The 45,623-nt window shown below is 72.4% G+C and carries 45 protein-coding genes, 1 other RNA gene and 2 pseudogenes; 19 read left to right on the top strand and 29 right to left on the bottom strand.

The features are described from left to right. On the top strand, positions 1 to 1,242 hold a 1,242-nt coding region (locus tag JWR81_RS07320), incomplete at its 5' end, for a methyltransferase (RefSeq protein WP_297648461.1). Positions 1,243 to 1,324: 82 nt separating this feature from the next. Further along, positions 1,325 to 1,762, top strand: a complete 438-nt coding sequence (dtd, locus tag JWR81_RS07315) for a D-aminoacyl-tRNA deacylase (RefSeq protein ID WP_297648459.1) — start codon at positions 1,325 to 1,327, stop codon at positions 1,760 to 1,762. Positions 1,763 to 2,164: 402 nt separating this feature from the next. Here dtd and JWR81_RS07310 read toward each other — a convergent pair whose 3' ends face one another. The 3 genes from JWR81_RS07310 to JWR81_RS07300 all read right to left on the bottom strand — a co-directional run bounded on the left by JWR81_RS07310 (position 2,165) and on the right by JWR81_RS07300 (position 4,939). Continuing rightward, positions 2,165 to 2,599 (bottom strand): hypothetical protein, encoded by a 435-nt coding sequence (locus JWR81_RS07310; RefSeq protein ID WP_297648457.1) that lies wholly within the window; start codon positions 2,597 to 2,599, stop codon positions 2,165 to 2,167. Positions 2,600 to 2,709: 110 nt separating this feature from the next. Continuing rightward, positions 2,710 to 3,120, bottom strand: a complete 411-nt coding sequence (locus JWR81_RS07305) for a helix-turn-helix transcriptional regulator (RefSeq protein WP_297648456.1) — start codon at positions 3,118 to 3,120, stop codon at positions 2,710 to 2,712. Between the two features lie 70 nt (positions 3,121 to 3,190). Next, positions 3,191 to 4,939, bottom strand: coding sequence for an alpha/beta fold hydrolase (locus JWR81_RS07300; protein WP_297648454.1), 1,749 nt, complete (start codon positions 4,937 to 4,939; stop codon positions 3,191 to 3,193). Between the two features lie 278 nt (positions 4,940 to 5,217). Between JWR81_RS07300 and JWR81_RS07295 the strand changes: the two genes are divergently transcribed. From JWR81_RS07295 to JWR81_RS07280, 4 genes are all read left to right on the top strand, one after another. Next, on the top strand, positions 5,218 to 6,495 hold the full coding sequence (locus tag JWR81_RS07295; RefSeq protein ID WP_297648452.1) for an alpha/beta fold hydrolase: 1,278 nt from the start codon (positions 5,218 to 5,220) through the stop codon (positions 6,493 to 6,495). A gap of 181 nt (positions 6,496 to 6,676) precedes the next feature. After that, positions 6,677 to 7,753, top strand: a complete 1,077-nt coding sequence (locus tag JWR81_RS07290) for a sigma-70 family RNA polymerase sigma factor (protein ID WP_297648450.1) — start codon at positions 6,677 to 6,679, stop codon at positions 7,751 to 7,753. A gap of 234 nt (positions 7,754 to 7,987) precedes the next feature. Continuing rightward, complete coding sequence (locus JWR81_RS07285) at positions 7,988 to 8,503, top strand: flavin reductase family protein (protein WP_297648448.1); 516 nt, start codon at positions 7,988 to 7,990, stop codon at positions 8,501 to 8,503. Continuing rightward, positions 8,500 to 9,045, top strand: a complete 546-nt coding sequence (locus JWR81_RS07280) for an NAD(P)H-dependent oxidoreductase (RefSeq protein ID WP_297648446.1) — start codon at positions 8,500 to 8,502, stop codon at positions 9,043 to 9,045. Before JWR81_RS07285 ends, JWR81_RS07280 begins: the two co-directional genes overlap by 4 nt. Before the next feature lie 86 nt (positions 9,046 to 9,131). Here JWR81_RS07280 and JWR81_RS07275 read toward each other — a convergent pair whose 3' ends face one another. After that, positions 9,132 to 9,506 (bottom strand): tautomerase family protein, encoded by a 375-nt coding sequence (locus tag JWR81_RS07275; RefSeq protein WP_297648444.1) that lies wholly within the window; start codon positions 9,504 to 9,506, stop codon positions 9,132 to 9,134. Positions 9,507 to 9,645: 139 nt separating this feature from the next. Here JWR81_RS07275 and JWR81_RS07270 point away from each other — a divergent pair, with 139 nt between their 5' ends. Further along, positions 9,646 to 10,362 carry an aldolase/citrate lyase family protein gene (locus tag JWR81_RS07270; RefSeq protein WP_297648438.1) on the top strand — a complete coding sequence of 239 codons (717 nt, stop codon included), beginning with the start codon at positions 9,646 to 9,648 and terminating at the stop codon, positions 10,360 to 10,362. A gap of 47 nt (positions 10,363 to 10,409) precedes the next feature. On the opposite strand, the pseudogene JWR81_RS07265 reads toward JWR81_RS07270, so the two are convergent. From JWR81_RS07265 to JWR81_RS07250, 4 genes and pseudogenes are all read right to left on the bottom strand, one after another. Next, positions 10,410 to 11,386, bottom strand: a pseudogene (locus JWR81_RS07265) (ribose-phosphate diphosphokinase). Positions 11,387 to 11,433: 47 nt separating this feature from the next. After that, positions 11,434 to 11,985, bottom strand: coding sequence for an isopentenyl-diphosphate Delta-isomerase (idi, locus tag JWR81_RS07260; RefSeq protein WP_367278752.1), 552 nt, complete (start codon positions 11,983 to 11,985; stop codon positions 11,434 to 11,436). Next, positions 11,982 to 13,130 carry a cation:proton antiporter gene (locus tag JWR81_RS07255; RefSeq protein WP_297648436.1) on the bottom strand — a complete coding sequence of 383 codons (1,149 nt, stop codon included), beginning with the start codon at positions 13,128 to 13,130 and terminating at the stop codon, positions 11,982 to 11,984. Before JWR81_RS07255 ends, idi begins: the two co-directional genes overlap by 4 nt. Continuing rightward, positions 13,127 to 14,218 carry a DUF2252 family protein gene (locus JWR81_RS07250; protein WP_297648434.1) on the bottom strand — a complete coding sequence of 364 codons (1,092 nt, stop codon included), beginning with the start codon at positions 14,216 to 14,218 and terminating at the stop codon, positions 13,127 to 13,129. The genes JWR81_RS07255 and JWR81_RS07250 overlap by 4 nt, the downstream gene beginning before the upstream one ends. Positions 14,219 to 14,309: 91 nt before the next feature. On the opposite strand from JWR81_RS07250, the gene JWR81_RS07245 reads away from it, so the two are divergent. Next, the gene (locus tag JWR81_RS07245; protein WP_297648432.1) at positions 14,310 to 15,377 is read left to right on the top strand and encodes a glycoside hydrolase family 172 protein; all 1,068 of its coding nucleotides are present in this window, start codon (positions 14,310 to 14,312) and stop codon (positions 15,375 to 15,377) included. Between the two features lie 277 nt (positions 15,378 to 15,654). On the opposite strand, the gene JWR81_RS07240 is transcribed toward JWR81_RS07245, so the two are convergent. Next, positions 15,655 to 16,446 carry an aminotransferase class IV gene (locus JWR81_RS07240; protein WP_297648419.1) on the bottom strand — a complete coding sequence of 264 codons (792 nt, stop codon included), beginning with the start codon at positions 16,444 to 16,446 and terminating at the stop codon, positions 15,655 to 15,657. Between the two features lie 499 nt (positions 16,447 to 16,945). On the opposite strand from JWR81_RS07240, the gene pabB reads away from it, so the two are divergent. Beyond that, positions 16,946 to 19,102: an aminodeoxychorismate synthase component I gene (gene pabB, locus JWR81_RS07235; protein WP_297648417.1), complete on the top strand. Its 2,157-nt coding sequence runs from the start codon at positions 16,946 to 16,948 to the stop codon at positions 19,100 to 19,102. Positions 19,103 to 19,159: 57 nt separating this feature from the next. On the opposite strand, the gene JWR81_RS07230 is transcribed toward pabB, so the two are convergent. Next, the gene (locus JWR81_RS07230; RefSeq protein WP_297648416.1) at positions 19,160 to 19,624 is read right to left on the bottom strand and encodes an SRPBCC domain-containing protein; all 465 of its coding nucleotides are present in this window, start codon (positions 19,622 to 19,624) and stop codon (positions 19,160 to 19,162) included. Positions 19,625 to 20,181: 557 nt separating this feature from the next. Here JWR81_RS07230 and JWR81_RS07225 point away from each other — a divergent pair. After that, positions 20,182 to 20,715 (top strand): uracil-DNA glycosylase, encoded by a 534-nt coding sequence (locus tag JWR81_RS07225; protein WP_297648413.1) that lies wholly within the window; start codon positions 20,182 to 20,184, stop codon positions 20,713 to 20,715. 302 nt (positions 20,716 to 21,017) lie between these two features. Here the strand turns inward: JWR81_RS07225 and JWR81_RS07220 are convergent, their stop codons facing one another. Genes JWR81_RS07220 through JWR81_RS07210 form a run of 3 tightly spaced genes read right to left on the bottom strand, consistent with a single transcriptional unit; the run spans position 21,018 to position 24,764 of the window. Continuing rightward, positions 21,018 to 23,234 (bottom strand): xanthine dehydrogenase family protein molybdopterin-binding subunit, encoded by a 2,217-nt coding sequence (locus JWR81_RS07220; protein ID WP_297648410.1) that lies wholly within the window; start codon positions 23,232 to 23,234, stop codon positions 21,018 to 21,020. 25 nt (positions 23,235 to 23,259) lie between these two features. Continuing rightward, positions 23,260 to 24,243 carry a xanthine dehydrogenase family protein subunit M gene (locus tag JWR81_RS07215; protein ID WP_297648407.1) on the bottom strand — a complete coding sequence of 328 codons (984 nt, stop codon included), beginning with the start codon at positions 24,241 to 24,243 and terminating at the stop codon, positions 23,260 to 23,262. Beyond that, complete coding sequence (locus JWR81_RS07210) at positions 24,240 to 24,764, bottom strand: 2Fe-2S iron-sulfur cluster-binding protein (protein ID WP_297648466.1); 525 nt, start codon at positions 24,762 to 24,764, stop codon at positions 24,240 to 24,242. The genes JWR81_RS07215 and JWR81_RS07210 overlap by 4 nt, the downstream gene beginning before the upstream one ends. 230 nt (positions 24,765 to 24,994) lie before the next feature. On the opposite strand from JWR81_RS07210, the gene JWR81_RS07205 reads away from it, so the two are divergent. Together JWR81_RS07205 and JWR81_RS07200 are read left to right on the top strand one after the other, a co-directional pair. Further along, positions 24,995 to 25,432: a hypothetical protein gene (locus JWR81_RS07205; protein WP_297648405.1), complete on the top strand. Its 438-nt coding sequence runs from the start codon at positions 24,995 to 24,997 to the stop codon at positions 25,430 to 25,432. A 506-nt stretch (positions 25,433 to 25,938) separates the two neighbouring features. Continuing rightward, complete coding sequence (locus tag JWR81_RS07200) at positions 25,939 to 26,517, top strand: hypothetical protein (protein ID WP_297648402.1); 579 nt, start codon at positions 25,939 to 25,941, stop codon at positions 26,515 to 26,517. Positions 26,518 to 26,901: 384 nt separating this feature from the next. Here JWR81_RS07200 and JWR81_RS07195 read toward each other — a convergent pair whose 3' ends face one another. Continuing rightward, a complete protein-coding gene (locus tag JWR81_RS07195; protein ID WP_297648400.1) occupies positions 26,902 to 27,207 on the bottom strand; it encodes a hypothetical protein in 306 nt (101 codons plus the stop codon). Between the two features lie 1,212 nt (positions 27,208 to 28,419). Here JWR81_RS07195 and JWR81_RS34275 point away from each other — a divergent pair. Continuing rightward, a complete protein-coding gene (locus tag JWR81_RS34275) occupies positions 28,420 to 28,731 on the top strand; it encodes a tyrosine-type recombinase/integrase (protein ID WP_367278754.1) in 312 nt (103 codons plus the stop codon). Positions 28,732 to 28,835: 104 nt separating this feature from the next. Here the strand turns inward: JWR81_RS34275 and rnpB are convergent. From rnpB to JWR81_RS07140, 10 genes are all read right to left on the bottom strand, one after another. After that, positions 28,836 to 29,238: RNase P RNA component class A (gene rnpB / locus JWR81_RS07185), an RNA gene on the bottom strand. 157 nt (positions 29,239 to 29,395) lie between these two features. After that, positions 29,396 to 29,992, bottom strand: coding sequence for a TIGR03086 family metal-binding protein (locus JWR81_RS07180; RefSeq protein WP_297648398.1), 597 nt, complete (start codon positions 29,990 to 29,992; stop codon positions 29,396 to 29,398). Continuing rightward, entirely contained in the window at positions 29,979 to 30,461 is a 483-nt protein-coding gene (locus tag JWR81_RS07175) for an SRPBCC family protein (RefSeq protein WP_297648396.1), read from the bottom strand. Before JWR81_RS07175 ends, JWR81_RS07180 begins: the two co-directional genes overlap by 14 nt. Continuing rightward, positions 30,458 to 30,826, bottom strand: a complete 369-nt coding sequence (locus JWR81_RS07170; RefSeq protein ID WP_297648464.1) for a helix-turn-helix transcriptional regulator — start codon at positions 30,824 to 30,826, stop codon at positions 30,458 to 30,460. The genes JWR81_RS07175 and JWR81_RS07170 overlap by 4 nt, the downstream gene beginning before the upstream one ends. Before the next feature lie 193 nt (positions 30,827 to 31,019). Continuing rightward, on the bottom strand, positions 31,020 to 31,784 hold the full coding sequence (locus JWR81_RS07165; protein ID WP_297648395.1) for a creatininase family protein: 765 nt from the start codon (positions 31,782 to 31,784) through the stop codon (positions 31,020 to 31,022). Further along, the gene (locus tag JWR81_RS07160; RefSeq protein ID WP_297648393.1) at positions 31,784 to 33,142 is read right to left on the bottom strand and encodes an FAD-binding oxidoreductase; all 1,359 of its coding nucleotides are present in this window, start codon (positions 33,140 to 33,142) and stop codon (positions 31,784 to 31,786) included. The genes JWR81_RS07165 and JWR81_RS07160 overlap by 1 nt, the downstream gene beginning before the upstream one ends. Continuing rightward, entirely contained in the window at positions 33,139 to 34,317 is a 1,179-nt protein-coding gene (locus JWR81_RS07155) for an ABC transporter substrate-binding protein (protein WP_297648391.1), read from the bottom strand. The genes JWR81_RS07160 and JWR81_RS07155 overlap by 4 nt, the downstream gene beginning before the upstream one ends. 20 nt (positions 34,318 to 34,337) lie before the next feature. Beyond that, positions 34,338 to 35,219, bottom strand: coding sequence for an ABC transporter permease (locus JWR81_RS07150; RefSeq protein ID WP_297648389.1), 882 nt, complete (start codon positions 35,217 to 35,219; stop codon positions 34,338 to 34,340). Then, positions 35,216 to 35,965 (bottom strand): ABC transporter ATP-binding protein, encoded by a 750-nt coding sequence (locus JWR81_RS07145; RefSeq protein WP_297648387.1) that lies wholly within the window; start codon positions 35,963 to 35,965, stop codon positions 35,216 to 35,218. The genes JWR81_RS07150 and JWR81_RS07145 overlap by 4 nt, the downstream gene beginning before the upstream one ends. Before the next feature lie 5 nt (positions 35,966 to 35,970). Continuing rightward, positions 35,971 to 37,233 (bottom strand): amidohydrolase family protein, encoded by a 1,263-nt coding sequence (locus JWR81_RS07140; protein ID WP_297648385.1) that lies wholly within the window; start codon positions 37,231 to 37,233, stop codon positions 35,971 to 35,973. Positions 37,234 to 37,340: 107 nt separating this feature from the next. On the opposite strand from JWR81_RS07140, the gene JWR81_RS07135 reads away from it, so the two are divergent. From JWR81_RS07135 to JWR81_RS07120, 4 genes are all read left to right on the top strand, one after another. Continuing rightward, positions 37,341 to 37,886 (top strand): helix-turn-helix domain-containing protein, encoded by a 546-nt coding sequence (locus JWR81_RS07135; RefSeq protein WP_297648383.1) that lies wholly within the window; start codon positions 37,341 to 37,343, stop codon positions 37,884 to 37,886. Continuing rightward, positions 37,876 to 38,442 (top strand): pyridoxal 5'-phosphate synthase, encoded by a 567-nt coding sequence (locus JWR81_RS07130; protein ID WP_297648381.1) that lies wholly within the window; start codon positions 37,876 to 37,878, stop codon positions 38,440 to 38,442. The genes JWR81_RS07135 and JWR81_RS07130 overlap by 11 nt, the downstream gene beginning before the upstream one ends. A 161-nt stretch (positions 38,443 to 38,603) precedes the next feature. Continuing rightward, on the top strand, positions 38,604 to 39,365 hold the full coding sequence (locus JWR81_RS07125) for a sulfite exporter TauE/SafE family protein (protein ID WP_297648379.1): 762 nt from the start codon (positions 38,604 to 38,606) through the stop codon (positions 39,363 to 39,365). Beyond that, positions 39,365 to 40,588: an SLC13 family permease gene (locus JWR81_RS07120; protein ID WP_297648463.1), complete on the top strand. Its 1,224-nt coding sequence runs from the start codon at positions 39,365 to 39,367 to the stop codon at positions 40,586 to 40,588. The genes JWR81_RS07125 and JWR81_RS07120 overlap by 1 nt, the downstream gene beginning before the upstream one ends. A 58-nt stretch (positions 40,589 to 40,646) precedes the next feature. Here JWR81_RS07120 and JWR81_RS34270 read toward each other — a convergent pair whose 3' ends face one another. From JWR81_RS34270 to cobC, 5 genes are read right to left on the bottom strand one after another with little or no spacing between them, the layout of a single operon-like run. Beyond that, a complete protein-coding gene (locus JWR81_RS34270) occupies positions 40,647 to 41,372 on the bottom strand; it encodes a histidine phosphatase family protein (RefSeq protein ID WP_367278751.1) in 726 nt (241 codons plus the stop codon). Further along, complete coding sequence (locus tag JWR81_RS34265; RefSeq protein WP_367278750.1) at positions 41,369 to 41,779, bottom strand: reverse transcriptase-like protein; 411 nt, start codon at positions 41,777 to 41,779, stop codon at positions 41,369 to 41,371. Before JWR81_RS34265 ends, JWR81_RS34270 begins: the two co-directional genes overlap by 4 nt. Beyond that, a complete protein-coding gene (locus tag JWR81_RS07110) occupies positions 41,776 to 42,513 on the bottom strand; it encodes a C4-type zinc ribbon domain-containing protein (RefSeq protein WP_297648377.1) in 738 nt (245 codons plus the stop codon). The genes JWR81_RS34265 and JWR81_RS07110 overlap by 4 nt, the downstream gene beginning before the upstream one ends. Further along, a complete protein-coding gene (locus JWR81_RS07105) occupies positions 42,514 to 43,683 on the bottom strand; it encodes a Nif3-like dinuclear metal center hexameric protein (RefSeq protein WP_297648375.1) in 1,170 nt (389 codons plus the stop codon). After that, positions 43,680 to 44,765 carry an Rv2231c family pyridoxal phosphate-dependent protein CobC gene (gene cobC / locus JWR81_RS07100; protein ID WP_297648373.1) on the bottom strand — a complete coding sequence of 362 codons (1,086 nt, stop codon included), beginning with the start codon at positions 44,763 to 44,765 and terminating at the stop codon, positions 43,680 to 43,682. The genes JWR81_RS07105 and cobC overlap by 4 nt, the downstream gene beginning before the upstream one ends. A gap of 149 nt (positions 44,766 to 44,914) precedes the next feature. Between cobC and JWR81_RS07095 the strand changes: the two genes are divergently transcribed. After that, positions 44,915 to 45,379 carry a low molecular weight protein-tyrosine-phosphatase gene (locus JWR81_RS07095; protein ID WP_297648370.1) on the top strand — a complete coding sequence of 155 codons (465 nt, stop codon included), beginning with the start codon at positions 44,915 to 44,917 and terminating at the stop codon, positions 45,377 to 45,379. Further along, positions 45,376 to 45,623, top strand: a pseudogene (locus JWR81_RS07090) (fructosamine kinase); the annotation flags it as partial. The gene JWR81_RS07095 and the pseudogene JWR81_RS07090, both read left to right, overlap by 4 nt.

Below are 45,623 nucleotides of genomic sequence, written 5' to 3'. Positions count from 1 at the left end.
GCGCCCGCCGACGCGGTGGCCGCCGGGCTGCTGCGCCGTGACGGCGAGGGCTGGCGCGCCGCGCTCGACCTGCGCCCGTACGGCGTCGACGGCGGGGACGAGCCCGGCTCGGAGTGGTGGGTGCTCTCCGACCTCGACCAGCGCCGCCAGGACCGCGACCACGTCACCGGCGTCGGCGCGGCGTCGTTGACGCTGGCCGCGGCCACCAGCCGGCGTCCGGTGGGGTCGCTGATGGACCTGGGCACCGGCTGCGGGGTACAGGCGCTGCACGCCACCCGGCACGCGCGGTCGGTCACCGGCACCGACGTCGCCCCGCGGGCGCTCGCGCTGGCCCGGGCCACGTTCGCCCTCAACGACCTGGACATCGAGCTGCTGGAGGGGCGCTGGTTCGAGCCGGTGGCCGGGCGCCGCTTCGACCAGATCGTGTCCAACCCGCCGTTCGTGCCCGGCCCCGCGCGCGTCGACCAGGTCTACCGCGACTCCGGGCAGGACGGCGACGCCGCGCTCGCCGCACTGGTGCGGGCCCTGCCCGAGCACCTGGAACCGGGCGGGGTGGCGCAGCTGCTCGGCTCGTGGCTGCACGTGCGCGGCGAGGACTGGCCCGACCGCGTCCGCTCCTGGCTGCCCGACGGCGTGGACGCCTGGATCATCCAGCGTGAGGTGGCCGATCCCGCCCTGCACGTCGGCACCTGGCAGCGTGACGCCGGCCTGGAGCTCGCCTCCCCCGCCGCCCGTGCGCAGGCAGGCGTGTGGCTGGACTGGCTGGAGCGCGAGCGCGTCGAGGCGATCGGGTTCGGGATACTGGCTCTCCGGCGCACGGACGGGCCCGCCACCGTGGTGTTCGAGGACCTCCGCGGCGCGGTCGACGACCCGCTGGGCCCCGAGGTGGAGGGCTGGCTCGACCGCGTCGACTGGCTGCGCGCCCACGCCGCCGATGACGCTCTGCTCGACGCTCGGCTGGCCCTCGCCCCGTCGGTGGTGCTGGAGCGTTACGCCGAGCCGGGGGAGGAGGGCTGGTCCGAGGCGGGCGCGGCCGTGGCCCGGATGGACGGCCCGCGCTGGCGCCACGAGGTGGACGAGCCCGCGGCCGCGCTGCTCGCGGGTTGCGCGGGCGTGCTGCCGTTGCGGGAGCTGGTGGAGCTGCTGGCGTTCGCCCACGACCGTCCGGCCGACGAGCTGGTGGCCGCGACCCTGCCGGCGGTGCGCGAGTTCGTCCGCCACGGCCTGCTGGTGCCGGCGTGACACCGGTCGACTCGGCGTCGTTCCGCGCGGCCCCGCGGCTGCGCGCAGGCGTCCGCGGCGCGCACCGGCCGGGTACGGCGGCATGAGGGCGGTCGCCACGCGCGTGACCCGGGCGTCGGTGACGGTGGACGGCGCGGTCGTCGGCGAGATCACCGGACCGGGCCTGCTGGTGCTGCTCGGCGTGCACCGCGACGACACCGCCGACGCCGTGCCCGTGATGGCGCGCAAGCTGCACGAGCTGCGGATCCTGCGCGGCGAGCGCTCGTGCGCCGAGGCCGGTGCGCCGCTGCTGGTGATCAGCCAGTTCACGCTCTACGGCGACACCCGCAAGGGCCGCAGGCCGTCGTGGTCGGCGGCGGCCGGGTCGGAGCACGCGGAGCCGCTGGTGGACGCGGTGGTGGCGGCCCTGCGCGAGCGCGGCGCCACGGTGGCCACGGGGGTGTTCGGCGCCGCCATGGCGGTCGAGTCGGTGAACGACGGCCCGTTCACACTGCTCGTGGAGGTCCCACCCACGTCATGATCACCGATTTGGGCGCGTTCCCGACCATATCCGGCCGGATGTGCGCCGACGGTGATCATGCCTTCCTGAGGTGCGGCGCCGACCCGGCCGCGGTCCCCGCGGCCGAGGCACCGCACCACCCGTGGGCCGACGCCCTCCGCGTCCCGACAGGAATCCGGGACCGGAACGCCCCGGCACCTGCTCGGCCGCGGAGGGCGACACCAACGCCCGGCGGTCGGTGGCTGCGGCCTGTCGGGGGTGACACAGTGCCCGGCCACCCCGTCCGACGCCGGCCCGGCGGGCACCCTCAGCCCGACAGGTCAGTGGGCACCGGACGCCCGGATCCCTGCTCCGCTGCGGAGGGTGGGCCCACGCGGAAGCCCCGCCCGGCTGGTGCCGGACGGGGCTCAGGTACCGCGGGAGTCAGTTCTTCGTGGCGTTGCGCGCGGCGCGCGGCGCGCCGGTGGCCTGGTCGCCCGCTGCCTTGGTGGCGGCGGAGGCCTTGCTCGCGACGGTCTCGGTGGCGTTCACCCCGTGGGCGGTGACGGACTCGGCGGCGCGGGTGGCCTGATCGGTGACGGACTCGGCAGCGCGGGCCGCCTGCTCGCTGACCGACTCGGCGGCCTTGCTGCCGGCGTCGAGCACGGTCTGGGCGAAGGCGCGCTGGTTGTCGAGCACCTGCTGGGCGAAGTCGAAGTACCGGTCGACGACGACGTGCGCGTCGGGGAGCTTCGGCTGCCCACCGGTGAGACCCGTGGTGACGGACTGGACGGTGTCGGCCCACGTGCGGACGGCGGCGGTGACCGCGTCCTGCGTGCGGCTGGCGAATTCGGTGAACTGGTCGGTGGCGGTGGTCATCGACTCGTCCCTCCTGGGGGTAGGTTGTCGCTCCTCGATCGGGGAGCCGCTACCTATACTGCGCAAGAGCGTTAAGTATGTCAAGCAAATGCCCTGTGACGCCCGCCTCGTCAGTCCCCGTCGACGAAGCTCCGGTAGACGCCGAGCAGGGCCGTGCGCTGCTCGGGCGAGAGCCGCGGGTCGTTGCGGATGGCCTCCTCCGTGCCGCCCACGGGCTCGGGCGCCGCCGGCTGCTCCCCCGACGCCCAGCCCGCCTGGTTGAGCAGCTGCTCGGTGGAAAGCTGGAGGGCGTCCGCGATGGAGTGCAGGACCTTGAGCGACGGCTGGTGCAGACCGCGCTCCACCTGGCTCAGGTAGGCGTTGGAGACGCTCGTCATCGACGCCATCTCCCGCAGCGACAGCTTGGCGAGCTGCCGCTGCGCCCGGATGAAGCCGCCCAGGGCGTTGATCTGGGCCGTCCACCCGGTTGCGGCCGACGGCGCATCGGCGGGTTCGTCGGCGGAGGATCGTGCGGCGCTCATGCGCCCATCATCGCGCGTCAGCGCTCCGACCGGGGAGAAGACCGGGGAGAAAACGCGCACGCGAGCCGCCTCAGGAACCGAGGACGTAGCTGCCGGGCGCGGCCTGCAGGGGCGGGTACACCTCGCTGCCGATCGTCGGCGGGGTGCGCAGCTCGCCCGCCCGCTCGGCGATCCACGGCGTCCAGTCCTCCCACCAGCTGGCCTTGTGCTCGCCGGCGTCGTCGCGCCAGCCCTGCGGGTCTGCGGGCAGGTGGTCGGACTCCCCGAACCAGTGCCGCGACTTGGCCGACGGAGGGTTGACGACGCCCGCGATGTGGCCCGCGTTGGAGAGGACGAACCGGACCGTGCCGCCGAGCTTGGCCGCTCCCGCATACACCGACGCCCACGGCGCGATGTGGTCGGCCTCGGCGCTGACGACGTAGGCGTCCTGCTTCACGGAGGCGAGGTCGAGCCGCTCCCCCGCGAGCTCCAGCTTGCCCTCGGCGAACTGGTTCTCCAGGTAGCAGGTGCGCAGGTACTCGGTCTGCATGGCGGCCGGCATGCGCGTGGAGTCGGCGTTCCAGCTGAGAATGTCGAAGGCGGCGGGGTCCTCGCCCAGCAGCCAGTCGTTGATCACGTAGTTCCACAGGAGGTCGTTGACCCGCAGCATGTCGAACGTGATCTTCATGCTCGCCGCGGGCAGGTAGCCCGAGCGGCGCATGGAGCGCTCGAGGCGGTTCACGGTGGTGTCGTCGGTGAAGACGCCCAGCTGCCCGGGCTCGGCGAAGTCCAGCAGTGTGTTCATCAGCGTCAGCGAGTTGACGCGGTCGTCGCCGCGGGCCCCGAGCCAGGCCGCCGTGGCCGTGGCCAGCGTGCCGCCCAGGCAGAGCGCGGCGACGTTGACCTTCGCGGCGCCGGTGATCTGCTGCACCGTGTCGAGCGCGGCGATCAGGCCCTCACGCAGGTAGTCGCTCATGGTGACGTCGCGCAGCGACTCGTCGGGGTTGCGATAGCTGATCATGAAGACGGTGTGGCCGTGCTGCACCGCCCACTCCACGAGGCTCTTCCCCGGCGCGAGATCCATGATGTAGTACTTGTTGATCCACGGCGGCGAGAGCAGCAGCGGGATCTCGTGCACCTGCTCGGTCTGCGGCGCGTACTGGATCAGCTCGATCAGCCGGTTGCGGAGCACCACGGTGCCGGGCGTTGCCGCGACGCCGCGGCCGGGAGCGAACTGCCCGGGCGTGGTCTGGCGCGGCATGCCGCGGTTGGTGGCCACGTCCCGCAGGGCGTTGCGGGCGCCCCGCACGAGGCTCTGCCCGCCGGTCTCCAGGGCCTTCTTGATCATCGTGGGGTTCGACCACGGCCAGTTGACGGGCGAGGCGGCCTCGATCGCCTGAGCGACCAGGAAGTCGACCTTGCGACGGGCCGTGGGGCTCAGGTCGAGCTCACCGGCCACCCGCCGCAACTGCTCCGCGAACAGCGCGTGCTGCTGGCGGAGCAGGAAGTAGTAGGCGTTGCCCTCCCAGGACGGGTCGGCGTAGCGGCGGTCCTTGTCCGGCAGCGCGGCGGGCCCGGCGTCGTGGGAGCCGAGGCCCCGCCTCAGCGCCGTGACGGCGGCGCGCCCCGACCCGGTGGCCAGCCCCAGCACCCCGCGGGCGACGGGCAGCGGGCGCCGCACGAGCGCCTTACCGGCCTCGGCGAGCGCCCCGCCGAAGCCGACGGGATCGACCGCCGCGGCGAGGCCCTTCGGGTCTAGCAGGTCACGCAGCGTGGCCGTCGCCTCCGCCGCGGCCTCCACCACCGTCCTCCGGTCCAACTGGCCATTCGAACGGGTCACTCGACGCCTCCTCGTTGCGGCTCATGCGGTCGTGATCGGGATCGGACTCATGGTGACGACCTACTCAGTGGTAGACGTTCGAGCAGGTCACAGGTCACCTGAGTGCCCGATCACGCCGCCTCGTACACGGATTGCCCGGGTCGCGGGGCGAGAATGCGGCCGGATGGCGCAGCCGTGCTTGCGATACCGAGCAGTAGATCCGTGCTTGCTCGGTACGCCAAGCAATGGTTACCGTTCAGTAGCCGCGACGACGCGGCGCAGCAAGCGAGGGGACCGCCGTGACCGCAGCTACGAAGAACGCACCGTCCGTCGTCGAGGCCCTGGGGTACCTCACCGGCTACAACGCCGATGCCACTGCACGCACCGTCACCGCAGTCACCCGGGCCGCCGGCACCGCGTGGGTCGAGGCAGTCGCCCGCCCCAGCACGGCGCTGAACATGGCGACCCGCGGGCTCATGTGGTGGAACGCGATGCACGACCGCAGCGCGCCGCGCTGGCACCGCGCCAACGAGATCGTGTTCAGCACGCCGTTCGCGCACCTGCGGGACTTCACCGCCCCGGAGGACGCCGAGGACGACGTCGTGCCCACGCTCGTGCTCCCGCCGCAGGCCGGCCACTCGAGCAACGTCGTGGACTTCTCCCCCGTCCAGAGCCAGCTCGACGTCGTCGCGGCCGCCGGTCTGACGCGCGTCTACGCGCTGGAGTGGCGGCCCGCCACCACGGCCACCCGCGGCGTCACGATCACCGACTACCTCGACATGATCGACCGCTCGATCCGCCGCATGGGCGGCCGCGCCAACCTCGTCGGCGACTGCCAGGGCGGCTGGCTCGCCGCGATCTACGCCGCGCTGCACCCCGACCGCGTGCACACGCTGACGCTGGCGGGCGCACCGATCGACTTCCACGCGGGCGAGTCGGTGATCGCCGCGTCGACGCGGGTGCTGACCAGCGCGCTGGGGATGGCGCCGTACAAGGCGCTCGTCAAGGCGGGCGGCGGCAACATGCCCGGCCGCGCGGTGCTCACCAACTTCATCGCGATCCAGCCGCAGTCGGAGGTCTCCCGTCAGCTGCAGTTGCTGGAGAACATCGACGACGCCGGGCACGTCGAGCGCTACCGGGTGTTCGAGGACTGGTTCAAGCACACGCAGGACATCCCCGGGGCGTTCTACCTGTGGCTCGTGGAGCACCTGTTCCACCGCAACGAGCTGATCCACGGCGACCTCGTGATCGACGGCAGGCGCGCGGACATGGGCGCCATCAGGTGCCCGCTGTTCCTGCTGGCCGGCTCCACCGACCACATCACGCCGCCGCCGCAGCTGTTCGCCGCGGCCGACGCCGTGGGCACACCACGCGAGCAGATCACGATGCGGACGGCGAACGGCGGCCACCTGGGCCTGTTCATGGGACGCGACGCGCTGCGCGAGGACTGGCCGCCGCTGCTGGAGGCGGTGTACGAGCTGTCGGTGCCCGCGACGGCGGCCCAGCGCCCACGAGGCCGGGGCGCGGCCGCCGCGGTGGGCGACCCGACGGGAACTCCGCGCGTACCGGCCCCCTGACCAGCGAGAACAGTGCCCCCGGCGATCCGCCGGGGGCACCGTTCTGAGGGCTCGCTGAGAGTCACACCGCCGTGAGGGTCGTGCGGGAACGTTCTGGAGAAGGCAGGCGTTCAATTCTGTGAGAACCCCGGCGAGGTGTGAGAGACCATCGCCCGGGTCGCGCAGGGGAGGAACGCCACACATGACCATTCAGATGGAGAACCCGATCGCTGCCACGAGCATCGACGCGGGCACCACAGCCATCCCGGGACAGCGTACCGACTCCGAGAGCACCGCTGCCACCCTTCCGGCCTCCGGACGCCCCGAGCTGTCCGCCGAGGACCTGGATGCCCAGAGTCCCGCCGCCGATCTGGTGCGCGTGTACCTCAACGGCATCGGCAAGACCGCGCTGTTGACGGCGGCGCAGGAGGTGGACCTGGCCCGGCGCATCGAGGCCGGTGTCTTCGCGCAGCACGTGCTCGACTCGGCCGCCGAGGAGAGCACCGAGCTGGAGCGCCAGTACGCCGCCGACCTGCGGGCGATCGTCCGCGACGGCCGCCGCGCCCGCAACCACCTGCTGGAGGCCAACCTCCGGCTCGTGGTGTCGCTGGCCAAGCGCTACACCGGCCGCGGGATGCCGCTGCTGGACCTCATCCAGGAGGGCAACCTGGGCCTGATCCGCGCGGTCGAGAAGTTCGACTACGCCAAGGGCTTCAAGTTCTCCACCTATGCCACCTGGTGGATCCGGCAGGCCATCACCCGCGGCATGGCCGACCAGGCCCGTACGATCCGGCTGCCCGTGCACCTCGTCGAGCAGGTCAACAAGCTGGCCCGCATCAAGCGCGACCTGCACCAGAAGCTGGGCCGCGACGCCACCCACGAGGAGATGGCCGCCGAGTCCGGCATCCCCGAGGAGAAGATCGCGGACCTGCTCGACCACGCCCGCGACCCGGTGAGCCTGGACATGCCGGTCGGGGCCGAGGAGGAGGCGCCCCTGGGCGACTTCATCGAGGACGGCGAGGCCACCGACGCCGAGACCACGGTCATCTCGCACCTGCTGCACGACGACCTGCGGCGCGTCCTGGCCACGCTGGAGGACCGCGAGCAGAACGTCATCCGGATGCGCTACGGCCTCGATGACGGCCAGCCCCGCACGCTCGACCAGATCGGGCGCCGGTTCGGCCTCTCGCGCGAGCGGGTCCGCCAGATCGAGCGCGAGGTCATGGCCAAGCTGCGGATCGGGGATCGGGCCGACCGGCTCCGCGCGTACGCGAGCTGATCACCCGCTCCGGTCACCCACTGACGCACACCTGACCGGCGCCGTCCGAAGATGGGCTCCCCGTGAGCACGGACGACGCCGGTCGTTGCGTTGTCTACCCGGTCCCCGCCCCGGCAGACAGCTGCACCGCCGTCCCGGGGCGGAGTTCACCTCATCGTGGTGTGGCGGGTACCACTCGTCCGGAATCCGCACACGGGGTGGGCGCGCGGTGATGTCCGTGCCTAGGGTCGTGGGATGACAGGCAGTGCGCCCCCAGGGCCGGTCTCCCCCGCTGTGATGCGCGACGTGCTCGGCCACTTCGTCTCGGGCATCGTCGTGATCACCGCCAACGGCCCCGAAGGGCCGCTCGGGTTCACCTGTCAGTCCTTCGCGTCGCTGTCGCTGGACCCCCCTCTGGTCAGCTTCGCCCCCGCCCGAACCTCAACCACCTGGCCGCGGATCCGCGAGATCGGCGCGTTCTGCGTCAACGTGCTCGCGGCCGACCACCAGGAGGTCAGCGCCGGGTTCGCGCGCTCGGGCGTCGACAAGTTCGAGGGAGTGGACTGGCGGCCCGCACCGTCGTCCGGGGCGCCGGTCCTGAACGGCGTCAGCGCCTGGGTGGACTGCACACTGTGGGCCGAGTACGACGGCGGCGACCACACGATCGCCGTCGGCCGCGTGGCCGACCTGGGCGCCGACGCGTCCCGCCTGCCCCTGCTGTTCTACCGCGGGCGCTACGGCGTCACCGCCGATCCGGAGGTACAGCTGTGAGCCTGACGATCATCGGAGTGGCCGGCGGCCCCGACGCGGGCGGCCGCACCAGCACCGCCATCGCGGGCGTGCTCGCCGGGGCGGCCGAGGCCGGCGCGACGACGTCGATGGTCGAGCTGTCGGAGACGCCCGTCGCCGACGTGATCGCGGCGATCGAGGCCGCCGACGCCGTGGTGTTCGGCAGCCCGGTCTACCGGGCCACCTACAGCGCGCTGCTCAAGGACCTGCTGGAGCGCACCGAGCGCGGCAAGTGGGGAGAGAAGACCGCGCCGCTGCAGGGCAAGGTCGCGGCCACGGTCATCACCGGCGCGAGCGGCCATCACTTCCTCGCCTCGAACGACCTGCGCAACGTGTTGGCGAGCTTCTTCGCGGTGCAGGTGCTCTCCCCCGGCCTCTACTTCGACCACGGCGGCTACGTGGACCGGAACACGCTGACCGAGGACAGCGCCGCCCTCACGGCGGCGCACGGGGCAGCCCTGGCGGACCTGACGTCGGCGGTCCGCGGCTCGAAGGCGCTGGGCGCGATCACGCCCCAGGTCTAGCTCGGCTTGTTCATCGCCTGTTGAGTTCATGCCGCGCGGCGCCGTCTGCGCGGCCGGCGCGACCACGCCGGCCGCGCCCTGAGCCGTCAGTCGTCGGCGGCCTCGGGGAGGATCACACCCTCCTCCATCACCGCGTGGCCCGGGACCTCCTGCAGGAACAGCGCGAACCCCTCGACGGGCTCGCCGGTCACCTCCGACCACGCGGCGGCGAGCCCCGTGATCAGCTCACGCTTCACCGCCTCGGTGCGGCCCGCCCGGATGATGCCGACCATGCGGCCGTGCTCGACGGGCCGGTCGGCCACGAACAGGCTGCCGGGCGGGACCTCGACGAAGGAGCAGTTGACATAGCGCGACGGGGCGCCCGTGACGTCCACGTGGACCTTCGTGAACGCCGCCGCGAGCTCCGCCTTGCGCTGCGCGCTCGGCCCACCTGCGGGAACGGTGAACTGGTAGAAGGGCATGCCCCATGGTGACCGCGACGGCAGCCACGGTGCCACCCCGAGCTCGCCCGGCGGCCAGGGCGCGTCCGGCTCGGCGCTGTCGGGCCCTGCGGGCGATCACCGGCCCCCGCCTGGGACAGCGCTCTGGCACAGTGCCCCCGTGGACACACTCCGTCTCGCCGACGACGCCGTCGGCGCCTGGCTGCAACTGCCCGGCTCGGCCACGGCCGAGCTCATGGGTTCGGTGGGGTTCGACTTCGTCTGCGTCGACCAGCAGCACGGCCTCATCGGCGACGACGCGCTGCTCCCGATGCTGCAGGCGATCGACGCCACCGGCACGCCGTCGCTGGTGCGCGTGACGGCCAATGAGCCCGCCGCGATCGGACGGGCGCTGGACCGCGGCGCGGCCGGGGTGATCGTGCCGTTGGTGGACTCCCCCGAGGAGGCCGACGCCGCCGTCGCCGCCTGCTACCACCCGCCGCGGGGCTCGCGCAGCTACGGCCCCACCCGCACCGGCTGGCTGGGCGAGCGGCCCGACCCGCTCTGCGTGGTGATGGTGGAGACCACCGCGGCGGTGGCGGCCCTGCCGCGCATCCTGGAGGTCGACGACCTCGACGCCGTCTTCATCGGGCCGTCGGACCTCGCGCTGGGCGCCGGGATGCCGCTGCGCGCCCAGGACGGCGGCCCCGCCTACGAGGACCTGCTCGGCTCGATCATCGGGCCGTGCCGGGAGGCCGGGAGGCCGGTGGGCATCTACTGCGCCTCCCCCGCCCACGCACGCCGGTTCCGCGACATGGGCTGCACGTTCACGGCGCTGATGTCGGAGGCGACGATGCTGCGCACGGCCGCGGCGACCCATCTCGCGGACAGCCGGTAGCCGCCGCCCTCGGTGCTCGTCGAAACCCTCGGTGCTCGTCGTAACCCTCAGCGCGCGTCGAACAGCAACCTGACCGACTCGCCGTTGTGGATCCGGCGCACCGCCTCCGCCAACGCGGGCGCGATCGAGATCTCGGTGAGCTTCGCCGAGGTGGCCGCTTCCGGCAGCGGCACCGTGTTCGTGCAGACGATCTCCAGGACGTCGTCGCGCTCCGCGATGCGGGCCAGCGCGCCGTCGGCGAACAGGCCGTGGGTGCAGGCCACCCGCACGGAGGCGACATCGTGCTCGGCGAGCCGGTCCAGCAGCTCGACGATGGTGCTGCCGCGGGCGATCTCGTCGTCGAGCACGATCACGTCGCGGCCGCGGACGTCACCGATGATCGAGCTGATCACGACCTTGTCGTCGGAGAGCCGCTCCTTGGCCGCGGCCGCGACCGGCACGCCGAGCAGCCGCGCGAAGCGGGACGCCTCCTTGGCGTTGCCCAGGTCCGGCGAGACGACCACGCCGTTGGACAGGTCCAGGGGCGGACCGAACGCGGAGCCCCGTCGACACGGCCCCGGAAGTGGACGGCCAGCTCGTGCAGGGCGTGCAGGTGGTCGACGGGCATCGAGAAGAAGCCGTGCACCTGCGGCGAGTGCAGCGTCATCGTCAGGACGCGGTCGGCGCCGGCGGTGCGCAGCAGGTCGGCCACGAGCCGGGCGCCGATCGAGATGCGTGGCGCGTTCTTCTTGTCCGAGCGGGCGTAGGCGAAGTGCGGCATGACGACGGTGATCCGCGCGGCCGACGCGCCGCGCGCGGCGTCGAGCATGAGCAGCAGCTCGACCAGGTTCTCCTGCACGGGCGGCACGAGCGGCTGGACGACGAACACGTCGCGCTCGCGGCAGTTGGCCAGCAGCTGCACCTCGAGGCAGTCGTTGGCGAACCGCGTGACGCGCGACGGCGCGAGCGGAACCTCGAGGTGGCGGCAGATCGCCGCCGCCAGCTCCGGGTGGGCGGAGCCGCTGAACATGGTGATCTCACGCATCGCGCCCCCGAACATCGACGGTGATCGACCGGCCCGGGATCAGCCTGTCACATGGCGGTCCGGCGGTGGGCGTCGAGCAGCGGGGCCTGCAGACGCGCCCACGGCGAGACCTCGCTGCCTGGGTCGGCGGCGGCCTCCAGGAACCGCTCCCACGTCCACCACTCGCAGGATTCGACCTCGTCCGGCCGGGGCCGGGGCTCGCCGGTCAGCACGGCGACGAACACCGGGCACAGCTCGTTCTCCTCGATCCCGCCCGCCGACGCGCGGTAGCCGAAGTCGGGGAGCACCAGGCGCAGGTCCGTGGCGGCCAGGCCCAGCTCGTCGTCCAGGCGGCGGCGCACGGCGTCCTCCGGCGCCTCGCCGGGCGCGGGGTGGCCGCAGCAGGTGTTGGTGACCACGCCCGGGAACGTGCGCTTGTCGCGCGCCCGCCGCGTGACGAGCAGCTGGCCGCCCGCGAACCCGCCCTCGTCGAAGCCGTAGCAGGAGAACGCCAGGTGGCGCGGGGTGGTGGCGCCGTGGACGGTGGCCTTGTCGGCCACCCCGATCGGCCGGCCGTCGTCGTCGAGCAGGACCACCTGTTCCGAGGAAGTGATCGTCACGCCCCGACGGTAGTGCCGCGCCGTCCGAGCAGCACGCCTCCCGCTGCGGACACGGCGATCGTCACCAGGACGGCGCTGACGATCGCGGCGGCCTGCCCCGCGTCGAGGACGCCCTGGGCCAGCCCGATCGACACGATCGCCGACGGCACCCCCAGCGACGCCGTGGCCAGCAGACCGACCGCGAGCGGGCGGCGCACCACCAGCGCCACCACCACGTGGGCGGCCGTCGTGGCCACCGCGATCCCCGCGAACAGCAGCAGCGCCCGGTCGGAGGTGAACAGCGCCGCGAACTGCAGCTGGGCACCGAGGATCACGAAGAACAGCGGCACCAGGAAGCCCTCCGCCACCCCGACGAGCTGCTGCGCCAGCCGGTGCGGCTCACCGGTGGCCGCCAGCACGACGCCCGCGGTGAACCCCGCGATCAGGATGCTCGTGCCGAATGCCGTGGCCAGCGCCGCGAACGCGAAGAGCACGGCGAGGCCGACCCGCAGGTCCAGCGCCCAGCCGCGGCGCTTCGACATCTTCCGGATGGACTTCATGGCACCGGTGCGCCGCAGGTAGCGCAGCCCGAGGAACACCACTCCGCCCCCGAGCAGCACGAGCCCGGCTCCGGCGAGCACGTGGCCGAGCGCCCCGGTGGCCAGGACCAGCGGCACGGCCAGCACCGTGACGACGTCGGTCAGCGTGATCCACGCCGTGGCGAACGCGGCGGCCGGCGTGGCCGTCACGGCCGTGCCGAGACTCTGCAGGATCGGCAGCGCCACCGCAGCCGACGACGACGCGACGAGCACTGCGAGCACGAACGGGCGGTCCGGGCCCAGTGTCGTCAGCAGGTACCCGGCGGGAACGGCCAGCACGAACAGCAGCACGGTGGCCAGCGCGGCGGGGCGCAGCGACCGGCGCATGCTCGCGTCGCGCAGCGGCAGGTGGGTGCCGACGACGAACATCAGCATCGCGAAGCCGACGTCGGAGAGGAAGGCGACGGTCGGCTGGTCGGGGTCGACCAGCCTCAGACCGGTACGGCCCAGCAGCACCCCCGCGGCGATCTCACCGACCACGAGCGGCACCCCGAGCCGCGGCACGGCGGCGAGCAGCGGCCCCGCCAGCCCGGCCACCGTGATGAGCGCGAGCACCCCGAACGTCACGAGCGCCTCCCGGCGGCGAAGGCCGCGAAGTCCGCCCGCACCGCGTGGACCATGCCGCGGGCCGCGTCGAGCAACCATCCCTCGGGCCGGGCCTCCAGGTCGGCGCGCAGCTCGGCCGTGGCAGCGGAGGCGAGGTGGACGTTCGCGATCTCCCGGCCCATCGCCCGCAGCAGCCGCTTCTCCTTGCGGGCCGCGGGCAGGTCCGCGAGCTCGATGCGGCGGCAGCCGGGCGCGAGCCTGCGCAGCACCCATCCGCGCGCGAAGCGCAGCGTGGGGTCGGGCGCGTGCCGGATCCGCCCGGCCAGGTCCGCGCCGCCCGCGCCTGCGGCGTCGACGTCGGGACGGTCGCCGCGCAGCCAGCGGGTGGCGGGCGGGGCGAGCGCCTTCGCCTCCCGGGCCACCGGCCCGCCGTTCCAGGCACCGAGCGCGACGACGCGGAGGTGGTCGCGGCTGCCCATCCCCACAGTGCGGGCCACCAGCCGGACGTCGCGCGTGCCCTCGGGAAGGGCCGCCCGCAGCGCTCCCGCGACGCCCGGCGGCACGTCGGTCGCCGGTGGCAGCGCCGCGGTGCTCCGCCAGAACCGGTGCCCGTCGGGCGCCGCGCGGTCCAGCCTCAGGTCGTGCGACCCGCCGCTGAGCAGCACCGGCTCGCCCCCCGCGTCGAGCGTCCCCGCATAGCCGGCCAGGACAGCGGTGGCCGCGGGGGCGGGGGCGATCGCCAGCCGGGACGTCCGGACCGCGAGCAGCACGCTCGCCAGCAGCCGGACGAGATCCTCCGTCCACGGCAGGACGTCGGCCTCGTCGAGGTCGTTCACGCCCCAGGCGAGGCGCCCCTCCGCGTCGCGCCAGGTGCCGAAGTTCTCGACGTGCGCGTCCCCCACCCCGAGCACGGGCAGGGCATCGGCGAGCGGGCCCGCCTCCTTCTCCCACTGCTGCAGCCAGCGGAAATAGGAGCCGCGGAAGAACGCGAAGGGGTCCTTCGCCATGAGGCGGCGCCGGTCGGCCCGGCCGGCGCGCGTCACCGGCGTGCAGGCGCTCACCCACTCCTCGTAGGAGCGCGTCGCGGCGAGCACGTCGGGCACGAGCATCGGGTGATCATTGCGCGCAGCAGGCGTGCTGACCAGCACGGTTGCCCCGAATGCTCGACCGCGCGCCGGGACCCGGGCATGATCTGCCCGTATGTCCGATCCCGATCCGGCCAGGATCCGCCGTGGCGTCGCCACCCGCTCCATCAGCCCGGAGAACCCCACCGGCGCGCCGGGGCAGGGCGGTCGGGCCACCGAGGGCACCGGGACCGGTCCCGGGCGGGAGCTGGGGCCGGGCTGGAAGATCTCGCCGAGCATCGAGATCTCCGCGTACGGCACGGCGACGCTGGCCGACATCGACGGGGCCGGGCGCATCACGCACGTCTGGCTGACCACCCACCCCGACCACTGGCGCGCGCTGCTCCTGCGCGCCCACTGGGACGGCGCCCCGACGCCGGCGGTCGAGGTGCCGGTCGGCGACTTCTTCGGCCAGGGCTGGGGCCGGTTCGCGCAGCTCAGCTCGTCGATGATCGCGGTGAACCCGCACGGCGGCCTCAACTCCTACTGGCCGATGCCGTTCCGGACCGGCGCCCGGCTGACGCTGGAGAACCTGACGCCGGCGCCCGTCGTCGTGTACTTCCAGGTCACCTACGAGACCGCCGCCGGTGAGGACAGCGGGTACCTGCACGCGCAGTGGCGCCGGTCCAACCCGGTGGACGGGGCCGCGCACACACTGGTCCACGGGGTGCGGGGCGCCGGGCAGTACGTGGGCACCTACCTCGCCTGGGGGGTCAACTCCCGCGGGTGGTGGGGCGAGGGCGAGATGAAGTACTACCTCGACGGCGACCTGGACGACGGTGGCGACTTCCCGACGATCTGCGGCACCGGCACCGAGGACTACTTCGGCGGCGCCTGGAACTTCGACGTGCCCGGCCAGGGCTACACCGCATACTCCACGCCGTACCTGGGCCTGCACCAGATCATCCGCCCCGACGGGCTGTACGAGAGCCAGCAGCGCTTCGGCATGTACCGCTGGCACGTGCCCGACCCGATCCGCTTCGCCTCGGCGCTGCGCGTCGACATCCAGGCACTGGGGTGGCGGGCCGGGCACCGCTACCTGCCGCTGCACGACGACATCGCCTCGACCGCGCTGTTCTACCTGGACGCGCCGAGCACGGCTGGCCCAGCGACCCCGACGCTGGACGAGCTGGAGACCCTGTAGGGGTACATCGAGGTCGGCGCGCCCGCGCGGAGGCCGTCGATGACGATGTCGAGCAGCCGGGTGCCCGGGCCCGCCCCCTCCTCGCCGGGGTCGATGCGCCACAGGTACCCCAGCAGGACGTCGTCGGGGCCCTACACGCCGCGCCACGACCTCCAGGGCATCTCCGACGACGCCGAGCTCGCCCGCATCTCGGCCCGGATCGGCTGCCCCCGCCCGCCGACCCCGTTCTCGGCGTGCGCGCGCCGGCCGCCGGCCGGGCGACGTGCTGCGGTCGTCGTCAGGCGGGCTGACCGGCCCGGACCAGGGGGACGGCCTCGGCGGCGAGGACCTCGCGCCACAGCGGAGCCCTCTCGACGGCTCCGGTGCGGACCTCGCAGCCCCGCCAGCCCGTGACCGCGCGGATGCCGTGCAGCGCGCTCAGCGACCACGTCTCCAGGCCGTCGAGATCGGCGGGGGTGACGCGCTCGTGCCGGACCGCCACGCCACGCTGCGCAGCGGCGTCGACCAGACGGCCGCGCGTGACGCTGTCGAGCACCGGGAGCTCGGCGTCGGGTAGACACAGCGTGTCACCGCGCCACCACACGACGGAGCTGTAGGCGCCCTCGAGCAGGGTGCCGTCCTCGGTGCAGAGCACGGCCTCCCCCGCCCCCAGCTCGGCGGCCTGCGCGCGGACGCCGCCCAGCATCTCGAGGTCGGGCCCCTTCGTGCGGGGCGCGCGGCGCGGGTCGGGGCCCGGGTGGGGCGCCAGCACGACCGTCTCGGTGGTGGGGGGCGCGGGCCGCACCCGCAGGCGCAGCTCGAGCCCGCCGGGCCCGGGGCCGTACTCCACGCGGGGGAAGAGCCTGCCGGTCAGCGGCAGGTGACCGGGCACCGCGTCCATGAATCGCATGGCGTGGTCGATAGACACGCCGGCGGCCGTGCACGCCCCGACGAAACGCGCGCGGTGGCGTTCCAGGCCCGCCACCGCGCCGTCGTCGACGAGCCAGGAATCGGCGACGAGCAGCTCGGTTCCGGCGACGGACCCCTGCAGGGCCGTCCCGTCCCAGACGAGAACGTCCTCGTGCGACACCCGTGCCTCCGATTGTGTATCCGAACGGACGAATATCCTGCGCACGGTAACGGAGCTCCCCCCACCGTTCGATGTGCGGTGTACCGACAGCCGTTCACGAGGAGAATGTTCGATGCGCTTCCTGGTCGCCGCCCACGCGGAACCGGAGTGATCGGCACGCCACCCCGTGGGACGGTGCGATCACCGGGGCCGATACGGTGATCGGGTTCCACCGTCTCTTCCGACCGTCACCGACGACGGGCGGCCCCGAGCGTTGGTCGGCGTCCTCGCCGAGGGTCGACTCCCCGGTCGGGGCCGCGAGACCTCAGTACCCCTGCAGACCTGCACGGAGACCGACACCGGGCCCGGCCGACGTGCGCTCCCCCGCTCCACGGCACGGCAGATCCGACATATCCGCGGCGATATCCCCTCGTTGTCGGAGGTAGGCGACGTATCACCCACCACCGCCCAGGCCCCGGCGGTGCTCGACCGTTCAGCGAGCTCCCCTGGAAGGGACGGCATGCGCACCCTGATCATCGACAACTACGACTCGTTCACCTACAACCTCGCCCATTACCTGGCCGAGATCAACGGGTGCGAGCCGGTGGTCGTGCACAACGACGAACCGGGGTGGACGATCGACGATCTGCAGGCATTCGACAATGTCGTCGTATCGCCCGGTCCGGGACACCCGGGACGCGAGGCGGATTTCGGCTTCAGCCGCGAAGCAGTGCTCCATTCCCCCATTCCGCTGCTCGGCGTGTGCCTCGGACACCAGGGGCTATCCCTGATGTGGGGCGGCGACGTCGACCTCGCGCCCGAGCCGTACCACGGCCGTGAGTCGAAGGTGCTCCACGACGACACCGACCTGTTCGCCGGCCTGCCGAACCCGCTGAGCGTCGTGCGGTACCACTCGCTCACCGTCACGCAGGTGCCCGCCGACCTCGAGGTCACCGCGCGCACCGAGAGCGGCCTCGTCATGGGCGTCCGCCACCGCAGCAAGCCCTACTGGGGGGTGCAGTTCCACCCCGAGTCGATCCAGACCGAGCAGGGCATGGAGCTCCTGCGCAACTTCGCGACGATGACCCGCGAGTGGCGCAAGGACAACCCCCGCCCCGCCAGCGCGACCGCGCCGGAGATCCCCGTCCGGGAGCGACAGGTCGCCCCGGCCCGCACGCTCACGGTGATCGCCGAGCAGCGCGAGCTGAAGCTCCCGGTGGAGACGGCGTTCCGCGAGATGTTCGGCCAGGCCGAGCACTCCTTCTGGCTCGACAGCAGCAAGCAGGACCTGATGCTGGGGCGCTTCTCCATTCTCGGTGGCGCCACGGGCCCGCTGGCACGCGTCGCCAAGGCCGACGTGTGGACGGGCGAGGTCGCCGTCACCGACGCCGTCGGCACCACCGTCCACACCAGCGGGTTCTACGACTGGCTCGACGCCGACCTGCGCTCGCTGGCCGTGGAGCTGCCCGAGCTGCCGTTCTCCTTCGCTCTCGGCTGGGTGGGCTACCTCGGCTACGAGCTCAAGGCCGAGACCGGCGGCGCCCGCGCCCACCGCTCCAACGACCCCGACGCCGCGATGGTCTTCGCCGACCGTGCGATCGTCGTCGACCACGCCACCGGCATCGTCCATCTGCTGGCGATGGCCGAGGCGGGCACCCCGGGCGACGAGGCCGCGGCCCGCACCTGGCTCCGCGAGACCTGGGGCCGGCTGGAGAACCTGCCTGTCGACGCGCCCGACATCCGCCAGGCCGCCGAGGTCAGCGGCGACATCGACGAGCTGGTGCTGCGCCACGACCGCCGCCGCTACCTCGAGCTGATCGAGGACTGCCAGCGCGCCATCCTCGCGGGCGAGACCTACGAGATCTGCCTGACCAACATGGTCACCGGCACCGGCGAGATCGACCCCTGGCAGGCCTACCGCTACCTGCGCCGCGAGAGCCCGGCGCCGTTCGCCGCGTACCTCAAGATGGCCGACCTGTCCGTGCTCAGCACCTCGCCCGAGCGGTTCCTGTCCATCTCGGCCGAGGGCGCCGTCGAGTCGAAGCCGATCAAGGGCACGCGCCCCCGCGGGCTCACTCCCGAGGAGGACCAGGCGCTCTGGGACGACCTCAACACCAGCGAGAAGGACCGCGCCGAGAACCTCATGATCGTCGACCTGGTGCGCAACGACCTGAGCGTCTGCGCGAAGCCGGGCTCGGTCCAGGTGCCGAAGATCTTCGACATCGAGTCCTACGCCACGGTCCACCAGCTCGTGAGCACGGTCCGCGCCCACCTCCAGGAGGGCGTGTCGGCCGTCGACTGCATCCGCGCGGCGTTCCCCGGCGGCTCGATGACCGGCGCGCCGAAGATCCGCACCATGCAGATCATCGACGACCTCGAGGCCGGCCCCCGCGGCGTCTACTCCGGCGCACTGGGCTACCTCTCGCTCACCGGCGCGGCCGACCTGAGCATCGTCATCCGCACCTCCGTGGTGCGGGGCAACGAGGTCAAGTTCGGCGTCGGCGGCGCGATCATCGCGCTGTCGGACCCCGACGGCGAGTTCGAGGAGACCCGGGTCAAGGCACGCAACATGACCCGCCTGCTCGACTGCGAGATGGCCGGTGACCGCGCGCTCGACGACACCGCCGCTACCGTCACCGACGCCCACGCCGGCTACGAGGCCGTGCAGCGCTCCTGACCGTCCCTGCTGCGGCGGTGACGGGTACGACCGCACCGCCGCAGCGGGAAGGGCGGCTCAGGACGACCGGTTCGCCTCCACGAGCGCGGCGAGGTTCGCCAGGGCCATCCGTGTGCCCGTCTCGTTGTCGGCGGCAGGGACGACGTCGGGGATCCCCTCGTGCAGAACAAGGACGTCGGTTCCGCCGTCGGCGTCGGTGAGCGTCGTCGTCATCGTCATCGTCCCGCGGAGCCCCGGCTCCGCCGTCTCGAACTCGAACTCCTCCACGACCTGTTCGTCGGGCACGAGCTTCACGAAACGGCCGTGGTAGGTGTCGGTGTGTGCGTCCGACTTGCCCGTCCCCTCCACCGCGTAGGTGAGCGAGACCCGGAACGCCCCGCCCTCGCGGGCGTCGAAGTGGTGCACATGGCCGCTCATGCCGTCGGGGACCCGCCACCTGGCGACGGCCGTCGGGTCGAGCAGCGCTCTGTAGACCGCCGGTCGTGGGGCGTCGACGTGGCCGGTGATCTGCGTCGTGTACACGGGGTTCGACCTTAGGGGCACCTGGTCGACCACGACGACGATGTTCTGCGTCGGGCCGCATCCTGGACGCGGGGCGGACGAGCTGGTTTGCAAGCCGGAGCGAGTTCGGTCGTTGTCGAGGTTTGCGATGGCTTCGCAACAACCCCTCTGAGCTGCTCCGATGTGCCCAGTCGTCAGTGACGTCTCTCGCGACGTCTCGACGGCTTGTGCCATTCGTGCCCCGTGATCTTGCTGAAACAGCCACAACCCCAGCAGATCGAACAGGGCTCGGCCACCAGGCAGGGCTACCGGCGAACGACAACCCATCCGAGTTCTCCACCACGGCACCCCCCGGAGCTGGACTCGCCGTAGGGTGCGGCCCGCGGGCTCCTGCAACTGACGGCAGACGAGCGGGCATGGCCTGCTACTCGACCGCGAGCGGATACTCGGCATGGACCATGCCGACACCCAGCGGACCTGACGGCGCACGACCACCCCGAGCCATGTGGTGTCGCAGTTCTGGTGACGCCGGTGCGTCGAGCCCGCGGGCACGACATGCTGGCCCGATGACGAGAAGAATGTCCGATCCTGCGTTCCGCGCGGCACAAGAGGCCGATCGCTACGCGCCACACGTCAAACCGATCAACGAGCTCGTCGACTCGCTGCGCGACGACGTGCGGGGATGGATGCCGCACGTCGCCCCGCTGCACCGCGGCATCCATGCCGGCGTCCTCAGCGTCCTCCGCGATCCAGGCCCGGCCACCCAGGCCGGCTCGGGTTCGGGGTTCCTGTGCATCGAGAACGACGATCCGACCGCCGAGCGGCAGCTGGAGCTGTTCACCGAGGCAGGGATGACGCCGGCCGACGTGACGCCATGGAACGCCTACCCCTGGTACATCAACGCCGCCCCGAAGCCGGCGCAACTCGATCTCGGCGTCGAACCACTGGTCGAGCTGCTCGACCTGATGACCGATCTAAGGGTGGTATTCCTGCAGGGCAATGACGCTCGCAGCAGCCTGATCAAGCCTGGCCACGGCCGCCTGGGTCCGTCGGATCAGACCGAAGGTGCGCAAGGCATCGGCGTAGAGCTCATCACGATCCATGCCTGCTGAGGCGACGACAGCGGCACGCATGGCATTGCCGATCTCCCGCAACGGGATGTCCTCGATCCGACGCTCCCCGGCCGCCGCCGGCCGGAAGCCTGTCCAGTTTCGGGGATCGCGGTGCGACGGCCAGGCCACCGGCTCGGTTCCGTCCCGGACGACCTCTCGCGGCAGGTGGCAGAGTGGGCAGTCACCCGCAGCCGCCCCGGCTTCGACGGACTGCTCATTACGCCGGCCGCGGTCTGGCCTGCATCCCTCGCGGGTTGGGCGCGCATCCCCAGGGCCGGCGTCCCAGGTCCGGCATCGCCGATTCACGTCTCCAGGGATGGCAGACCGGGTAGCACCTTCTCGAGGGTGATGGGGAAGTCGCGCACGCGCACCCCGGTGGCGTTGAACACCGCGTTCGCGACCGCCGCGCCGGCCCCGCAGATGCCCAGCTCACCGAGGCCCTTCGCGCCCAGGACGTTGGCCTTGTCGTCGTACCCGTCGAGGACGAGGGCGTCGACGTCGGGGACGTCGGCGTGGACCGGCACCAGATACTGCGCGAGATCCCGGGTGACGAAGGCACCGGATCGCGGGTCGACGACGGCCTCCTCCTCGAGGGCCGCGCCGACGCCCCAGATCATGCCCCCGATCAGCTGCGAGCGCGCCGTCTTGGCGTTGAGCACGCGACCGACCGAGAACACGCCCAGCATCCGCCGCAGACGGATCTCGGCGGTGTCGGCGTCGACGCGCACTTCGGCGAAGTGGGCGCCGTAGGTGTGGAAGGCGTAGTCACGGTAGTTCGGGTCGTCCGTCATGGCGAGGGTCTCGCCCTCCGCCTCCACACCGTCGGGATGGTTGCGCGCGACGATCTCGCTCAGCGCATCGGACACGCCATCGATGCTCACGATGCCATCCGAGAACTTTGCACCGGCTGGATCCAGGCCGTGCAGTGCGGAGCGCGCATCGTTGCGCGCGGTTGCCACCAGCTTCTCGCGCAGGGCCTCGCACGCGCGATGCACCGCGGTGCTCGAATTGGCGGCGCCCCACGAGCCACCGGACCCCGGGCTGACCGGATACTCGGAACGCCCGAGCTCGACCCGCACCCGACCGAGCGGCAGCCCGAGCCCGTCGGCCGCGACCTGGGTCAGGATGGTGTAGGTGCCGGTGCCGATGTCGGTCATGTCCGTCCGAACGACGGCGGTGCCGTCCGCCGCCAACCGCACCCGCGCCGTTGTCGCTGCTTGGAGGTGTCCGCGGATGGCCGCGGCCATGCCGTAGCCGACCAACCGCGGCCCCTCGCGCACACTCGCCGGCGTGGCGGGGCGGCGCTCCCAGCCGAACCGGCGCGCGCCTTCGCGTAGACAGTCGACCAGGTGCCGGTCGCTGTACGGCACGCCTCGCTCGGGATCGGTGGTGGGTTCGTTGCGGGTCCGCAGCTCGACCGGGTCCATCCCGAGCGCACCGGCCAGCTCGTCCATCGCCGACTCCACCGCCAGCAGGCCCGGTGCCTCGCCCGGCGCGCGGACGTCTTCCCCGCGCGGCAGATCCAGCGGGGTCAGGCGGTGGCTCGTCAACCGGTGCGGCGCGGCGTAGAGGCTGCGCGTGGTGGCGGCCGTCGGCTCGATGTACTCCGAGTGGCGGTTCGTGTGCATCGTGACCTCGTGCGCGATCGCGACCAGCCGCCCGTCCCGCTGCGCGCCCAATCGCACCCGCTGGCTCGATCTGGGTCGCACACCGGTGAGATGGAAGATCTGCTGCCGGGTCAGCGCGACCTTGACCGGCCGGCGCAACGCGCGGGCGGCGAACACCGCCAGGATCGTCTCGGCGTGGATTCGCAGCTTGGAGCCGAATCCCCCGCCGACGTACGGGGTGACGATGTGGATCCGCTCCGGGTCGATCTGGAGCGTGCCGGCGATCGAGGAGCGCGCCGCGTCGACGATCTGCGTGCTGACGTGGACGATCAGGTCCTCGCCGTCCGGTACCACCAGACATGCATGCGGTTCCATGGGCTGGGAGAGCTCGTACGGCGTCGTGTAGCGCACATCGATCCTGACCGGGGCGGAGTCGAACCCGGCATCGATATCGCCCACGGTGGTGTCGGTCGGGATGATGCCGTAAGCCAGACCATCCGGCGCGTATGCCTGATCTTCGCAGGCGGCGAAGTCGTAGGAGCCCGACCCGCCGGCATATTCGACGTCGACCAGATCGGCCGCCGCCCGTGCCTGTTCGAAGGTCGTGGCGACGACGAGCGCAACGGGCTCACCGTAATGGTGAACGTCGGGACTGCTCAGCACCGGGTAGGCGCGCCAGTATTCGAAGGGAATGGAGAGGTCGGGGGTGCCCTGCGCCGGGGTGTCGTGATGGGTCATCACCATGTGCACCCCGGGTGAGCGTTCGGCGCGGGAGGTTTCGATCCGAGTGATGCGGCCTCTACCTATCGTCGCCCCGACGATGAACCCGTAGAGCGGCTGGCCGCCCTCCCAGTGCTCGTAGGCGTAGGTGGCGCGGCCGGCGACCTTCAACGGGCCGTCGACGCGGTTCACGGATTGCCCGATCATTTCGCCTTCCTCAACTCGCCTGGGCCACGTGCGCCAGCGTGCGGCACATCGTGCGCTTGGCCAGTTCGATCTTGAAGTCGTTGTCCCCCTGCCCCACCGCATCGCGCAATGCCGCCTCCGCGGCGGCGCGATAGGTGGCCATCGTGGCCGGACGGCCGGCCAACGCGGCCTCCGCCTCGACCGACCGCCACGGCTTGTGCGCCACACCACCGAACGCCACCCGCGCCTCACCGATCGTTTCCTGATCGGCCGAGACGACAGCCGCCACGGAGACCAGCGCGAACTCGTAGGACGCCCGGTCGCGCACCTTGCGGTAGTGCTGCCGGCCCGGTGGGGGCGGCGGCAGGACCACGCCCGTGATCATCTCGCCCGGCCGCAGCTCGGTCTCGATGTGCGGGGTATCGCCCGGGAGTCGGTAGAAGTCCGTGACGGCGACGCTGCGTACCGACTGGTCGGCGTCGAGCAGCTCGATCCGTGCCTCCAGCGCGGCCAACGCGACGGCCATGTCCGAGGGGTGGGTGGCGATGCAGGAGTCGCTGACGCCGAGGATCGCGTGTATCCGGTTGAACCCGCCGACCGCCGAGCATCCGGATCCGGGATCCCGCTTGTTGCAGCCCGCGGCCGTGTCGTAGAAATAGGGGCAGCGAGTGCGCTGCAACAGGTTTCCGCCGATCGACGCCTTGTTGCGCAACTGGCCCGAGGCGCCGGACAGCAGCGCTTGCGACAGCACCGGATAGCGGGTGCGCACCCGGGAATCGGCGGCCACGTCGGAATTCGCCGCCTGGGCGCCGATCCGCAGTCCGCCGTCCGGCAGCTCCTCGATGTCCCGCAACGGAAGCCGGCTGATGTCGACCAGATGGGTGGGCCGCTCGATGTCGAGCTTCATGAGGTCGAGCAGATTGGTGCCGCCGCTGATGAACTTCGCGCCGCGCCGAGAAACCGCGGCCACGGCGGCCTGCGCGTCCGTCACGCGTTCGTAGGTGAAAGGCCTCATCCCGGGTCGCCTCCCGCCACGCTCCGGACGGCCGCGACGATGTTCGGATAGGCGGCGCAACGACAGATGTTTCCGCTCATCCGCTCGCGGATCTCCGCATCGGTCAACGTGACCCGCGGCGAGGCCACGTCAGCGGTGGCGTGGCTGGGCCAACCCGCCTCCACCTCGGCGAGCATGCCGACGGCCGAACAGATCTGGCCGGGAGTGCAGTAGCCGCATTGGAATCCGTCGCACTCGACGAAGGCGAGTTGCATGGGGTGCAGGCCCTCGGGATCGCCCAGGCCTTCGATCGTCACCACGTCGTCGCCCTCGTGCATCACCGCGAGCGTCAGGCAGGAGTTGACGCGCCGGCCGTTGATCAGCACCGTGCAGGCGCCGCACTGCCCGTGATCGCACCCCTTCTTGGTTCCGCTCAGGTGCAGATGTTCGCGCAGCGCGTCGAGCAGTGAGGTCCGTGGATCCACGTCGAGACGCCGCTCCTGATCGTTGACTCTCAACGTGATCGCCGAGAGCCGGGGCATCCCGCCCTCGCTCCGCCCCATGTCGTTCGACGTAGCACCGGCCATGCCGGAGGACGCCACCGTGACGCCCGTATCCGAATCGCTCATAACAGTCCGCTTTCCTCGCGAGGTGCGGGTGTCTCCTGGATGCGCATCGTCGCTGTCGGGCACGCTCCCCGTCACCACTGCCGGGCACAGTTGCCAGGGGGCCCACGGTCCCGCAGAATCCGCCGCACCGCGAGGATTCCTTCGTGCCCGTTTCCGGGATCATGGTTCGGCTCGTCCGACCACACCAACGGCGTGCCACCGCCCGTCGCAACGCCCGCGGCGAATGCGGCGCCGCCGAGCGCTCGAACACCGCGCTGGGGATATCGACACGCGAGCGAGGTCCGACGGCCCCGAGCCCGGTCGCACTCGGCGATCCCGACAGGGTTCGGTCGTTCCTGGGCGTCTCCGGGTTCACCGACGTCGAACTCGAGGGCGTGCAGCAGCCCATGTACTTCGGTCCCGATCCCGATGACGTCTTCGGATACTTCTCCACGCAGTACGCGGGCATGGTCCGCGATCTTGATCCCGAAACGCGAGCACGCGCGCATGAGCGCCTCCGCTCAAGCCTCGCCGACCACTGCACCGACCAGGGCGTGCTGTCCGACTCCGCAGCCTGGCTCGTCCACGCCCGCAGAAGCTGAGAGACGAGGCCGCGGTCGGATGAGCGAGCCTTCCTACGTGACGGCCACTCGCGCGGCATAGGACACGGTTGCCGTCAGCTACGCCCGGCTGCTGCAGGACGCTTGGCGAAGAAGCCGCTGGATCGGGCGCCGTTGATGTTGGCCCGGTCCACCGCTCGGGTCTCATCACGCGGCTCGGCGCGGCGTTCGCAGGTCCAGGCAGCCCTGTACGGGCTCTCCCCGCGCTCCCCAGAAGGCCGTCTCATTGCCACTCTCATTCCTCTGGCGCGGCCACTCTCATCTCGCCGGCGCCGTCACTCTCACTTTCACGTCGCTCCACACCGGCCGCAGTCGGCGGGCGGCGGTCAGCCGGCGACAGGGCGGGTTGCACCGGCCCGGTACGGGCGCTGCCGCCACCGGTGCGGTGGCGACGGCCGCCGTCGGGGCGGCGTTGCCGCTGGTCGCGGCGTGTCCCCGGTGATCCCGCAGCAGCGCGCGGACCCGATCTCACCCGCCGGATTGGCTGGTTGGAACTGCTCGGGCGCGAGGACATTCTGTCCCAGGCCTGCGTCGGGCAAGCCATGGCCTGGGATGGCGGGCGGCACTTCCCGTTCTCCGGCACCATCGAGATCAACCTTGACAGCCCGCACGGCCAGGAGTGGATCGCGCGTCTGCAACCAGCCCAGGCGCGGACCGCGCAGTTCGTCCGGCTCGACCTCCGCGACGGCGACGACGCACTCCTCGACCCGCTGACCGACGCCCCAGTCGTGCGACGCACCGGTGGGCGAGTCCGGACCGTGTCTCCCACGCAACTGCCAGCGACCAGCGCTTTCGCCGAAGTCGTCCTCGACCGGCCGATCTGGATCCGCACCACCGATGGGTACCTCTACCCCGCCCCCACCCATCCTGGCGACGACCTCGGCTGGGGTGACCACCGCAACAGACACCTCCTCCTGGCAGTCCTGCTGGACCGCCTGCTCACCGACATCAACGCCGAGCCCGCCGACGGCACCGAGCGCGCCCCAGCCGGCCTGCGGAAGCTCACCCGGCTGGCCTGGCCCGCCGGAACGGTCTTGACCCCGGGCGGTCGTCGAAGCCGCCCGTGACGGCCGTCCCTTCCCCCAACCCGGCAAGCCCGCGCGCGACAGCGACGAGTAGGTGCAGCGGGCGTCCGAGCCTTCACATCGGGGACAGAGAGGCTCGCGGTCAGCCGAGACGCCGGGCCACTGTCTTTGGGCCGGGTCACCGCGGCGAGCTTAGGAGCGGGCACCAACGACAGATCATGTCCGACAGCCTGCACGCTTAGTACTCATCGGGCAGAGCCAGCTGAGCCGAGCCTGAATGCGCTCGGTGTTGTACGCCCGGCAATGAACCCGGGAACGCCCCGTTCCCGTCCTGACCTCAAAAGCATGCCTTCTTGCATATCTTGCTGCCCTGAGACCACGCCGCAGCCACGCGCCCCCTGGATCACCCTCGTCGCGGCACGTCGTCTAGTCCGAGGAGATCACGAAGACCCGCGTCCCACCCGGGGTGTTCGTCGTCTGGCCGTACCAGCCGGTCGGCGCACTCGCCGTTCCGGCCGGCGTGCTGAACTCGCCGGACCCGAAGTCGAAGTCCTGGTTGGCCACCGGGATACCCCGCCCGGTCGGCATGCTCGTCGCCATCCAGGGGTTCTGGCCCCGACCCGGGAAAGCGAGCGGGGCACCGATGACGGGACTCGACGACGTGTTGGTCGGGCCCTCGACACCGCCGCCGACCGCGAACTTGCCGTCGGGGCACTCGACCGAGGCCGTCATGCCCGTAGACGAGTTCCACACGACCTCGATGCTCCGCCCGTCGCCGTCCTGACCCGCCTGGTGATCCCCTGCGTCGGACGGACCCTCACCCGCGCTGGCGCCGGTACCGACAAGCACACGCTTCGACCACGAATCGGTAGACGTGGCCACGGAACGTGACAGCAGTCCGACCACGCCGCCGCAGCGCCGCGCGCGAAACCTCCGACAGCGACACGATCCCGCCGACACCGGAGGCAGACATGGGCGAACAGCACGAACCGCTGTGGGGCGTGCGCGAGGTGGCGGAGTACCTCGGCGTACCCGCTACCACGCTCGACCAGTGGCGTTACCACGGGTACGGGCCGCGCGGCCGCCGTGTCGGCCGCTACGAGCACTACGACCCCGCCGACGTCCGGGCCTGGTTCGCCTCACTCTCCGACGGCGTGGCGTGGCCTGAGCGGGCGGCCGGCGTGGGGAGCGTTCAGAAGCGGGTCCAGGCTGGCACCGACTCCTGGCTCGCCCGGTGGCGCGACCCCGCCGGCCGTCAGCGCAAGCGATCCTTCCCGCGCAAGGTCGACGCCGAGCGCTTTCTGGCCACCGTCTCAGCCGACCTCGTGCACGGCACCTACGTCGACCCGAACGATCCGACGCTCTTCCGCGACCACGCCGAGGACTGGCGCGCCCCGCATGTCCATCGCCCGACCACACGGGCGCACGTCAAGACGAACCTGCGGCAGCACGCCTTACCCGGCCTTCGGCCACCGGCGGTTCGGCACGATCCGTGCCAGCGAGGTGCAGGCCTGGGTCACCGGTCTGTCGCGCAACCTGTCCCCTGCGACCGTCCAGGTCATCCACGGCATCGTCGCGGCGATCTTCAAGGCGGTTCACCGTGCGAGGGCACGAAGCTGCCGAAGAAGCTGCCCGTGGAGATCACGCCACTCACGACGGCCACCGTCGAAGCGTTGATCGACGCCGTTCCGGACCGGTACGGCGCGTTCGTCGTCCTCGCCGCCGGCACCGGGCTGCGCCAGGGCGAGTGTTTCGGCATCGTGGACGAAGGCCTCGACCTCGACCGCCGGACGCTGCGCGTCGAGCAGCAGCTGATCCTGCTCCCCCGTCGCGATCCCTTCCTCGCGCCGCCGAAGACGTCGGCCTCGCACCGCTCGGTGCCGCCACCGGACGTCGTCACCGCGGCGTTCCGAGAGCACCTACGGACGTACCCGGTGATCCGTCCTGACGGGTTGGTCTTCACCGACGAGGACGGGCGGGCCCTGCGACGCACCGCGTTCTCGCGCGAGGTCTGGCGCCCGGCCGTCGCGGCGGTCCGCGCGCCTCGCGGGACCGGCTTCCACGACCCTCCGGCACTACTACGCCTCGCTGCTCATCCGCCACGGCGAGTCGATCAAGACCGTGCAGCGCCGGCTCGGGCACACCACCGCCGCCGAGACCCTGGACACCTACGCCCACCTCTGTCCGGACTCGGACGACCGGACCCGTGAGGCGATCGACTCCGTTCTCGGCTCGACCACGGAGCGTCACCGCTGAACGGTCCGCTGGTGATCACTCCGGACGAGATCGAGAGCTCATGTGCCCCAGATGCGCCCTACGGACTACCATCAAGGCCGTTCCTGCAGCTCACAGGGTTGGGGCGGACGAGCTGGCCTGTAAGCCGGATCCTGTTCCCGGGCGCCTTGCGGCGCACCGTTCGGCGACCATCCATCTAGGCCCACCGTCGCCGGTGGGCTCGAGCGGTCTACCCGCAGGCTCGGACGGGCCGCCCTCGAACGCCTGCGCAGGTCCCGTCCGAGGACGGGACCCTTTTGACCTTGCTCCGGGTGGGGTTTACCTAGCCACCCCGGTCACCCGGGGTGCTGGTGGTCTCTTACACCACCGTTTCACCCTTACCGCCCGCTTGCACGGGAGGCGGTTTGTTCTCTGTGGCACTGTCCCGCGGGTCGCCCCGGGTTGCCGTTGACAACCACCTTGCCCTGCGGAGTCCGGACTTTCCTCGGCGGAGCTCGAGAGCTCCGCCGCGGCCGCCCGGCCAGCTCGTCCGCAACGAAACTCTACCGCCCGGCAGCGGGATGCCGGCGACCCCACCGGAAACAGACACACCGGATCGTCAGCGGGCGGACATGGCACTCCGCCAGTATCCGGCCATCGAGGTGGCCCCTCGACCACGCCGGAGGACACCTCGGGCTCGGCGAGATCAGCCGGTTCCGGCAGTACCTGGCCTGGGCACGTCGCCCGGCTGCCACGACGGGTCGCGGCCGATGAAGCCGAGCAACCGGGTCTGCGGGTCGGCGCCAGGTGGCACCGGCACCCGCGGGCCGTACTGGCCCGAGGACCGGATGACCTGCTCCATCGGCTCCATGCCGGCCAGCAGCCCGGCGCAGAACTCCGGGTCGAGCCGGTCGTCCTGGCCGGTGGCGCGGGCCAGGTCCCAGGTGTGCATGAACACGTCCGAGGTGTAGAAGCGGTCGACGGCCTCGAGCAGCGGCACCTCGCCGAGGTGCGGGTTGCGGAGCACCCGCTGCGTGGACGCCGGGTTGTCGAGCAGCGCCTGCACGGCGTCCGCGTGCGCGGTCCACGCCGTGACCGGGTCCGCGCCCGCGGGACGTGGCAGCTCGATCCCCGTACCCGCGGCCAGGAAGGCGGGGAACCACTCCGTCAGATGGCCGACGACGTCGCGGGCCCGCCAGCCGGCAACCGGGGCGGGCGCATCCCAGTCCGCGGTGCCGAGGACCCGCTCACCGAACGCGCCCGCGACCTCCCGGTGCCGGCGCGACGGCTCAGAGACTGCCATCGGCCACGAGACGGTCGAGCTTGGCGTAGCCCTCTGCGATACCGGTCTCCATGCCGCTGCGCAGCCACGCGTCGCGGCTCTCGAAGCTCTCCACCAGCGACTGCGCGTGCAGGCGCGTGCGACCGTCGCCGAGGTCCTCGAACGTCAGGGTCTCCAGCGCGACGCCGTCCGGGTCGCCGTCGAACGTGAAGGTCTGGACGATCCGGTCGGGCCGCACGTCGTGGAAGGTGCCGTGGAACCCGAACTCGGCCCCGTCGCGGCCGGCCACGTAGCGCCAGCTGCCGCCACTGCGGGCGTCCCAGTGCAGGATCCGGGTGTCCATCCCGTTCGGCCCCACCCACTGCCGGAACAGGTCCGGGTCGGTGTGGGCCCGGAACAGCTGGGCGGGGGTGGCCGCGAAGTCGCGGACGATGCGGATGATCGGCACCGTCGGGTCGGCCTCGATACGGGCTGCGGTGGACGAGGTCATGATGCGGTCCCTTCGTGTCGTTCGTCGGCTTCCGGGTCGTTCTCGTTCATCGCGGCCAGGACGGCGTCGAGGCGCTGGTAGCGCTCCTCCGCCCGGCGCCGGTAGCGCTCGATCCAGGCCGTTGCCAGGTCGAAGACCTCGGCGTCCAGGTGCACCGGCCGCCGGTGCGACGTGCCGTCGCGCCGGACCAGGCCGGCGTCCTGGAGCACCTTGATGTGCTTGGAGACGGCCTGCACCGACACGTCGTACGGGGCGGCGAGCTGCCCCACCGTGGCGTCGCCGACCGCGAGCCGGGCCACCAGGTCGCGGCGGGTCGGGTCGGCCAGTGCGGCGAAGACCTTGGAGAGCTGGTCCGGCACGAGCATCACCTCAACCAATCGGTTGACGATGACCATAGCGGGTCGCGCGACCGATCGTCAACCAACTGTTTGACGATTGCGATTCCCGTGAGGGCGTTCGCGGCCCCGATGATCGCGGTGATCCGGACGCCGGACGCACGGCGGCATGGCGATCAGGTCGGCCGCGGGGCAGTCGGCCGAGTTCGCGGAAGGGTGCGGCTCACTGCGTCCGGAACCGGTGGGCCTCGGCGATGACCTCCGCCATCAGCGGCACCGCGCCCGCGAAGAACCGCTTGCCGTCCTCCGCGGTGGCACCGGTGGGGTCGCCGACGTGGCCGTCGGTGCCGAAGTCGTCGCTGGTCCAGCCGAACGACACGCGCTTGCCGAACCCGATGTGCTGGAACTCCTGCAACACCTCCGGCACGTTCGGCACCGCGAGGTCCATCTTCACGAGCCCGGGGCGCAGGTGCAGCATCAGCGACGTCTCGCCGTGGCCGCCGTGCACCCCCATCCCGAGCTCCGACGCCGCCGAGCCACCGCCGCCCTGGTCCACCGGCAAGCCGGGGTGGGCGAAGAACGTGCGCAACCCGAACCGGCGGCGCAGCTCGCGGTTGGCCACCTGCCCGAGCGCGGAGTTGCCGCCGTGCCCGTTGACGAACAGCAGCCGCGTGATGCCCGACGCCTGCAGCGAGCGGCCGATGTCGACCAGCGTGGACATCAGCGTGTCCCACGACAGCCAGATCGAGCCCGGGAACGCGTGGTGCTCGTCGGACTTGGTGAACGCCAGCCCGGGCAGCAGGACCACGGGCACGCCGTCGGCCTCGGCGACGTCCACCGCCGCCGCCGCGATCTCCGTCGCCGTGACGTAGTCGGTGGAGACGGGCAGGTGCGGCCCGTGCTGCTCGATCGCCCCGAGCGGCAGCACGGCCACGGTGTCGGCGGGCAGCGCCGCGATCTCGGGCCAGGTCAGGTCCATGAACCTCATCAGCGCACCCCGATGTTCACGCGTGTGTCGACGGGCGGCGTGGCCGTCAGCTTGCCCGGGTTGAGCAGGCCCTTCGGGTCGGTGCGCTTGGCCGTCTCGATGGCCAGCCCGACGCTGCGGTCGACGTACCACTGGTGCGGCGAGTGCACGCCCAAGCCGAGGGCCTCCATCTTCGGGATGCCGTCGAGCATCGCCTGTTCCCCCTGGTACTCGGCGACGACCATCGCGCCGGGGCCGTGGGCGAAGATCTCCAGGTGCATGTGGACGGGCCCGTCGTAGCAGGCGCGGACGGCCTCCGGGTCGTCCCAGATGGGCAGGCCGCCGGTCTCCATGTGGAACCAGGTGCGCTCCGGGTACGCCCGCTGCAGGAACCAGATGGGGTGGTTGTAGGACATGCCCGACAGGCGGTCGGTCTCGGCGTAGTCGTTCAGCTCTGCCACCACATCACCCCCCGCCGCCCGCACCCGCGACGCCACCTGGGCAGAAGTGGACGCCTCGGCGATGACGCGGAGGCTGAACTTCGTGGGATCCAGGGCCACGGGAGCGTTGAGCGTCGGGACCAGCGCCGGCTCGTCGCCGGACGCCAACCGCGGCAGCGGCCGCACCTCCAGCATCGACCGGTGCGCCGCCACCAGCTCGGCGTAGGTGTCGAACGCCGCGTAGACGGCCGTCCAGTCCCGTGCGGGATCGGTGCGCACCTCCAGTTCGACGACCACGCCGGTGACGCCGTAGGTGTGGACGAACGGCACGAGGTCCTCGCCCGTCACGGTGAACAGCTCGCCGCTGCCGTCCATCGGCGCCACCGTGGCCGCGACGACGAACCCGTCGCTGGTCGTGCCGTGCTCGATCGAGCCGGTGCCCGCGGAGCCGCCGCCCACGAAGCCGCCCAGCGTGGACGTCTTCGTGGAGGGGTACATCCAGATGTCGCGTCCGGCGGCGCGCAGGACCTTGTCGATCGCGGTCATGCGCGCCCCGGCGCCGGTGGTGACGGTGTCCTCGTTCACGCGACCCGAGTGATCGACAGAGATGGCGGTGAGCCCTCGCAGGTCGAGCAGGATGCCGCCGTCGAACGGGGTGGCCTGCCCGTAGTTGCCGGTGCCCGCCCCGCGCGGGGTGACGGGAACGTCGTGCTCGAACGCGACCTGGAGGATCGTCGCCACGTCCTGGCCGGTGGCCGGCCGCACCACCGCGTCGGCGAGGTAACGGCCGGGCGGCACCTTCTCCTGCAGCACCGGCGACATCCGCGACCAGTCCGACGAGACGGTCGTGATCAGGCCCTTCTCCGTGGAGACGGTGCCCGCCCCGCGCTCCGCGATCGCCGCGGCCGCGGCCGCGGTGCGTCCGGCGGTGGTGGTCACGAGAGTTTCACGTTCTTGTCGATGAACTGGTTGGTGTAGAGGGAGTCGGCGGTCGGTGCGGGGCCGGTCAGGGTGCCCGCGGCCTGCAGCAGCGGCACGAAGCGTGCGACGGTGTCCTTCATGCGAGCCGGGTCGAACTGGCCGAACACGCCCGAAGCCGGGTCGTTCTTCACGAACCCGCCCTTGATCTGTGTGGCGGCGGAGAAGTCGGCGTCACCGGCGGTGTAGCTCCAGCCGGTCTGGTAGGAGTCGACGAGCTTGATGATCAGGCCGTTGGTCGGGCCGGGCGTCTTCAGGTAGTCCACCTCGGCCTGCTGCATGATCGGCACGAGCTTCTTCAGGCACGGCGTGAGCTCGGCGAGCTTGTCGGAGCGCACGGCCAGCGGCTCGGGGTAGATCGAGTAGCCGTAGTTCGACAGCGGCTCGGACCCGATCGGCTTCTTCCACTGCGCGATCTCGTTCTCGTAGATGTACGGCTCGGCCGTCGCGAAGCCCTGCTGCATGATCTTCGGGTCGGACACGAAGCGCGCGGGCGTGCCGTCGTAGCTGGTGTCGGCCTGGCTCTTCGCCATGATCCTCTGCGACTCCAGCAGCGCGGGGATGATCTCGCCCGAGGTCACGACGGGGACGCCGGTGCCCGCCACCTGCTTGACGGTGGTCATGCCCGGGTGGCTGGCGGGGTCCCACATGAGGATCTGCGGGCTGACGGTCATCTGCGACGTCACGGCGACCGTCGGCTGCTTCGCGGCGGCGGAGACGATTGCCTGGTCGGTGTTGACGGCGCCGAACGTGATCGACGGGTCGATGTACATCAGCGCGGGCACGGGCTGGAAGCCGGTGTTCGAGCCGCCGGCCCGTACCTCGACCTTCACGCCGGTGTCGACGCCCTGCGCGACGAGCGGGCCGGTGACGGACTTCTTGTCGGAGTCGATCGTGTAGCCGGGGCCGACGACCGAGTACATCGCGCCGTGCTCGGCCTCGGGCTGCCAGTCCTGCTGCATGACGACGGTGGCCGGGCAACCAGCCGCCTTGAGGTCGAGCGGGCCGCCCGCCGGAGCGGTGGGGGCTGCCGCCGTGGCCGACTCGGTGCTGGTGCCCGACCCGCACGCGGCGAGCACGAGCGCGGCGGCGAGGGCCACAGCGATCCTCGGGGCCAGGAGGGCTGTTCTGCGCATGCGAGCTCCTTGGAGAGGGGTCATCGTGACGCCCGGCCGTACCAGCGGCCGACGACCGCACGGTCGAGTGCGGCGAACGCGGTGAAGAACGCGACGCCGAAGAGCGCCGTCAGGGTGACGGCGGTGAGCAGGGGCTCCATCGACAGGCGCTGCGTGTACACGCGCAGCAGCCCGCCGATGCCGGGGGAACCCTGCTGGAAGAAGAAGTCGCCGACGATCGCGCCGATCACCGCGAGGCCCGCGGCGTTGCGAAGCCCCGTGAAGATCGACGGGACGGCGGCGGGGAACTGGAGCTTGAGCAGCCGCTGCGCGCGCGTGGCGCGGTTGAGCGTCATGAGGTCGTGCGCCTCGGCCGTGGCCGACTGCAGACCGAAGAAGGTGTTGGAGATCATCGGGAACACCGCGATGATCACGCAGACCGTGATGCGGGCCGGGAAGCCGTAGCCCATCCAGATGCCGATGAGCGGCACCAGGGCGAGGATCGGGATGGTCTGCAGGATCACCGCGTAGGGGTAGAGGATCTTCTCCGCCCACGAGAACTGGGACATCACCACGGCCCAGCCGATGCCGATCACCACGGCGATCGCCAGCCCGATGATCGCCACGGCGACGCTGCGGCCGAGGCCCTCCAGCATCGGGCCCATGACGTTCGGGTTCGACAGCGCCGTGCCGTACGCCTGGTCGGGCGGCGGCAGCAGGAAGCGCTGGTCGGACGGCAGCACGAGGTAGCTCACCGCGTACCAGACGGCGGCGATGCCGGCGAGCGCCAGGACGGTCGTCGTCGTGCGGACGAGCGCGCCGCGCCACCACGGGCGACCCGGCGACCCGGCCACGGCGAGGGACGGGGGCGCCTCGAGCGTGGGGGGCGGCGCGGCGTCGACGGAGATCGCGGGGCGCGTCAAGAGTGCTCTCCCAGGGCGTCCGACACCTGGCCGGTGAGAGTCGCGAACTCGGCGTCGTAGCGCAGCGAGGGCGGGCGCGGGTACTCCCACGGGATCGGCACGTCGGCCACGATCCGCCCGGGCCGCCCGCTCATCACCAGCACGCGGGTGGAGAGGTAGACCGCCTCCGACACCGAGTGCGTGATGAACAGCCCGGCGAAGCGCCGCAGCCGGAAGATCGTCTGCAGCTCGGTCTGCATCTGCAGCCGGGTGATCTCGTCCAGGGCGCCGAAGGGCTCGTCGAACAGCGCGAGGTCGGGCTCCGCTACGAGTGCCCGGGCCAGCGAGACGCGCATGCGCATGCCGCCCGAGAGCTGGCGCGGGTACTGGCGCTCGAACCCGGTGAGACCGACGAGGTCGAGCACCTCCTGCGCCCGCCTGCGCCGCTCCTCGCGCGGCACCCCGCGCAGCTCCTGCACCAGCTCGACGTTGCGGGCGGCGGTGCGCCATTCCAGCAGCGTGGGGTCCTGGAAGACGTAGCCGGTGGATGTGGCGTCGACGCCCACGGTGCCGCTGGTGGCGTCGTCGAGGCCGGACGCGAGCCGCAGCAGCGTCGACTTGCCGCAGCCCGACGGGCCGACGACGGACACGAAGTCGCCGGGGTTCAGGCTCAGGCTGACGTCGGTCAGTGCGACCGTCCCGGTGGGGAACCGCTTCGTGACGCCGTCCAGCACCAACCGGGGACGGCTGGGCGCTGTTGTCGTCAAGGTGATCACCTCGCGATCAGCAGAGGGAGATCCACCGCGCGGTGGACCCGGGTGTCGGCGACCACGCGGCCGCCGTGGAGCACGATCCTGGCGTCCTCGGCGCCCGCGAGCAGGTCGCCCGCCTCGGTGTCGGGCACGAGCATGAGGTCGGCGACGTCGCCGGGGGCCACGCCGGCCTGCGGGAGGCCCAGCACCTCGCGGGCGCCCGTCGTCACCGCGGCGAGCGCCTGCTCGGCGGTGAGGAAGCCCGCCGTCATGAGCAGCGACGTCGTCTCGAACGGGTCGGCGCGGCCGGCCGGGTTGAACGGGTCGCGCAGGTTGTCCGCTCCCGCGGCCAGCGGGATTCCGGCGTCGAGGATCTGCCGGAGCGCCGCCAGCCCGCGCGGAGCGGCGTGGGTGACCTCGCGGGCCTGCAGGTAGAGGTTGGTGATCGGCAGCGTGACGACGCCGAGCCCGGCGCGGGCCACCAGGTCCAGGATCGGGGCGAGCCGCTCGGGCTCCAGCATGCCCAGGCGCACGCAGTGCGACGCCGTGACGCGCTGCGCCAGGCCGCGGGCGAGCACCTGTTCGGCGAGGTCGACGATGTCGAAACGCTCGTCGGGCAGGGTGACGTCGAGCTGCTCGTCCGCGTGCAGGTCCACCGGCAGCCCGGTGCGCTCGGCGACGTCGAGCATGCGGGTGACCTCGTGGTGCGGGTCCGGCGCGAGGTGCGGGCAGCCGCCGATGACGTCGATGCCGCGGGCCACGGCCTCGGCGACCGCCGCGTCGGAGGCCTCGGAGCCGGCCAGCAGGCAGACCTGCAGCGTCACGCGGCCGCGCAGCTGCTCGCGCAGGGCGACGAGCGCGTCGACGCCGCGCAGGGGGTCGCCCTCGCGCGCCACGTCGACGTGCGTGCGGATCGTGGTGATGCCGCGGGCCACGTAACGGTGGACGGCGGCCAGCGCCCGGGCGTGCACGTCGGCGGTGTCGATGCCGGGCAGGATCGCGCGCCACTGCTCGATGGCGGCCACGAGGTCGTTGCCCGCTCCGGGATCGACGCGCGGCGCGGTGAGAGCCTTGTCCAGGTGTGCGTGCGGCTCGCAGGCGGCGGGCAGCACCCGCCACCCGGATGCGTCGAGCTCGGCGCCCTCGCCCGGCACCACCCCGACGACGCCACCCTCCAGCGCGACGTCACCGAGCGTGCCGTCGGGGAGCCGGACCCCGCGCACGACTCCGACCATCTCACCCGCGAGCTGGGCGGCGCCGTCAGGCGGGCCGATGGCTCTCATCGCTTACTGCTCCTGACCTGCTGATTATTGATGTAGGTACTATAGGTGCCGACCGTAGGTAACCCGTGTTTCGTGTTCGTCACCGACTTCCCTCGGACGTGTGAACCGTGAAGAGCACCCTGCAGCGTGAGGCCGACGTCCGTCTCGGGCAGGCCATCCGCGGCATGCGCCGTGATCTCGGGCTGACGTTGGTCCAGGTTGCGGCCGCGTCAGGTCTGTCGCAACCGTTCCTGTCCCAGCTGGAGCTGGGTCGCACCCGGCCGTCGATGCGGTCGCTGTTCCGAATCGCCGGCGCGCTGGGCACGACCCAGCAGGCCTTGCTGGCCCTCGCGGACAACCCGGAGGGCGAGACCGTCCCCTACGATGTCGGCGCACAGGGCGGTGGCCGGCTGCTGCTGCACGGACCGAGCGCCGACGTCACCGAGTTCGTGGGCGTCTCCGAGGAGTTCGCCGAGTACTTCCGCCACGACCGCCACGAGCTTCTCTACGTCGTCCGCGGCATGGTGGAACTGGAGCTGCGCGAGCACGGCGAGAGCACGGTGCGCATCCTGCGGCCGCGCGACTGCGTCGGGTACGCGGGCACCGTCGAACACCGTTTCCGTCAGGTCGGCCCCGAGGAGTGCGTCGTGGTGGTGGTGCACAGTGGCGCGTGAGGAACTCGCCGGCAACCCCCTCGACGTCCTCGCGAGGTGGGCCGCCGAGGCGGGCGGCCTGCCCGCGGCGATGACGCTGGCCACCGCCGACGCCGACGGCGCCCCGCACGCGCGCACGGTCCTGGCCACGGTCGTGGACGCGACCTCGCTGCGGTTCCACTCGTCGGTGCCGACGACCAAGACGAAGGACATCGCCGCCAACCCCCGCGTGTCCGCCGTCTTCCTGTGGGCCGAGCAGGGCCGGCAGGTGGTGCTGACCGGCACGGCCGCGGAGCTCGACGCCGCGACCTCCCGCGCGGCGTTCCCCACCCGCCCCCGTCCGCTGCAGGTGCTGGCATGTGTCTACGAGGACCTCACACCCGACGAGCCGCTGGCTCCCGGGGCGTTGCAGCAGGCCTACGACGCGGCGGCCGACACCGTGGAGATGCCCCCGAGCTGGACCACCGTCCGCCTCGAGCCGGTGCAGATGGACTTCTGGCAGGTCGGCGCCCCGCCGCACAAGACCCGCTTCGTGAAGGACGGGGAGGGCTGGCGCACGTACGAGGTGCTCCCCTGACCGAGGCCGGGGAGCCGATCGGCCCGCCCACCCCGCGAGTCGACACACGGGGTCACCACCTGCGGGATCCGGATCCGGCTCGTCCACCACGGCCCCATCCTCGCTCCCCCGGGGGTGTCCCACGTAACGCACGCGGCGGACCGCCGGGATAGCGTGCCGCCGTGATCTCCACGTCGCCTGGTGGGTTGGTGTTCCTGCTCCTCGCAGGACTGGTGGCGGGTGGCGTCAACGCCGTCGCCGGCGGGGGGTCACTGCTGGTGTTCCCCGCTCTGCTGGCGGTCGGCTTCCCACCGCTGGCGGCGAACGTCACCAACTCGGTGGCGCAGTGGCCCGGCTACGTCGGCATGGTCGCCGGCAACCGCACCGAACTGCGGGGGCAGCGCCGGCGCATCGTCCTGACCTCGATCGTCGCCGTCGTGGGCTCGGCGGTGGGGTGCGTGCTCCTGCTGACCCTCCCGGGCGCGGTGTTCGACGCCGTCGTGCCGATCCTGGTGCTGCTGGCCAGCGTGCTGCTGGGGCTGTCGCCGTGGATCAAGCGCTGGATCGGTGCCCCCGAGGCCGGCTCACCCGACCGGACGGCGGTACTGCTGCCCGCGGTCTTCCTCGCGGCCGTGTACGGCGGGTACTTCGGTGGGGCGCTGGGCGTCATCCTCGTGGCCACGCTCTCCCTGTGCGCTCACGACACGCTCGTGCGGCTCAACGCACTCAAGGGCCTGCTGTCGCTGGTGATCGCCAGCGTCACCGTCGCGGTCTTCGCGTTCGGCGCCCCGGTGAACTGGCTCGCGGTGGCGCTGCTCGCCCCGACCACCCTGGTCGGCGGGTTCCTCGGCGCACGGGTCGCGCGCAGGCTGCCGGAGGACGTGCTGCGCTGGTCGGTGGTGGTCCTCGGCATCGCGGTCGGCATCTATCTGCTCGTCACGTGATGCTCCTGGTCTCGGCCCTGCTGCTGCTGGCCGTGCTCGTCACCGCGGTCGCGCGGCCGTGGGGCATCCCGGAGGCGGCGGTCGCGGTGCCGGCGGCCGTGCTGGCCGTGGCACTCGGGCTGGTGTCGCTGCCCACCGCGCTGGCCGAGGTGGTGGACCTCGGGCCGACCGTCGGCTTCCTCGCCGCGATCCTGCTGCTCGGCCACCTCGCCGACGTCGAGGGCGTGTTCTCCTGGCTCGGCGTCCGCCTCGCGAAGGCCTCGGCCGGGCGACCCCAGCGGCTGCTGGTACTGGTGTTCGCCGCTGCCGCGGGAACCACGGCCGTACTGAGCCTCGACGCCACCGTCGTGCTGCTCACGCCCGTCGTCCTCGCGACGGCCGCGCGTGTGCGCCTGCCGGAGCGCCCCCACGTCTACGCGTGCGGGCACCTGTCGAACTCGGCGTCGACGCTGCTGCCGGTCTCCAACCTCACGAACCTGCTCGCGTTCGCCGCGTCCGGGCTGACGTTCCTCGGGTTCACCGCGCTGATGGTGCTGCCGTGGCTGGTGAGCATCGCCGTCGAGTACCTGGTGCTGCGCTGGTGGTTCCGCGCCGACCTACGCGGACCCGCTCCCCCGCCGGAACCCGACGACCGGCCGGCCCCGCTGTTCGCGCTGGTGGTGATCGGGCTGACGCTGGTGGGGTTCGGGGTGTCGTCGCCGCTGGGCATCATGCCGGTGTGGGTGGCGACCGTCGGCGCCGTCGTGCTGGCCGCCCGCGCGCTGGCGCGCCAGGAGATCACCCCGTTCGGCGTGGTGAAGGCGGCCTCGATCCCGTTCTGCCTGTTCGTGCTGGCGCTGGGCGTCGTCGTCGCGGCGGTGGGGGCGAACGGGCTAACGGCGGCCCTGCGCATCGTCACCCCCGAGGCCCCGACGCTGGTCGGGCTGCTGGCGATGGCCGGCATCGCGGCCGTGCTGGCCAACGTCGTCAACAACCTGCCCGCCACGCTCGTACTGCTCGACGTGCTGGGCCCGCACCCGTCGCCCGGGCTGGTGCTGGCGGTGTTGCTGGGCGTGAACATCGGGCCGAACCTCACCTACCTGGGCAGCCTCGCCACGCTGCTGTGGCGGCAGGTGCTGGGCGCCGAGAAGCAGCCGAGCATCCGGGAGTTCACCAGCCTGGGCCTGCTGACGGTGCCCCCCGCACTGGCGGCGGCGGCGGTGGCGCTGTGGCTGGTGCTGTGATCACCCATCGCGCAACCCCTCGAAGGCGACGAGCTGCATCGGGTTGCGCGGCGGGCGATCAGTCCGACGGGTGGTAGCTCGTGTCGTTCACCAACCGGACGCTGGCGCCGCCGTCCGGGTAGAAGTTGACCTCCGACAGGCTCGCCAGGTCCAGGTGCAGGCGGTAGAGCATCTCCGGGCCGCCCACGAGCGCCTGGCGCAGCACCATCTTGATCGGCGTCACGTGGCTGACCAGCACCACCGTCCCCCCCGGGTGGGACGCGACGATGTCCGCGCGCTCGGCCTCGACGCGCCGCCCGACGGCCGCGAAGCTCTCGCCCCCGGGCGGGGCGGCGTCCTCGGAGCCGAGCCAGGCGGCGTGCAGTTCGGGGTCGCGCTCGCGGGCCTCGGAGAACGTCAGACCCTCCCAGGCGCCGAAGTCGGTCTCGATCAGCCGCTCGCGCACGACGAGCGGGGTGCCCGTCGTCTCGGCGACGGCGGCCGCCGTCTGACGGGCGCGGCGCAGCGGGGAGGACAGGATCGCGGTGATGTCCTTCACCTCGCCCAGCCGCATCGCCGCTGCGGCCGCCTGGCGGTGGCCGAGCGCGGTGAGCTCGGGGTCGCCGTGGCCGGAGTACCGGCGGCCGACCGACAGCTCGGTCTGGCCGTGGCGCAGCAGCAGGATGCGGGTGGGTGCGCCGACCTGCCCGGTCCACGCGGACGACGCCGCGGGGTCCGGGGTGGCCGGAGCAGGGCCGTCAGGGACGCGTTCGGGCCCGATCGCCGTCTCGTTCTCGCTGCTCACAGGCCCGCCTGCGCGTCCATCGCCTGGTTGGCCAGCGCGTCGGCCCGGCTGTTGCGGGCGCGCGGGATCCAGCCGAAGCGCACCGTGCCGATCTCCTCGACGAGGCCGCCCGCCTCCTTGGCCAGCGGCTGCATCGCGGGGTGCTTGATCTTCCAGCGCCCTGACATCTGCTCGACGACGAGCTTGGAGTCCATCCGCACCTCGACGTCGGTGGCCCCCAGCTCGATCGCGGCGCGCAGCCCGGCGATCAGGCCCTGGTACTCGGCGACGTTGTTGGTGGTGACGCCCAGTCCCTCGGCGCGCTCGGCGAGCACCTCCTCGGTGACGGGGTCCAGCACGACGGCGCCGTAGCCGGCGGGGCCGGGGTTGCCCCGCGAGCCCCCGTCCGCCTCGACGATCAGCTTCACAGGCCCGACTCCGGGGTGCGGACCAGGATCACGCCGCACTCCTCGCAGTGCACCACCTCGTCGGCGGGGGCGGCCTTCAGCTCCGACAGTGCGGTGCGGTCCAGCTCGAGACGGCACGCCTGGCAGCGACGCTGCTGCAGCAGGGCCGCACCCACCCCCTGGGACGCGCGCCGCTTGTCGTAGGCGGCGAGCAGCTCGGTGGGCAGGCCCTTCGTGGCCTCCTCGCGGGCCCGGCGTCGGCCGCCCTCACCCGCGTCGATGTCGGCGACGGCGGTGTCGCGGCGCTCGATGATGTCGGCCACCAACTGCTCCGCGGCGTCGACCTCGGTGCGGGAGTGCTCGACGTCCAGGCCGACGGCCTCGCGCTGCTCCATGATCTCGAGCTGCTCGTCCTCCAGCACGCCCTGGCGGCGCTTGAGCGTCTCCAGCTCGTGCTGCAGGTCGGCGGCCTGCTTGGCGGCGATGCCGGAGCCGGCGAGCAGCTGGTTGTCGCGGTCGGTGCGGGCGCGCACACCCTCGACGTCGCGTTCGATGCGGCGGATGTCGCGGTCGAGGTCGCCCGCGGTGGTCTCCACCTCCACGAGCTTGTCCTTGGCGGTGCGCACGGCCGCCTCGGCCGCGACGAGCTCGGCGACCTCGGGCAGGGTGCGGCGGCGGTGGGCGAGCCTCGAGAGCTCGGCGTCGACCTGGGCGAGGTCCAGCAGCCGCCGTTGGACGGCGGGGTCGGCCTTCATTCAGCCATCCTTCAGTTGGGACTGTCTTCCGGTGTCCGGCGCCACCGTCCACGGATCCGTGCGGCGACGCGAAACGCGAACCTCGACGCTACCGCCAAGCGCCGCGCGCACGACGTCGGCCGCCTGCGCGCACCACGGCCACTCCGACGCCCAGTGCGCCACGTCGACGAGCGCGGGGGTCGGACGCCCGGCCAGGGTGCCCGCGAGGAGGTGCTCAGAGGCCGGGTGGTGGCGCAGGTCGGCCGTGACGTAGGCGTCGACGCCGGCCGCGGTCGCCGCCCCCAGCGCCGAATCGCCCGCACCGCCGCACACCGCGACCCGCCCGACGATCCGGTCCGGGTCGCCCGCCGCGCGCACGCCCCACGCCGTGGCGGGGAGCCCGGCGGCGACCCGCTCGGCGAACGCCGACAGCGGCTCGGGCTCCGCGAGCGTCCCGATCCGGCCCAGCCCCCGCGACGACGGCAGCTCGGCCAGCTCCAGCACGTCGAACGCGGGCTCCTCGTACGGGTGCGACGCCCGCAGCGCCGCCACCACCGCGGCCCGCCTCCCGCGCGGCAGCACCATCTCCAGGCGGGTCTCGGCGACGCGCTCCAGCCGCCCGACCTCGCCGATCGCGGGGTGCGCGCCGTCGAGCGGCTTGAACTGGCCGGTGCCCGCCGTCGCGAACGAGCAGTGGCTGTAGTCGCCGATGCTGCCCGCGCCCGCGGCCGAGAGCGCGTCGTGCACGGCGGTGATCGACGGGCCCACCGGGATGAACGTGACGATCTTGTCCAGGGCCTGCTCCGGCACCCCGACCAGCGGCGACTCGACGGTCAGCCCGATCGCGGCCGCGAGGGCGTCGGACACGCCGGGATCGGCGGAGTCGGCGTTGGTGTGGGCGGTGAAGAGCGCCGTGCCGTTGCGGATGAGGCGGTGCACCAGCGCGCCCTTGGGCGTGTCGGCGCCGACGCCGTGCACCCCGCGGAGCAGCAGGGGGTGGTGGGTGACGAGCAGCTGGTCGTCTGCCGCCTCCTCCACGGTCTCGGGCACCGGGTCGACCGCGACCAGCACCGAGGAGACGAGCTCGTCCGGGTCGCCGCAGACGAGGCCGACGGCGTCCCAGTCCGCGGCGAGCGCGGGCGGGTAGGCGGCCTCGAGGGCGGCGATGACGTCGCCGACACGGGCGCTCATGCCGGGCTCCCGACCGCCGTGCGCGCACACGCGGCGTGGAGCCCGGCGACGAGCCGCTCCACCTGCTCACGCGGCCGGACCGCCACGCGGATGTGGTCGGGGCCCAGGCCCGGGAACGTGTCACCGCGGCGCACCGCGATCCCGGACGCCCGGAGCTCGCCTCGCACGCGCTCCCCGTGGCCGTCGGGCAGCCGCAGCAGCAGGTAGGGCGCGCGGCCGGGCAGCACCTCGACGCCAGGCACCGCGGTCAGCGCCGCCTCCTGCTCGGCCCGGGCGACGGCGAGGCGCCGGGCCATCGCCTCGGCCTCCGCGACGGCCGCCGGCTCGCAGCAGGCGATCACGGCCTCGCACGCGAGGGTGGACACCGGCCACGGCGGGCGCGGGGCGGCGAGGCGGGCGAGCAGCCCGGGTTCGCCGAGCGCGTACCCGGCGCGCAGGCCCGCCAGCGCCCAGGTCTTGGTGAGGCTGCGGAACACGAGCACGCCCTGGATCCGTTGCGCGGCCAGGGATTCGCCCTCACCCGGGATCGCGTCGGCGAACGCCTCGTCGACGAGCAGCACCCGGCCCGGCGCGGCCAGCGCGGCCACGTCGGCGGCCGGGTGCAGCACGCCCGTCGGGTTGGTGGGGTTGCCGACCACGACGAGGTCCGCCTCGGCGGGGACGTCGGCGGGGTGCAGGCGATGGCCGTCCGCGACGCTCGTGAGCACCCGCGTCACGGGCACGCCGGCGTCGCGCAGGGCGGCCTCCGGCTCGGTGAACCCGGGGTGCAGCACCGCGGCGAGGCGCGGGCGCAGGGCCGGGAGCAGCGCGAAGCCCTCCGCGCTGCCGGCGAGGAGCAGCACCTCGTCGGGCCGGCGCCCGTGCCGCGCGGCGACGACCTCGCGGGCGCGGGCGTCGTGCGCGGCCGAGGGGTAGCGGCCGAGGTCGTCCAGGGCGGCGACGAGGCGGTCGCGCAGCCAGCCGGGCGGGCCCGAGCCCTGGACGTTCACCGCGAAGTCGAGCAGCCCGGGCTCGGCGTCGACGTCGCCGTGGTGACGCAGCGGCGCGACGTCGTCGGGAGCTCCCGGATGACGGTGATCCATGTAGGCACCCTACGGCGACGGGCCGGCCGGACCACCGGCTCCCGCGTGTGGGAACGGCAGGTGACACGGGACACGGTCGTCGCCGCGGTCGCCACCCGGAAGTGGGCGCCGGTCCTTTGCGTGGCCGAACGGTCGGCAAGACTGCACCGGTGAGCCTTCACGTCACCTTCGTCTGTACCGGCAACATCTGCCGCTCCCCCATCGCCGAGAAGGTCTTCGCCACCGAGCTGGAACGCGCCGGGCTCGCCGACGGCGTGCAGGTCACCAGCGCCGGCACCGGCGGCTGGCACGTCGGCGCGGCCGCCGACGACCGCGCCGCCGCCGTGCTGCGCGCCGAGGGCTACCCCGCCGAGCACGTCGCCCGCCAGATCGACGCCGAGCAGCTCTCCGCCGACCTCATCGTGGCGCTCGACAACACCCATCGCCGCGCCGTCCAGTCGAAGGTGCCCGAGCCCGACCGCGTCCGGCTGCTGCGCTCCTTCGACCCCGCCTCGCCCGCCGGGGCGGACGTCCCCGACCCGTACTACGGCGACGACGAGGGCTTCGTCGAGGTGCTGGCGCAGGTGAAGGCGGCCGTGCCCGGCATGATCGACTGGGTGCGTATGCACAAGTGACGGTCCTCGGCGAGCAGGTCGTCCGGAGCGTCCCCCTCGGCAGCGGCGTCGAGCGGGTGGAGCTCGCGGACGGGCGCACCGTGGTCGTCAAGGCGGGCGACGACGCGGCGGAGGCAGCCGGGCTGCGGTGGCTCGCCGTGCCGGACGGGCCGCCCGTTCCCGCGGTGCTGGACGTCGGCCCCGGGCGGCTCGTCACCACGTACGTGGCCGCCGGCACACCGGGCCGCGACGCCGCGGCGACACT

The organism is Pseudonocardia sp. (assembly GCF_025965585.1).
Taxonomy (GTDB): Bacteria; Actinomycetota; Actinomycetes; order Mycobacteriales; family Pseudonocardiaceae; genus Pseudonocardia.
The sequence above is the reverse complement of the archived record's forward strand: the minus strand, read 5'-3'. Positions and strand labels throughout refer to the sequence as shown.

Bases quoted from the DNA above. Each gene is read 5' to 3' on its own strand.
- JWR81_RS07155 (WP_297648391.1), bottom strand. From the start codon at position 34,317: ATGCGCAGAACAGCCCTCCTGGCCCCGAGGATCGCTGTGGCCCTCGCC.
- JWR81_RS07210 (WP_297648466.1), bottom strand. From the start codon at position 24,764: ATGCCCCGGCTCTCGGCGATCACGTTGAGAGTCAACGATCAGGAGCGG.
- JWR81_RS07170 (WP_297648464.1), bottom strand. From the start codon at position 30,826: ATGCTCGTGCCGGACCAGCTCTCCAAGGTCTTCGCCGCACTGGCCGAC.
- JWR81_RS07310 (WP_297648457.1), bottom strand. From the start codon at position 2,599: ATGACCACCGCCACCGACCAGTTCACCGAATTCGCCAGCCGCACGCAG.
- JWR81_RS07105 (WP_297648375.1), bottom strand. From the start codon at position 43,683: ATGAGCGCCCGTGTCGGCGACGTCATCGCCGCCCTCGAGGCCGCCTAC.
- JWR81_RS07305 (WP_297648456.1), bottom strand. From the start codon at position 3,120: ATGAGCGCCGCACGATCCTCCGCCGACGAACCCGCCGATGCGCCGTCG.
- cobC (WP_297648373.1), bottom strand. From the start codon at position 44,765: ATGGATCACCGTCATCCGGGAGCTCCCGACGACGTCGCGCCGCTGCGT.
- JWR81_RS07120 (WP_297648463.1), top strand. From the start codon at position 39,365: ATGCTCCTGGTCTCGGCCCTGCTGCTGCTGGCCGTGCTCGTCACCGCG.
- JWR81_RS07285 (WP_297648448.1), top strand. From the start codon at position 7,988: ATGACAGGCAGTGCGCCCCCAGGGCCGGTCTCCCCCGCTGTGATGCGC.
- JWR81_RS07225 (WP_297648413.1), top strand. From the start codon at position 20,182: ATGTCCGATCCTGCGTTCCGCGCGGCACAAGAGGCCGATCGCTACGCG.
- JWR81_RS07250 (WP_297648434.1), bottom strand. From the start codon at position 14,218: ATGCTCGTGCCCGACGTGCTCGCCGCGACGCGCTCCTACGAGGAGTGG.
- JWR81_RS07195 (WP_297648400.1), bottom strand. From the start codon at position 27,207: ATGACGGCCTCGGTCGAGTGCCCCGACGGCAAGTTCGCGGTCGGCGGC.
- dtd (WP_297648459.1), top strand. From the start codon at position 1,325: ATGAGGGCGGTCGCCACGCGCGTGACCCGGGCGTCGGTGACGGTGGAC.
- pabB (WP_297648417.1), top strand. From the start codon at position 16,946: ATGCGCACCCTGATCATCGACAACTACGACTCGTTCACCTACAACCTC.
- JWR81_RS07290 (WP_297648450.1), top strand. From the start codon at position 6,677: ATGACCATTCAGATGGAGAACCCGATCGCTGCCACGAGCATCGACGCG.
- JWR81_RS07245 (WP_297648432.1), top strand. From the start codon at position 14,310: ATGTCCGATCCCGATCCGGCCAGGATCCGCCGTGGCGTCGCCACCCGC.
- JWR81_RS07175 (WP_297648396.1), bottom strand. From the start codon at position 30,461: ATGACCTCGTCCACCGCAGCCCGTATCGAGGCCGACCCGACGGTGCCG.
- JWR81_RS07110 (WP_297648377.1), bottom strand. From the start codon at position 42,513: ATGAAGGCCGACCCCGCCGTCCAACGGCGGCTGCTGGACCTCGCCCAG.
- JWR81_RS07275 (WP_297648444.1), bottom strand. From the start codon at position 9,506: ATGCCCTTCTACCAGTTCACCGTTCCCGCAGGTGGGCCGAGCGCGCAG.
- JWR81_RS07165 (WP_297648395.1), bottom strand. From the start codon at position 31,784: ATGAGGTTCATGGACCTGACCTGGCCCGAGATCGCGGCGCTGCCCGCC.
- JWR81_RS07140 (WP_297648385.1), bottom strand. From the start codon at position 37,233: ATGAGAGCCATCGGCCCGCCTGACGGCGCCGCCCAGCTCGCGGGTGAG.
- JWR81_RS07180 (WP_297648398.1), bottom strand. From the start codon at position 29,992: ATGGCAGTCTCTGAGCCGTCGCGCCGGCACCGGGAGGTCGCGGGCGCG.
- JWR81_RS07215 (WP_297648407.1), bottom strand. From the start codon at position 24,243: ATGAGGCCTTTCACCTACGAACGCGTGACGGACGCGCAGGCCGCCGTG.